Genomic DNA, 54,724 nt, shown 5'->3' with positions numbered 1-54,724 from the left:
CTGGGCAATCCGGGCCCCAAATACCAGGGCAACCGCCACAACATCGGCTTCATGGCCGCCGACGAGATCGCCTCGCGCTGGAAGTTCGGGCCCGAACGAGCCAAATTCCAGTCGGTGATCCGCGAGGGCGAGGTGGCGACGGCCAACGGCGCCGTCCGCGTCCTGCTGATGAAGCCCCAGACATACATGAACGAGAGCGGCCGCGCCGTCGGCGAGGCCGCGCGCTTCTACAAGGTCCAACCGTCCGGGGTCATCGTCTTCCACGACGAGATCGATCTGGCGCCCGGCCGCTTCCGCATGAAGACCGGCGGGGGCGCGGCGGGCCAGAACGGCGTCCGCTCGATGATCAGCCATCTGGGCGCGGATTTCCGCCGCGGGCGGATGGGCGTGGGCCACCCCGGCGAGAGCCATCTGGTCATGCCGCACGTACTCGGGGACTTTCACAAGGCCGACCGGGTCTGGCTGGACCCCATGCTGGCCGCCGTCGCGGAGGCCCTGCCCTTCGCCCTGGCCGGTGACGACGAGCGGTATCAGGCGGAGGTGATGCGTCTGGCCCCGGCGCCGAAATTCAGCCCGCGCCAGGCGGCGCGGGGCGACGACTAGACGCACCGTCTTGTCCGTCGGGGCCGGCGCGGATAGACCGCGCCGAGCCCTGAAGGAACTCCCATGAACCGCGCCCTGATCTCCGTCGCCTTGCTGACCCTGGCCGCCTGCGGTTCCGGCGAGCGCGCGCCCGAGCCCGGCGCGCCGACGGTTCAGGTCGCCGACGCCCTGTGCCGGCCCACGCCGAAGGGCCGCCAGATGACCGGCTGCTACATGACGCTGACCGCCAGCGGCCCGGACCGGCTGATCTCGGTCGAAAGCCCTGACGCCAACATCGTCCAGATCCATGAGAGCCGCATGGAGAGCAATATGATGATGATGCAGCAGCTGCGGGACGGCCTGCCCCTGGCCGCGGGTCAGGCCACGGCGCTGGAGCCCGGCGGCCATCACCTGATGCTGCTGGGCGTCAAGGAGCCCCTGGTCGCGGGCGACACCGTCGCCCTGAAGCTGATCTTCGGGAGCGCCGCCCCGGTCGAGGTCACGGCGACCGTCGGCCAGCCCTCCACGTCGGAATACGATCACGCGGCCGCGAAGAGCGGTTCCTGACGCCGAACCTGACAAACAGGACGCGACCGGCTAAAGGCTCGCGCTCACCACTTCGCTTTGCCGCCTCTCGCGGACGGGACCGCGCGTCCCCCCGCCGACGAGGCTTCAGGAACCGCCCAAGCCCATGGCTCTCAAAGTCGCGATCGTCGGCCTGCCCAACGTCGGCAAGTCCACCCTGTTCAACGCCCTGACCAAGACGGCGGCGGCCCAGGCCGCCAACTATCCGTTCTGNCCTCCCGCGCCACCTCGTCCAAGCCCATGGCTCTTAAAGTCGCGATCGTCGGCCTGCCCAACGTCGGCAAGTCCACCCTGTTCAACGCCCTGACCAAGACGGCGGCGGCCCAGGCCGCCAACTATCCGTTCTGCACCATCGAGCCGAACACCGGCGACGTGGCGGTGCCGGAGCCGCGTCTGGAAGTCCTGGCCGGGATCGCGGGCTCGAAGGAAATCATCCCGTCGCGGATCACCTTCGTCGACATCGCCGGCCTGGTGCGCGGCGCGTCCAAGGGCGAGGGCCTGGGCAACCAGTTCCTGGCCAATATCCGCGACTGCGACGCTGTGGCCTTCGTGGCCCGCTGCTTCGTCGACGACGACATCACCCATGTCGAAAACCGCATCGACCCGATCAGCGATCTGGAGATCATCGAGACCGAGTTGATGCTCGCCGACCTCGAAAGCCTCGAAAAGCGGGTCGTCAACGTCGAGAAGAAGGCCAAGGGCGGCGACAAGGAGGCCCAGACGACGCTGCGCCTGATCAACCTGGCCCTGACACCCCTGCGCGCCGGCAAGCCTGCCCGCGTGGTCAAGGTCGACAAGGAGGACGAGAAGGCGTGGCACATGCTGCAGCTGCTGACCTCCCTGCCCGCGCTCTATGTCTCCAACGTCGACGAGAACTCGGCCGACAAGGGCAATGAGCTGTCCGACCTGGTCGCGGCCCGCGCCGCCGAGGACGACGCCAAGGCGGTCGTCATCTCGGCCAAGATCGATTCCGAGCTGGCCGTGCTGGATGCCGAGGAACAGGCCGAATTCCTCGAGAGCCTGGGCCTGGCCGAGCCCGGCCTGAACCGCCTGATCCGCGAAGCCTATGCCCTGCTGGGCCTGCAATCCTATTTCACGGTGGGACCCAAGGAGGCGCGCGCCTGGACCATTCCGATCGGCGCCACCGCGCCCCAGGCCGCCGGCGTCATCCACACCGACTTCGAAAAGGGCTTCATCCGCGCCGAAACGATCGCCTTCGAGGACTTCGTGGCGCTCAAGGGCGAAGCGAGGGCGCGGGAGGCGGGCAAGCTGCGCGCGGAGGGCAAGTCCTACGTCGTCAAGGACGGCGACGTGATGAACTTCCTGTTCAACTAGGCGGCTTCACCGCCCCGGGCGTCGGGCATCGCACCAGACTGACGGCGGCGTCGTTCCGGTTCAGCCAGGTCAGGCGCATGGCGTCGCCCTGGACGGCCATGCGGACACGCTCGGCCGACGTCCGGCCCTCGGCCGCGCACGCCAGCGCGGCTTCATAGCCGTCCGACACCTGGCTGATCGACAGGATGCCGCAACTGTTTTCGTAGCCCTCGAACCGCGTCGTGCTGATCTCGATCGGCCGTTCCGCGCCGCGCGGATTGGCGCACCAGCGCCCGTTTGCGGCCCAGAGGCCGACGAAGGTCTGGGGCCCGGACCCCGGCATGATGGCGCCGACGCCCGGCGGCGGGGTCGGTGCCGGGGCCTCCGCCTCGGGGGTGTCGATGGGCGCGGCGGGATCCGTCGGCGGATTGGTTTCGGACGGGCCGCAGGCGGCCAGGACGAGGACGGCGAAGGGAGCGAGTCGGTGCAGGGGCATGGCTTCGGAACGCGGTTCGGCCTCGACGGCTCCCGATCTCGCCTCGATCACGAATTCGCGGCCACGCTTGCATCCACCGGAAGATTTTGCGACCGGTTCGCCAGTGTCGAGAACAAGGGGGCGTCCCGCATGACTCAGAACACCAATCCATGGGCCGCGCAGGTCGATCCGCTGGCGCAGGATATCGCCGCGGTGCTCAAACGAATGGGCGGCTCGGCCCACCAGCGCGACGTGGTCCAGTGCGTGGCGGCGATGAAGCGCCAGCGCGGCGAGACCGTGGCCCAGGACCTGGCCAACCGCATCGTCGAGGTGTTCGAGAAATACCGCGACCTGTTCTTCAAGCCGTTCGGCGAAGGCTCGATGCGCTGGGCGCTGCAGCCGGGCGTCGTGTAGGAGCGTCTCGCTTCAGGATTACAAAAGGCCCGCAACGGGATCGTTGCGGGCCTCCTTGTATGGGATCACCCCTGTCGCGGTTATCCCGTTTGTCGCGGATGTCTCCGCCGCGATGTCTTGCTTGTCGCGGCGGAAATGTATCGGCCCTTCCCGCGCTTAGAAGCGGCGGACGTAGCTCAGGCCGTAGGTGTCCAGTTCGCCGCCGTTGTCGTCGGTGAAGTCGCGGCGGGTCCAGTCGGCGCGGACGCCGTTGCGGCCGTCGAAGAAGTAGTTGGCGCCGGCGCCGTAGTTGACGCTCTCGCCGTCCGAGGTCGAGGTGAAGCCCGCGACGTCGGCCTTGATCGAGGTGGTGCCGTAGCCGACGCGGCCGAACAGTTCGAAATTCGGGCTGATCGGCAGGGTGCCGACGACATAGGCCGCGGCGTCGTACTCATGGGACAGGTCGCCCGTGACGCCGCCAACGGTGATCTCGTCGTCCTTGACGCCGAACGAGGCTTCACCCTCGACGCCGACGTAGCGGTTGAACTTCGCGTTCAGGCGGCCGGTGACGGCGCCCAGGTCGGCGTTGTCGCCGTCCAGCTGGGTGTAGCCGATCGAGCCGGTGACCTGCGGGTTGGAGATGGTCTGCGCCATGGCAGGCGCGGCGAGCAAAGTAAGAGCGGCAGTGGCGAGAAGAATGTTACGCATTGTTTCTTGTATCCTCTAGATGCGGCAACCGTCGGCTGCCAGCCCCATCCAGCGAGGACACAAATGGGCGACCGAAGGCGGCGTTCCAGTGGCGCTCGAATACATAACGACAACTGTGTGACGCGAGGCACAGACCGCGTTACCCCAAGCTGGACAGATTCATGGCGACGCGAACATTGCTCGCTCAGCGGTCCTTCTCGCGCTCCGTCCCGGCGCGGGCGTGCAGGGCGGCCTGGGCGGCGGCCAGTCGGGCGATCGGCACGCGGTAGGGCGAGCAGCTGACGTAGTCGAGGCCGACCTCCTCGCAGAAGGCGATCGAGGACGGATCGCCGCCGTGTTCGCCGCAGATGCCCATCTTGACGCCCGGACGCGCGGCCTTGCCGCGCTCGGCGGCGATGCGGATCAGGTCGCCGACGCCGTCCTGATCGAGGCGGACGAACGGGTCGGTCTCGAAGATGCCCTTGTCCATATAGGCCTGCAGGAATCGGCCGGAGTCGTCGCGGCTGATGCCGAAGGTGGTCTGGGTCAGGTCATTGGTGCCGAAGCTGAAGAACTCGGCGTATTCGGCCAGGTCCCCGGCGCGCAGGGCGGCGCGGGGCAGTTCGATCATGGTCCCGACGAGGTAGTCGACGCGATCCCCTGCCTCGGCGAAGACGGCCTCGGCGGTGCGGTCGGTCAGTTCGCGCAGGTATTTCATCTCCAGTCCGAGGGCGACCAGCGGGTGCATGATCTCGGGGATGGGGGCCTCGGCCGCGGTCTGCTTCACCTCCAGCGCCGCCTCGAGGATGGCGCGGACCTGCATCTCGTAGATCTCGGGATAGGCGACGCCGAGGCGGCAGCCGCGGTGGCCGAGCATGGGGTTGGTCTCGTGCAGCTCCCTGGCCCGACGCTTCAGCTTGGCGGCGTCCAACCCTTGCGTGACCGCGAGGGCGTCGATCTCGGCGTCGGTGTGGGGGATGAATTCGTGCAGGGGCGGGTCGAGCAGGCGCACCGTCACCGGCAGGCCGGCCATGATGGTGAAGAGCTCGACGAAGTCCGCCTTCTGGAACGGCGCGATCTTGGCCAGGGCCAGACGCCGGCCGGCCTCGTCGTCGGCGAGGATCATCTCGCGCACGGCGGCGATGCGGGCGTCGTCGAAGAACATGTGCTCGGTCCGGCACAGGCCGATGCCCTCGGCCCCGAAGCCGCGCGCGGTGCGGGCGTCCAGCGGGGTCTCGGCGTTGGCGCGGACTCTGAGGCGGCGGACCTTGTCGGCCCAGGCCATCAGGGTCTGGAAATCGCCGGTCAGCTCGGGCTCGATCATGGCCACGGCGCCGTCCAGCACCTCGCCCTTCGACCCGTCGATGGTGATGATCTCGCCGGCCTTGAAGACGCGGCCGCGGGCGGTGAAGGTCCCGGCCTTGTCGTCGATCGACAGCTCGTTGATGCCGCAGACGCAGGGGCGGCCCATGCCGCGCGCCACCACGGCGGCGTGGCTGGTCATGCCGCCGCGGGCAGTGACGATGCCACGCGCCGCGTGCATGCCGTGGATGTCCTCGGGCGAGGTCTCCTCGCGCACCAGGATGACGGCGTCGCCCAGCTGGTTCAGCCGCTCGGCCTCATCGGCGTCGAAGACGATCCTGCCGGTGGCCGCGCCCGGCGAGGCGGGCAGGCCGGCGGCGACCACATGACGGGCCGCGTTCGGGTCGAGCGTGGGGTGCAGAAGCTGATCCAGCGCCGACGGCTCGACGCGCGACACCGCCTCTTCCTCCGAGATCACGCCCTCGGCGGCCAGATCGACGGCGATCTTGAGCGCCGACTTGGCGGTGCGCTTGCCGTTGCGGGTCTGCAGCATCCACAGCCGGCCCTGTTCGACCGTGAACTCGATGTCCTGCATGTCGCGATAGTGAGTCTCCAGCCGGCCGACGACCTCGACGAACTGGCCGAAGACCTCGGGCATGGCCTCTTCCATCGAGGGGGCGGTCTCGCCCATCTCCTCGCGGCCCGCCCGGGTCAGGGATTGGGGCGTGCGGATGCCGGCGACGACGTCCTCGCCCTGGGCGTTGATCAGGAACTCGCCGTAGAGTTTGGCCTCGCCCGTCGAGGGATTGCGGGTGAAGGCGACGCCGGTGGCGGAGGTGTCGCCCATATTGCCGAACACCATCGACTGGACGTTGACCGCCGTGCCCCAGCTTTCGGGAATGTCGTGCATGCGGCGATAGAATTTGGCCCGGTCGTTCATCCAGCTGGCGAAGACGGCCGAGACGGCGCCCCACAGCTGGTCGTTGGGGTCCTGAGGGAAGGGTTGGCCCAGCCGGTCCTCGACCACGGCCTTGTAGTCGGCGACGACCTTCTCCCAGTCCTTCGCGGTCAGGTCGGTGTCGATGGTGACGCCCAGACGGTCCTTGTGGTCGTCCAGCACCTCCTCGAAGTCGTCGTGGCTGAGGCCTAGCACGACGCTGGAATACATGGTGATGAAGCGGCGGTAGCTGTCAAAGGCGAAGCGGCGGTCGCCGGACAGGGCGGCGAGGCCTTCCACCGTCCGGTCGTTGAGGCCGAGGTTGAGGACCGTGTCCATCATGCCCGGCATGGAGGCGCGGGCGCCCGAGCGGACCGAGACCAGCAGCGGGTTGTTCGCGTCGCCGAAGGTCTTGCCGACGACCTGCTCGACCTTCTTGAGGCCGGCGGCGACCTGGTCGGCGAGGGCGTCGGGGTAGGTCTGGCCGTTGGAATAGTAGTGGACGCAGGCCTCGGTGGTGATGGTGAAGCCGGGGGGCACGGGCAGGCCGAGCGAGGACATCTCGGCCAGGTTGGCGCCCTTGCCGCCGAGCAGGTTCTTCATCGACGCATCGCCGTCAGCGGAACCGCCGCCGAAGCCGTACACCCACTGAGTCATCGCATGGTCCCTGAGCCCTGGTCGTATCCCGCCTGACTAACGTGCTGCGCCCGCGAAGGCGAGGCCGGGGCTGTAACAAACCGTGAGCGGATGTGGCGGGTCTGGATCAGCGGGGCGGGAGTGGTGACCTGAACCCTCAGTGAGGTCTCCGGCCGAAACGCGCCGCCGCGTGCGGCCGGTCAGGCGCATTCGACGCTTCACATGGATGACGGCGGGGCGAGCGTGCCCAGGACGGCGACCACGGCGAGCAGCACGGCTCCGACCCCGGTCTCCGCGATGATGTTGAGCCGGAGCCGGCGGAGCGCCTGTCGCGGATTCTCGCCCCGCCCCAGAACCACACCCAGGGCCGGGGTCAGGCGGAAGCGGTTTGTCGCTGCAATGGCGAGCATCAGCGCGAACAGGGCGAGCTTGGCGATCAGGAGTTGGCCGTAGAGGCTGGTTCCCAGGCCCGTGACGCGCTCAGGTCCGATCATGAACCAGCTGTTCCCCAGCCCACTCAGCACCAGCAGGGCGACGGCCAGGGTCCCCCAGCCAGAGAACCCGCGCAGGGCGTGATGGATCTCCGGGTCGTCCGTGGCCGTTCGGCGCAGCAGGAGGATGGTCAAGGCCATCAAGGCGCCCAGCCACAGAGCAGCGGAGACGGCATGGATTACGGCGGCGGTCAGGTGCAGCAGCGCGCCCGGCCCCTCCGTCCCGGCGGCATGACCCGTCCAGGCGAAACTGGCGGATGCGACCACTCCAACCGTAGACAGCACTGTCCAGAGCGCCCGTCCCGGCTTGAGAACGATGATCGCGAGCAGTGCGAACGCGGCGACAACGGCCCGGGCGACCATGGCCATGCCCAAGGCCATGCCCGTGACCATAAAGGACAGCGAAGCGAGTTTGAGCCCTTCGCTCAACGACCCCGCCATGACCGCTGTCTGGGCCACGAGGGCGGCGAGCGATCCCAGGACCACGACGCTCGCCGCGACGATCAGCGTGGGGCGCGCCCAGACGAGGCTCGGCCCGTTGGAATCCCTGAAGCTGTAGAGCAGGAACAGCGGCGCGCCGAGAAGGACGACCGCGCCGCTGTATTGAAGCCAGCGAAGCGCGATGACCGCGACTTCCAGCACAGCGTCAGCGCACGGTGAAGGTATAGGAGCCCGTCATGCGGTGCCCGTCACGCGACGCGATGCGCCAATCGACGCGGTAGGCCCCGGCGGCCAGCGGGCGCGTCAGGACCCCCGTCAGAGTCTTGCCGTCCTCGGCGACTGCGGTCCGGACCGCGACCTTGTCACCCGCTGCATTGACGACATCAAAGCCGGAAAAGGCGGGAACCGTGCGCTCGCTGAACGTCAGGCTCAGCGTCCGGGTCGCGGACACAGTCGTGTTGGGCGCCGGTGTCCCGCTGACCAGCCGGGCGTGGGCCGCGGCCGGTCCGGCGGCGAACGCGACGATCGTCGCGACGGCGATAAGGGGCGCGGGATTGAAGTTGCGCATGCCTGGTCTCCTGACGTCCGGCCGCTTCCGGCCCTGTGTTTCTCTACGCGCCACGAGCGCGCTTTCCTCATGAAGGACGATCGCGGCCAATCCAAGGACCGACCGCGGCCCCCTTATGCAAACTCCCTCCCCCGAAGTGGGGAGGAAGAACGATGGGTCGCTTAAACCGCCCTTAACCGCGCTCATTCACCAATCGGTCCTCAAGCTGTACGGGGCCGCGTTTCCATGTCCGATCTGAAGACCGACGTCGTCATGAGGGGCGACTGCATCGAGGTGTTGCGGTCCCTGCCGGACGCCTGCGTGGACATGGTCTTCGCCGACCCGCCCTATAATCTGCAGCTGGGCGGCGACCTGCTGCGGCCGGACAACAGCCTCGTCGACGCCGTGGACGACGACTGGGACAAGTTCGACAGCTTCGCCGCCTATGACGCCTTCACGCGCGAATGGATGACGGAATGCCGCCGGGTGCTGAAGCCCGAGGGCTCGATCTGGGTGATCGGCAGCTATCACAATGTCTTCCGGCTGGGCGCGGCGATCCAAGACCTGGGCTTCTGGGTCCTGAACGACATTATCTGGCGCAAGTCCAACCCGATGCCGAATTTCAAGGGCACGCGCTTCACCAACGCCCACGAGACCCTGATCTGGGCGGCGCGGAGCCGCGACCAGAAGCGTTACACCTTCAACTACGACGCCCTGAAGGCCTTCAACGAGGACGTTCAGATGCGGTCCGACTGGACCCTGGCCCTGTGCACGGGCGAGGAGCGGATCAAGGACGCCGACGGCCGGAAGGCCCATCCGACCCAGAAGCCCGAAGGCCTGCTGCACCGGGTGCTGATGGCGGCGACGCGGCCGGGCGACGTGGTGCTGGACCCCTTCTTCGGCACCGGCACGACCGGGGCGGCCGCCAAGCGGCTGGGCCGGCGCTGGATCGGCATCGAGCGCGACGAGACCTATGCCAAGGTGGCCGAGAAGCGGATCAAGGCGGTCATCCCCGCCGCGCCCGAGGATCTGGTGGTCATGGGCTCGAAGCGGGCCGAGGTGAAGGTGCCGTTCGGGGCCCTGGTCGAGGCCGGGCTGCTGTCGCCAGGCGACAAGCTCTACTGCCCGCGCGGCGACCGGGAAGCCCGGGTGCGGGCCGACGGCTCGCTGGTGGCCGGCGAGATGAGCGGCTCGATCCACAAGCTCGGGGCCCTGTTCGAGAACGCGCCCGCCTGCAACGGCTGGACCTACTGGCGCTTCAAGACCGACCAGGGGCTGCGCTCCATCGATACCCTGCGGGCCGAGGTCCGCGCGGGGATGCAATAGGCTGCGACCGATCGTCTGGGTGCGGTAACCGACAGAGAAGACACGCGAAATTCGCTTCTTTCGGACGGAACCCGTCCACCTGACCGATGGTTGATACAGGAGCGCCCCCGGCCCCGGGGCGCCGACGGAACCATCGAGATGAAGATCGCCCAGGTCACCCCCCTGTATGAGGCCGTGCCTCCGAAGCTGTACGGCGGCACCGAGCGCGTCGTGGCGCACCTGACCGACGCCCTGGTCGACCTCGGCCATGACGTCACCCTGTTCGCCTCGGCCGACGCCGAGACGCGGGCGCGCCTGATCCCCGTTCGCGATCAGGCCATCCGTCTGGATCCGGCCCCGCTCAAGTCCGACCTGGCCGCCCACATGACCATGCTGGCCGAAGTGCTGAAGCGCGCCGACGACTTCGACGTGATCCATTTCCACACAGACATGATCCACTTCCCCTTCTTCTCGCGCTGCGCCGACAAGACGATCACGACCCTGCACGGGCGGCTGGACCTGAAGGACCTCGCCGGCGTGTACGAGCGCTGGAACGAATTCGGCCTGGTCTCGATCTCGGACGACCAGCGCCGCCCCCTGCCCCTGGCCAACTGGAAGGCCACGGTGCACCACGGCATGCCGGGCGAGACCTACAAATTCTCGCCGAAGGCCCAGGGCTATCTGGCCTTCCTGGGCCGCATCTCGCCCGAGAAGCGGCCCGACCGGGCCATCGAGATCGCCGTCAAGCTGAACAAGCCGCTCAGGATCGCGGCCAAGGTCGATGCGGCCGACAAGGTCTATTGGGAGACGGTCATCAAGCCGATGGTCGACGCCAATCCGCTGGTCGAATTCGTCGGCGAGATCGGCGATCACCAGAAGTCCGCCTTCCTCGGCGGGGCCGAGGCCCTGCTGTTCCCCATCGACTGGCCCGAACCCTTCGGCCTGGTGATGATCGAGGCCATGGCCTGCGGCACGCCGGTGGTCGCCTTCCGCTGCGGCTCGACCCCGGAGATCATCGAGGACGGCGAGACCGGCTTCCTCGTCGATACGCTGGAACAGGCCGTCGCGGCGGCCGGGCGGGCGCATCTGCTGGACCGCGAGGCGATCCGGGCCCGGTTCGACCTGCGCTTCTCGGCCACGGCCATGGCGCGGCGCTATCTCGACGTCTACGGCGACCTGCTGGCCCGAAGGCCCTATGCGGAAGAGCCTCTGGCCGAGGTGGTGACGCCGCTGCGGGCCCATGAGGGGCGCAGTTTTTTCTCCGCATAGTCTTCCGTTCATCCCGGCGACAGCCGGGACCCAGTGCTGCGGGTGATGCAGCGGGGCCGAGGATCTCGGCTCGCCGGTCCTCTGACACCGGCGTCAAGCTGGACAGAACTGGGTCCCGGCTTTCGCCGGGATGAGCGGAAGAGTGAACGGGCCGCGCCATCAAGCGTTCGCATTTGCGCGCCAGCCTGTCCGCCCCGGCCACCGCCCCTGGAGTCTTCATGGACGACGCCTACAACGTTCAGACCACCGCGCTCGACACGTCCGAAGCCGACGGGCTGGAACGGCTTATGGCGCTGAAGGACGGCGACACCTTCGCCGTGGCGGATGGCTGGGGCGATATGAAGGGCGGGGCCGACGGCCTGTTCGAGCAGGACACGCGGATCCTGTCGCGACTGGTCCTGACGGTCGGGCTGGCGCGGCCGTCGCGGCTGAGCTCGGGGGTCAGCCAGGACAACGTCTACTTCACCTGTCACTCCACCAACCGGCCCCTGCCGCCCATGGGCGGGCGTTCGGCGCCGGCGGGGGTGCTGCATATCGAGCGTCGGCGCTTCATCCGGGACCGGCGCATGTTCGAGCGGGTGCGGATCGTCAATCACGGCGTCGAGGACATGCTGCTGCCGCTGGCGATCGATTTCGCCGCCGACTTCGCCGACATCTTCCAGGTGCGCGGCACGCTGCGCGAGAAGCGGGGGACCACCGAGACGCCGACGCATGACGGGCGGCGGGTCACCTTCGCCTACGCCGGGCTGGACGGCGTCCGCCGCACCAGCTGCCTGGCCTTCTCCGAACCGCCGGCGCGGCTGACCGGCGCGCGAGCCGAATTCATGTTCAGCCTGCCCCGGGGCCGGCGCAGCGATCTCTACATCGAATGCGGCCCCGACCGATGCGAGCAGCCCGACGAGGCGCGCTACCGGTTCCATGCGGTGGCGGCCCGGCTGGCCATGCGCACGCGCCGGAGACGCGGGGCGTCGCTGAGAGGGCCCCGCAGCCCACGGTTCAACGACTGGCTGGACCAGAGCCGGGCCGACGTGGCCCTGCTGACGACCGACCTGCCGACCGGGCCCTATCCCTATGCCGGCGTGCCGTGGTTCTCGACGCCCTTCGGGCGCGACGGGATCATCACCGCCTGGCAGATGCTGTGGCTGGACCCCAGCCTGGCCAAGGGGGTGCTGACCTATCTGGCCATGCGCCAGGCGACGGAATTCTCGGCCTTCCAGGACTCGGCGCCGGGCAAGATCATGCACGAGACCCGCGGCGGCGAGATGTCGGCGCTCGGCGAGGTGCCGTTCGGCCTCTACTACGGCGGGGTCGACACGACCTGCCTGTTCGTGGCCCTGGCCGGAGCCTATGCGCGGCGGACGGGGGATTTCGCCCTGATCCGCCAGCTGTGGCCCAATCTCATCGCCGCCGTGGGCTGGATGAAGGATCACGGCGACATCCAGGGCGACGGCCTGATCAGCTACCAGCGCGGGGCCGAGACGGGCCTGTCGAACCAAGGCTGGAAGGATTCCGAGGACTCCATCTTCCACACCGACGGCCGCTTCCCCAAGGGACCGGTCGCCCTGCTGGAGGTGCAGGGTTACGCCTATGCCGCCTGGCAGGCGATGGCGGACCTTGGCGCGGCGCTCGGCGATCCCGGCGCCCTGGGCTGGGCGGCGCAGGCCGAACGGGTGCGGGCCCTCGTCGAGGACCGGTTCTGGATGGAGGAGGAAGGCTTCTACGCCATCGCCGTCGACGGCGACGGCGAGCAGTGCCGCTCGATCGGCTCCAACGCCGGCCATCTGCTATTCACCGGCCTGCCCTCGCCGGAGCGGGCGAAGCGGGTCACGAAGCGGCTGCTGGGGGCCGAGTTCCGCTCCGGCTGGGGCGTGCGGACGCTGGCCACGGGTCAGGCCCGGTTCAATCCGATGAGCTACCACAACGGCTCGGTCTGGCCTCACGACACCGCCATGGCGGCGGCCGGCATGGCCCGCTACGGCGAGCGGCGGGCGGTAGCCCTGCTGCTGGGCGAGATCTACGCCTCGGCGACCCATTTCCACCTGCGCCTGCCCGAGCTGTTCTGCGGCTTCGAGCGGCAGACCGGCGAGCCGCCGATCGCCTATCCGGTGGCCTGCCTGCCCCAGGCCTGGGCGGCGGGGTCGGTGTTCCTGATGCTGCAGTCGGCGCTGGGGATCAGCCTCGACGCCGTGGCCGGGACGGTCGAGATCGACGACCCGGTGCTGCCGGCGGGCATCGATCGGCTCAATGTCACCAATCTGCAGGTCGGCGACGGCGTCGTGGACCTGGCCTTCCAGCAGATGGGCCAGCACACGGTGGTCATCCCCCAGCGCCGCGAGGGACCCGTGTCGGTGCGCACCGTTCGCTAGGCAAGGCCCCGCTCCAGGGCCTTGCGGAAGACGGTGGGCAGGGATCGCAGGGCCTCGTCGGGGTCGGTCCAGAGGAAGTCGCCCGCTCCGGTCGCGGTGCGGACGTCCAGCGTCAGCGAGAAATGGGTGAAGACGTGCTCGACCGCACCCGCGCCGCGCCAATCGGCGGCGACAGGGGGCGAGGCCTCGGCCGCGTCCACCGCCCAGTCAGAGGTCGGCAGGCCCGTCATGCCGCCCAGCAGCCCCTTGTCCGGCCGGCGCACCAGGGCGACCCGGCCCCTGTCGTCGCGCAGGACCCAGGCGGTTCCGGTCCGGTGCGGGCGCACAGTCTTCCTTGTCTTCAGCGGCCAGCGCTCCGGCGCGCCCGACCGGAAGCCGGCGCACCAGGCCGTCAGCGGGCACAGATGACACAGGGGCCGGCCGGGACGGCAGACCGTGGCCCCGAGATCCATCAGCGCCTGGGCCCAGTCTCCGGGCCGGTGATCGGCGACAAGGGAGGCCGCCCGCCGGCGCAGTTCGGGTTTTGCCGCGGGCAGCGGCGTCTCGACCGCGAACAGCCGGGCCATGACGCGCTCGACATTGCCGTCCACCACATTGGCGGGGCGGCCGAAGGCGATGGCGGCCACGGCGGCGGCGGTGTAGGCGCCGACGCCCGGCAGGGCCAGCAGTCCCGCCTCCGTGTCGGGGAAGACGCCGCCATGGTCCCCCGCCACCGCGCGGGCGCAGGCCAGCAGGTTGCGGGCGCGGGCGTAGTAGCCGAGGCCGGCCCAGGCGGCCATGACGTCGCTGTCCGCCGCCGCCGCCAGATCGGACACGGTCGGCCAGCGGGCGGTGAAGGCCTCGAAATACGGTGTGGCGTGTGGTGTGGTGGTCTGCTGCAGCATGACCTCGGACAGCCACACCCGGTAAGGATCGGGGGCCGCCGCGCCGGGGGCGCCGCGCCAGGCCAGGGTGCGGCGGTGAGCGTCGTACCAGTCCAGCAGGGCGGCGCGCAGGGCTGGCAGGTCGGCGGACGGGTGAACCGGGACGGGAGGCATCGACCGCGCTATAACCCGGAAATGCCCCGCCCGCTGCCCACCGACGCCGAGGTCCGCGAAATCCTGTCGCGACGACGCACGCGTCCGGCCCCGCGTCCCGCGCCCAAGGCCGGGCGGGCGCTGCAGGGGCTGATCAAGGAACTGGACGCGAAATTCGGCCGCGGCGCCCAGGCGCTGGAGCCGCGCTGGCGCGAGATCGTCGGCGACCGGCTGGCCAGGGTGACCCGGCCGCAGAAGCTGACCAGGGGACGCGGCGGCACCGGCGGGACGCTGGAGCTGCGCGTGGCCGGTCCGGCGGCCCTGCTGGTGCAGCACCAGTCGGAAGACATCATCGCCCGGGTGAACCTGTTCCTCGGCGCGGGCAGCGTCGACCGCCTGCGCATCGCCCAAGGGCCGGTGAAGCCGCCGTCCGACATCGCCGCCCCCCTGAAGCGCCGCCCCGCCGCCGAGCCGCTGGCGGCCCGGGACGAAGCCGCGCTGAAGGCGGCCGTGGCGGACGCGTCCGACGCCCTGAAGGGCCCGCTGGAACGGCTGGGACGGGCGGTTCTGGGCGACCCCGGAAAAGGCCGCGACCGCGCGGGCCGTTGACAAAACTTCGCCGTTTCTGTTCTCGAAGGTGGTCAGGCGCGCGCGACCGCGGGGAATCGCGCGATACTCCGGAAATTCCCGCCGCCAGTTGAGGACGACGCCATGAGCGCCATCACGAAATACGCCGCCATGAACCGCCGTGCGGCCATGACCGCCGCCGCCATGGCCGCCATGGTCACCCTGGCCGGTTGCGGCGGGGGTGGAGCGGGCGCGACGGCCGAGGGCGACATGGCCTTGGGAGCCCCCGAGGGCGCCAAGGTCACCGTGGTGGAATACGCCTCGGTCACCTGCCCCCACTGCGCCGCGTGGCAGGAAACGACCTGGCCGGCGTTCAAGGCCGCCTATGTCGACACCAACAAGGTCCGCTACGTCTTCCGCGAACTGCCGACCCCGCCGAACAATGTCGCCGTCGCCGGCTTCATGATCGCCCGCTGCGCCGGCGAGGACAAATATTTCGACGTGGTCCACGGCATCATGGCCAGCCAGGCGGAATGGCGCACAGGCGTCAATCCGCGCGACACCCTGTTCCGCGTCGGCAACGGCGCCGGCCTGAACAACCAGCAGATCGAGGCCTGCATCAAGGACCCCGAGAACCTGAAGGCCTCCGAGGAGCGCTCGAACGCGGCCATCAAGGCCGGCGTCACCGGTACGCCCGCCTTCTTCGTCAACGGGGTGCAGATCATCTCGCCCGGCGAGGAGGGCGCGACCATGGCCGATCTGTCGAAGGCCATCGAGGCCGAGCTGGCGAAGGGCTGATCGCGCCGGTGCGGCCGCCGCGTCTCCTGCTGATCCTGGCGCTGGCGACGGCGCCCCTCGCCTCGGTCTCGGCCTCGGCGCCCGCGGTCGCGACCGAACAGGTCGCGCCGGTCACGGCGGCCGACCGCAGCATCGGTCGGGCCGACGCCCCGGTGACGGTGATCGAATACGCCTCGTTCGCCTGCCACCTCTGCGCCGACTGGCATCAGCTGGTCTATCCGACCTTCAAGACGCGGTTCATCGACACCGGCCGGGTGCGGTACGTGTTCCGCAACCTGCCCACGCCGCCCGAGGAGATGTCCCTGCCGGCGGCGGCCCTGGCGCGCTGCGCCGCGCCGGGCAAATTCTTCGACGTGGCCGCCAGCCTGATGCACGGCCAGGCGGCGGTGCTGCGCGGCGGGGATCGCGACGACTGGTACGCCCCCGCCATCGCCGTCAGCGGCCGGACACGGGCCCAGATCGACGCCTGCGCCGCGACCCCGGCGACCCGGGCCGCCATCAACCGCGACATCGACAGCGCCATCGCCGCCGACATCGACAGCACCCCGAGCTTCTTCGTCAACGGACGCCGGGTGACGGACCGTTCGCTGGGCGGACTGGAGGTCGCGATCCGGGCGGCCGCATCCGGCCGATGACCGCGTAGGGACCCATGCAGTTCCAGCGCCTCCGGCTCGTGGGCTTCAAGTCCTTCGTCGACCCCGCCGAGGTGCATATCGAGCCGGGCCTGACCGGCGTGGTGGGGCCCAATGGCTGCGGCAAGTCCAATGTGCTGGAAGGCCTGCGCTGGGTCATGGGGGCCAATTCGGCCAAGGCCATGCGCGGTCAGGGTATGGACGACGTCATCTTCGCCGGCGCCGCCAACCGGCCCCCGCGCAACCACGCCGAAGTCCAGCTCACCATCGACAACGCCCAGCGCCGCGCGCCCCAGCCGTTCACCGACAGCCCCATGCTGGAGGTGTCCCGCCGCATCGACAGGGGCCAAGGCTCGACCTATCGCATCAACGGCAAGGAGGTGCGCGCGCGCGACGTGCAGCTGCTGTTCGCCGACGCTTCGACCGGCGCCAACTCGCCCGCCCTCGTGCGTCAGGGCCAGATAAGCGAACTGATCGCCGCCAAGCCGCAGAACCGCCGCCGCATCCTCGAGGAGGCCGGCGGGGTGGCCGGCCTGCACACCCGCCGGCACGAGGCCGAGCTGCGGCTCAAGGCGGCCGAGACCAACCTCGAACGGCTGGACGACATCGGCCGCGAGCTGGAGACGGCGCTGACGCGGCTGCGGCGCGAGGCGCGGCAGGCCGAACGCTACAAGAAGATTTCCGCCGAGATCCGCGCCCTGCAGGCCGCCCTGCTGTTCGTGCGCTGGAATGATGCCCGGGTGGCCGCCGAGGCCGCCGCGGCCGAGCTGGCCGGGGCCGACCGGGCCGTGGCCGAGGCGAGCACGGCCTCGAGCCGGGCCCAGACCGCGGCCCTGGCGGCGCAGGAGGCGCTGAAGCCGGCGCGCGAGGAGGACGCCGTCGCCGGCGCCCTGCTGCACCGCGCCTCGCTGGAGCGCGACCGGCTGGACATGGCCGAACAGGCGGCGCGGGCCGAGGTCGAGCGGCTGACCGCCGAGACGACGCGCATCGCCGCCGACATCGAACGCGAGACCGCCATGGCCGGCGACGCCGGGGACGAACTGGCCCGGCTGGGCGCGGCCCTGGAGACCCTGACCGCCGAGATCGCCGGCGCCCCCGCGCGCGGCCCGGAACTGGAAGCCGCCCTCGCCGCCGCCGAGGACGCGCGCAAGGCCGCCGACGCCGAGGTCGAACGGGTCGCCGGAGCCGTGGCCTCGGTCGAGGCGCGCGTCAACGCCGAGAACGCCCGCAAGCGCGACGCCGAGGCCCGGGTCGACCGGGCAGAGGCGCAGCTGGAGTCGGCCCGGGCCGAGCGCGCGGCGCTGGGCCCGTTGCAGACGCCCGAGATCGAGGCGGCGACGGCGACGCTGGCGACGGCCCAGGCCGAACTGGCGGCGGCGCGGGCGGCCGTGGAGACGGCGGAAACCGAGCGCGGCGACCGGGCCCGGGCCGAGGCCGAGGCGCGCACGGCGGCGCGCGCGGCCGAGGACCGGCTGGGCCGGCTGCAGACCGAGGCGCGGGGACTGGCGCAGCTGCTGGTGCAGGGAAAGCGGGAATATCCGCCGGCGCTGGACGGCGTGCAGGCCGACAAGGGCTATGAGGCCGCGCTGGCGGCGGCGCTGGGGGACGATCTGGACGCGGCGCTGGACGCGCGGGCGGCGGCGTACTGGGCCGGGGCCGGCGTCCCCTCCCCGTCATGGCCAGAGGGCGTCAAGCCGCTGGCGGACCATGTTTCGGCGCCGGCTCAGCTGGCGGCGCGGCTGGCCCACTGCGGGGTGGCGTCGGCGGGGGACATCGAGCGGCTGGCGAAATCCCTGCCGGTCGGCGCGCGGCTGGTGACCCGCGAGGGCGACCTGTGGCGCTGGGACGGCTTCGTGCAGCGCGCCGCGGCGCCGCGTCCGGCCGCCGTGCGTCTGGCGCAACGGTCACGGCTGGCGGAGCTGGAGGCCGAGATCGACACGGGCCGACCGGCGCTGGACGCGGCCCAAGCCGCGCAGAAGGCGGCGACCGAGGCCTTCCGGGCGTCGGAGGAGGCGGTGAAGACGGCCCGCGCGGCGCCCTTCCCGCTGGACAAGGCCGTCACGGCGGCGCGCGACCGGGTCGAGGCCCTGGGCCGCGAACAGGCGCGCAAGGAGGCGCGGGCCCAGGCGCTGGACGAGACGATCGCGCGGCTGACGACCGAGGTCGAGGCGGCGCAGGCGGCCCTGGCGGAGGCGCAGGGAGACGACGCGCCGTCGGAGACCCTCGACGGCCTGCGCGCCGAACTGACGGCGGCCCGAACGGCGGCGGACGCAGCACGCGGCGCGGCGGCCACGGCGCGGGTCGAACGCGACGCCGAGGCGCGCGAGGTGGCGGGGCGTCAGGCGCGTCTGGACGGCCTGACCCGCGAACGCGACGGCTGGTCCGCGCGGGCGAAGGATTCCACGGCCCGCATCGCCGCGCTGAAAAAGGACGCGGAAAAGGCGGCGCAGCGGCTGAAGCAGGCGGCGGACGCGCCGGAACAACTGGCGGCGCAGCGCTCATCCCTGCTGGACGCCCTGACCGCCGCCGAGACCCGGCGCAAGGCGGCGGGCGACGCCCTCGCCACGGCCGAGGGCGCGGCCGGCGAGGCCGACCGGGCGGCGCGGGCGGCCGAAAGCGCGGCCTCGACGGCGCGAGAGGCGCGGGCCGGGCTGGCGGCGCGGGCGGAGGCGGCGGCCGAACGGCTGGCCGAGACCGAGACCAACCTGCGCGAGACGGCCCAGATGTCGCCGGAAGAACTGGGCCAGAAGCTGACCGACGACGCCATCGCCCGTCCGCCCGACGCCGCCGGGGCCGAGAGCCTGCTGTACGGTCTGGAGCGCGAGCGCGAAGCCCTGGGCGCGGTCAATCTGCTGGCCGAGGACGAGGCGCTCGAATACGGCGACCGGCTCAACACCATGAAGGTCGAGCGGTCGGACCTGACCTCCGCCATCGCCAGGCTGCGCGACGGCATCGATGAACTGAACGCCGAGGGCCGCGAGCGTCTGGTGGCCGCCTTCGACATCATCAACGACAATTTCAAGAGCCTGTTCGAAGCCCTGTTCGGCGGCGGCCAGGCCGAGCTGAAACTGGTCGAGAGCGACGATCCGCTGGAAGCCGGTCTGGAAATCTACGCCTGCCCGCCCGGCAAGCGTCTGGCCGTCATGAGCCTGATGTCGGGCGGCGAACAGGCCCTGACGGCGGCGGCCCTGATCTTCGCCGTCTTCCTCGCCAATCCGGCCCCGGTCTGCGTGCTGGACGAGGTCGACGCCCCGCTGGACGACGCCAACGTCGACCGCTTCTGCCGCATGCTCGACGAGATGCGCAAACGCACCGACACCCGTTTCATCGTCATCACCCATAACCCGGTGACCATGAGCCGGATGGACCGGCTGTACGGCGTGACCATGCCCGAGCGGGGGGTGAGCCAGCTGGTCAGCGTGGATCTCACGCAGGCGGAAGAGATCGTGACCGCCTGATCCAAATTCCGCTCATCCCGGCGAAAGCCGGGACCCAGTTCTGTACAGCCTGACGCCGGCGTTTCAGGACTGCCGATCGCAGACTTCCGGAACCGCCTCATCACGCAAAGGACTGGGTCCCGGCTTTCGCCGGGATGAGCGGATTATCGGGATGAGCCCAGCAGTTCGGTGCGGACGAACCAGCCGAAGATGGCCGGCCCCTCGATGACGTAGCGGCGGAACATGCGGCGGGGCTGGCTCAGCAGGCGGTGCAGCCATTCCAGCGACAGCCGCTGGAAGATGCGCGGCGCGCGTTGCTGGCGGCCGGTCAGGAAGTCGACCGAGGCGCCGACGCACAGGGTCACGCCGGTGCGGCGGCCCGCCGCGCGCAGCGCGTGGGCGAACAGCTCCTGTTTGGGGAAGGAGACGCAGGCCAGCAGGACGTCCCACTCCGCGTGGGCGGCATGGCCGACGGCGGCGCGCCAGCCGAGCGTGCCGGGAACCAGCATGGGCGCCTCGAGGAATTTCAGCGTCTGGCGCGGATAGCGGGCCGCCAGATCGTCGAAGGCGGCGCGGTCGGGGCCGAAGACGGCGATGGTCAGGCCCTCGGCGGCCGGAGAGGCCAGCAGGTCGGCGGTCAGGTCGGATCCCGGATAGACCGGCAGGCGCACGCCCCGCAGCCGGGCCAGATGGGCGAGGATGCGGCTGTCGCAGACCTTCAGCCCGGCGCCCTCATACACGTCGCGGGGAACACGGCCGTCCATCAGCTTGATGACGTGGTCCACATTGGGCGTGACGACATAGCCATAGGCGTCGCGCGCCATGCCGAGGACGCGGTCCAGCATCGCGGACCGGTCGCCGCCGGCGAAATCGAGCGTCATGAAGCGCGTCATGGTCGACAGCCTAGTCGCATCCCGGTCAACGCGCGGTTACGATGGGACATGAAAACGCGCCTGCACGCCGTCGTCCTGACCGCCGCCCTGCTGGCCGCGCCCGCCTGCGCCCAGCCGCCGGCGCCGCAGCCCGAGGGGCACCGCCTCGTCCTGACCGGCGTGGGCCGGTTTGCGGTGCTGGCGGACCTGTCGACCATCTCGCGGCAGGGCGGCCGTGTGCGGATGCGCAGCCTGCAGGTCACGGAAGAGGATTTCACGGCCGGCGGCCAGCCCTGGTGGGGCGGCTGGTCATGGTGGACTTTCGACTGCGCGGCCAGAACCGCCGACCGGCTGGACTTCGCCGCGGTGCGCGAGGGCGGGGCCGAGGGGCCCGCGACGCCGGATCCGGCCCAGGCCTATGCCGCCGCGCCCGGCGGAGACGCAGCGGAACTGCTGGCGGTCGCCTGCGATCCTGCCTCCGCAGGCGAGGCCGACGCCGACAATCTGGCAGATGCGGTGCGGGTGGGGCGCGCGGCTCTGGCCGCGAACTAGGCCGCCGCCTCGACCATATCGGCCAAGGCCCGCGTCGCGTCCGGCAGGGCGGCTGACCGTGCGCCCGTACTCATCGCCGCCAGACGGGCCGGATCGGACAGCAGGGGCGCCAAGGCCGCCGTCAGGGCCTGAACCGTCACCTCGTCCTCCAGCATCACCTCGGCCCCGCCGGCCTCGGCCAGGCTGAGGGCGTTGAAGCGCTGGTGGTCGTCCATGGCGATCTTCAGCGGGATCAGCAGTGACGGCACGGCGGCCACGGCCAGCTCGGAACAGGTCGAGGCCCCCGCCCGGCCGATGACCAGATGCGCCGCCGACAGACGCCGGGCCATGTCGCGGAAGAAGGGCGCGACCTCGGCGGCGACACCGGCCTCGAGATAGATCTGCTGCGCGGCTTCCAGCGTCTCGGCCCGCGATTGCTGCTGCACCTTCAGCCGGGCGCGGATCGCCTCGGGCAGGGCCGCCAGGGCGCGGGGGGCGGTCTCGGCGAGGATGCGGGCGCCCTGACTGCCGCCGGTGACCAGCACATGGATCGGGCCGTCCGGCGAGGGCGGGCTCCAGACGCGGTCGTACAGGGCGCGGATATCCGGCCGCACCGGATTGCCGACCAGCGACACGCGCGCGCCCAGCCCCTGCGGCACCTTCTGCAGATCGGGGAAGGACGACGCCACCGCCCCGACATAGGGCGCCAGCCAGCGGTTGGTGCGGCCCAGCACGGCATTCTGTTCGTGCAGCAGGGTCGGCCGCCGCTGGCTGAGCGCGGCGATAAGGGCCGGCGCCGACGGATAGCCGCCGAAGCCGACGACCACGGCCGCGTCGAGACGATTCAGCGCCTTGCGGGCCTTGAGCACGCCGCGCGCGATGGCGACCCCGGCCTTGGCCATGCCGATCGGTCCGCGCCCGGTGGCGGCGTCGAGGGCGATCCGCTCCTCGGCGGGGAAGGTGTGGGCATAGGCCTCGCCGCGATGGTCGGTGGCCAGGACGATGCGCCAGCCGCGCGCCTGAAGCTCTCGCGACAGGGCCTCGGCGGGGAACATATGGCCGCCGGTGCCTCCGGCGGCGACGACGCAGACTCTGGACATCGGAAACCTACGGCAAAATCCGCCGGCCCTGCGGCAGGCTGGCCCCCGGCTCGTAGGCGCCGGGGCGGCGGCGGGTCAAGGCCAGGGCCAGGCCCATGGTCAGCCCCATGGCCAGCATCGACGAGCCGCCATAGCTGATGAAGGGCAGGGTCATCCCCTTGGTCGGGATCAGGTTCAGGTTCACCGCGATGTTGATGCAGGCCTGCAGTCCGATCAGCATGAACAGGCCGGCCGCCGCCGTCTGATCGAACGGGTCGGTCAGTTTCATGGCCCGGCGCATGCCGCGGACGACGATGAAGGCGTACAGGCCGATCATGGCCAGCGACAGGACCAGGCCGAACTCCTCGGCGCCGACGGAATAGATGAAGTCGGTGTGCAGGTCGGGCACCGAACGTTTCATCACCCCCTCGCCGACGCCGCGCCCGACCAGGCCTCCGGCGCGGATGGCCTCGGAGGCGCGGTCGATCTGGTGGGTGTCGGTGGTCTCGGGCGAGAGGAAGCGGCTGAGACGGTCGCGCATGTGGCTGAAGGCGAAATACAGGCCCACCACCCCCGCCATGCCGGCGGCGGCGAGGGCGGCGACCCATTTCAGGGGCACGCCCGCCATGAAGAAGACCGCCATGAAGGTGGTGGTGATCAGCAGGGTCTGGCCGATGTCTGGCTGGATCAGCAGCAGGCCCACGGTCAGGGCCCAGGCCCCNGCCATGAAGGTGGTGGTGATCAGCAGGGTCTGGCCGATGTCTGGCTGGATCAGCAGCAGGCCCACGGTCAGGGCCCAGGCCCCGAAGGCGATGCTGACGCCGGGCACCCCCTGCCCCTTCTGCGCCTCCGAGAACATCCAGGCGGCGAAGACGATGAGGCTGGGCTTGGCGAACTCGGACGGCTGCAGGCTGAAAGGCCCCAGATTGACCCAGCGCGCCGCCCCCTTCACCTCATTGCCGATGAATGGCAGGGCGGCCATGACGACGATGGCCCCCAGCAGGGCCAGCAGGGCGATGCGCCGCACGCCGCGCGGCGACAGCAGGGACGCCAGCAGCATCATCACCGTCCCGCCCGCCGCCCAGACGATCATCCGCCAGGAATAGTGGAAGGGATCGCTGATCGACTGATCCGCCAGAATGGCCGCCGGGCTGGAGGCGAAGCTCAGCGACACGCCCAACGCCACCAGCGTCAGGGCCGCGGCCAGCAGGCCGCGATCGACGGTCCAGAACCATTTGGCGATCGGGCTCTGGTCGTTGCGCGAGAAGGCGGGGCTGTAGTCGGTCATGACGCGCTGGCCGGTGTGGCGCCGAGGGCGAGGACGGCGGCGCGGAAGGCCTCGCCCCGCGCCTCGAAGTCCGGATACTGGTCGAAGCTGGCGGCGGCGGGCGACAGCAGCACCACCTCTTCGCGGCCGGTCGCGGCGGCGGCTTCGGCGGCGGCTTTCACGGCGCTGGCCATGTCGCCGCTGATCCGGTGCGGCGTCTCTCCCAGCCGGGCGGCGAACGGCCCCGCCGCCTCGCCGATCAGGAAGGCCTCGACGACGCGCGGGAAGAGGTCCTCCAGATCGTCGATCCCGCCCGCCTTGGCCCGCCCGCCGGCGATCCAGAAACTGCGTTCATAGCTGGCCAGCGCCTGCCGCGCGGCGTCGGCGTTGGTGGCCTTGGAGTCGTTGATGAAGCGGACGCGGCCGAGGCGAGCGACTTCTTCCATGCGATGAGCGAGGCCGGGGAAGGTCATCAGGCCTTCGACGGCGGCGGCGTGGCTCACGCCCAGCGCGCGCGCGGCGGCCCAGGCGAAGGCGGCGTTCTGGGCGTTGTGGCGGCCGGGCAGAGAACGGGCGTTCGACAGGCTGACGTCCGCTTCACGCCTTACGCTCAAGACCCCGTCGGCCGCCAGAATCCCTTCTCCCCTCGGGGGAGAAGGTGGGCGGCGGAGCGGCTCGGATGAGGGGGCTTGCGCCGCCTGCCCGGCGCCAGCCTGTGCGTGTGGGGCAGACCCCTCATCCGCCTCGCTCCGCGAGACACCTTCTCCCCCCAGGGGAGAAGGGAGGGTGCTGACCGTCGTGACGCGACGCCCGTTCTCCGCGAGGTCCGCCGCGATCGCCCGCCCCCATTTCTCATCCACGCCGACCAGCGCCAGCCCGTCGGCCCCCTGCGCCTGGAAGATCCGCGCCTTGGCCGCGACATAGCCCGCCATGCCCCCATGCCGATCCAGATGATCGGGGCTGACGTTGGTCAGGATCGCCACGTCCGGCGCGAAACCGGTCGTCAGATCCAGCTGGTAGCTCGACACCTCGATCACATAGACCGCGCCCGATGTCGGCGCCGGCAGCGCCAGCACGCCGATGCCGATGTTGCCGCCGACGTGGACCGTCAGCCCCGCCTGTTTCAGCACCCAGCCGATCAGGGCCGTGGTCGTGGACTTGCCGTTGGTCCCGGTGATGGCCACGATCTTCGGACGGTCGCTCTCCGGCAGGGCCGCGATCGCGCGGGCGAACAGTTCGATGTCGCCGATCACTTCGACACCCGCGGCCTTCGCCTTGCCGACGGTCCAGTGCGGCTCGGGATGGTTCAGGGGCGCGCCCGGCGACAGCACCAGGGCGGCGAAGCCCGACCAGTCGGCGCCGGTCAGGTCCTCGACGGCGAAGCCTTCGGCCTCGGCCTGCATGCGGCTGGAGACGCTGTCGTCCCACAGCACCGGCAGGGCCCCGCCGGCCTTCAGGGCGCGGGCGGCCGTCAGTCCCGACCGTCCCAGGCCGAAGACCGCGATGCGCCGCCCTTCGAAACCGGGGACGGGGATCATGGCAAAAGCTCCGTCATCCTCGGGCTTGACCCGAGGATCAGATGTTCCGCAGGCGCCGCGCCAGGGCGGTGCGAACTCACCAGCGATCGCGCGCGCGTACGGTCCGGCCCTCGGGTCAAGCCCGAGGGTGACGGTCTGTTTGATGAGGCCGGCTTCACCGCAGCTTCAGGGTGGCGAGGCCGAGCAGCGCCAGCATGGCCGAGACGATCCAGAAGCGGATCACCACGGTCGATTCCGGCCAGCCCATCTTCTCGAAATGGTGGTGGATCGGGGCCATCAGGAAGATGCGCTTCTTCGTGGCCTTGAAATAGGCGACCTGGATCATGACCGAGGCGGCCTCGATCACGAACAGGCCGCCGACGATGCCCAGCACCAGTTCGTGCTTGGTCGCCACCGCGATGGCGCCGAGCGCGCCGCCGAGGGCCAGCGACCCGGTGTCGCCCATGAAGATCTTGGCCGGGGGGGCGTTGTACCAGAGGAAGCCCGTGCCCCCGCCGATGATGGCGGCGAGGAAGATGGCCAGCTCGCCGGCGCCCGGGACGTGGTGGATGCCGAGATAGCTCGAGAAGATGAAATTGCCGGCCAGATAGGCGATGATGCCGAAGGCGGCGGAGGCCATCATTACCGGCACGATGGCGAGGCCGTCGAGGCCGTCGGTCAGGTTCACCGCGTTCGAGAACCCGACGATCGTGAAGGCGGCGAAGGCGACATAGAACCAGCCGACGTTGAGCAGAACGGCCTTGAAGAAGGGGAAGGCGATCGACGTCTCGAGGTTCGGGGATGTCGGCGACGCCTTCATCCAAAGCACCGTCAGCACGCCGGCGACCAGCGAGACGGCGACCTGGGCCAGCAGCTTCTGCTTCGAGGTCAGCCCCGCCGAGGTCTGTTTCGAGACCTTGGCGTAGTCGTCGATGAAGCCCAGCACGCCGAAGGCCGCGGTGACGAGGCTCACGATCCAGATGTAGGGATTGGTCAGGTCGCCCCACAGCAGCACCGCCACCGCGATGCCCGCCAGGATCATCAAACCGCCCATGGTGGGGGTCCCGACCTTGGACAGGTGCGAGACCGGGCCGTCCGAGCGGATCGGCTGGCCCTTGCCCTGTTTGAGCCGCATCCAAGCGATGAACCGGCTGCCCATGGCGACCGAGACGATCATGGCCGTGGCCATGGCCAGGGCCACCCGCACGGTCTGGTACTGGACCAGGTTCAGCAGCGGATAATCCTGGGCGATGTCGGCATAGTGGAGATACAGCAGGTAAAACATCAGCCAGCCCCTCCCAGAGCAGCAAGGGCCCGGGCGACCAGTGACGCCTTCGACCCGTTCGATCCCTTGACCATGACCACGTCGCCGGGCGCAACCAGAGCCGCGGCCTCGGCGGCCAGTTCGGCGGCGGTCTCGCGCCACAGGCCCCGACGGGCGGGCGGCAGGACGTCGTGCAGCCGCTTCATCTCCGGCCCGGCGGTGTGGACCAGATCCAGCGCGGCGGCGTCGATGGCCGCGGCCAGACCTTCGTGGAGGACGCGCGACTGGTCGCCCAGCTCCAGCATATCGCTCAGGACGACCACCCGCCGCCCGCCCGCTGACACCGGCCTGGCGCCGAGGCTGCGGAAGCCCGCGGCCATGGACAGCGGATTGGCGTTGTAGCTCTCGTCGATCAGGGTGAAGGCCCCGCCGGGCGCGGCCACGACCGTTGTCTGGCCCCGGCCCGCCAGCGGCTGGAAATCCGCCAGCGCGCTCAGCGCCGTCTCCAGCGGCACGTCGAGGGCGTCGAGCATCAACAGGACGCACAGGCTGTTGAGGCCCCAGTGGAAGCCGGACTGGCCGAGCGCGAAGTCGACCGTCTTGCCGAACATTTCGGCCTTCACCCGCGCGCCTTGCGGCAGGGGCTCGAAATCGATCAGCCGGGCGTCGTGGCCGGCGCCGGTCCCGAAGGTGACGCGCCGGGCCCCGGCCTTGCGCGCGGCCGCGTCCAGCAGGACGGAAAACGCCGTGTCGCCGTTCAGCACCGCCACGCCGTCGGGGGCCAGGCCTTCGAAGATCGCCGCCTTCTCGGCCGCCACCCCGGCCTCGCCGTCGGCGAAGGCCTCGATGTGAACCGGGCCGATGGTGGTGACGCAGGCGGCGTGGGGCCGGACCATCCTCGACAGGGGCGCGATCTCGCCCGGCGCGTTCATGCCGATCTCGAACACCGCCCGCTCGGTCGAGCGCGGCATCCGGGCCAGGGTCAGGGGCACGCCGATGTGGTTGTTGTAGCTCTTGATCGAGGCGTGGGCCGGGCCGGCCAGGTCGAGCCCCGCCTTGACCGCCTGGGTCACGCTGGTCTTGCCGACCGAGCCGGTGACCGCCCCGCGCCGGACCCGCGCGCTGCGCTCGCGCGCGGCGACGCCCAGGGCTTCCAGGGCCCGCAGGGTGTCGGCGGTGACGACGGACGGTCCGCCCTCGACCGGGTGTTCGGTGATCGCGCCGGCCGCGCCGGCGGCGAAGGCGGCGGCGGCGAACTCATGCCCGTCGCGCGCGCCCTTCAGGGCCAGGAACAGGTCGCCGGGCACGATCTCGCGGCTGTTGTAGGTGATGCCGGTCGCCTCGAAGGCGACCCCGGACAGGCGGCCGCCCGTCGCGGCTTCAATTTCGGCGGAGGTCCAGAGCGGAGCGGTGTCAGGCATGGAGGCGAAGGGCTTCGGCGGCGACGGTTGCGTCATCGAACGGATGAGTCGTCCCGCCGANATTTCGGCGGAGGTCCAGAGCGGAGCGGTGTCAGGCATGGAGGCGAAGGGCTTCGGCGGCGACGGTTGCGTCATCGAAGGGATGAGTCGTCCCGCCGATGATCTGTCCCTGCTCATGCCCTTTTCCGGCGATGACCACCACATCTCCGTCGCCCATCATCGCGATGGCCTGTTGAATGGCGGCGCGGCGGTCGCCGGTCTCCCGCGCGGACGGGCAGCCCTCGCGCACGGCGCGGCGGATGGCGGCCGGGTCCTCGGAGCGGGGATTGTCGTCGGTGACGATGGCCACGTCGGCCAGACGGCCCGCGATCTCGCCCATCAGCGGCCGCTTGCCCTTGTCCCGGTCGCCGCCGGCGCCGAACACCACGATCAGCCGGCCCGTCGCATGCGGACGCAGCGCCTTCAGCACGGTCTCCAGCCCGTCGGGCGTATGGGCGTAGTCGACATAGACCTCGCCCTTTCCGGAACCGGGAATGCGCTGCAGCCGGCCCTGGGCGCCGGTGATCTTCTCCAGCCCCGCCAGCACCCGCTCGGGCGTCTCGCCAGCGGCGATGCAAAGGCCGGCGGCGACGAGGGCGTTCGAGGCCTGGAAGGCCCCGGCCAGCGGCAGCAGCACCTCGTGCATCGTCCCGCGCGCGTCAATGGTCAGGCGCTGGCCCTCCGGCGTGGCCCGACGGGCGACCAGCGACAGGTCCCGCCCGCGCTCGCCCACGCCCATGACGCCGAGGCCCGACATGATCGAGGCGGCGGCGAAGCTGGAATAGGCGTCGCTGTCCGCGTTCAGCACGGCGGTCCGGCCGCGCGGCAGCAGGGTCTCGAACAGGCGCAGCTTGGCGGCGCGATAGGCCTCCATGTCGCCGTGATAGTCGAGATGGTCCTGGCTCAGATTGGTGAAGGCCGCGGCCTTCAGCGACACCCCGTCCAGACGCCGCTGGTCGATGCCGTGCGACGACGCCTCCAGCGCCAGATGGGTCACGCCCCCGGCGGCCAGATCGGCCAGCATGCGGGCGGCGTCGGCGGCGTCGGGACTGGTCAGGCCGGGGCCCGTCAACGCCCGGTTAACGTTACCTGATTGGGCCAAAACCCCAAGCGTCCCCATGCTCGCGGCATGGAGGCCCATGGAGGCCCAGATCTGGCGGCAGAAGGCGGCGACCGAGGTCTTGCCGTTGGTCCCCGTCACGGCGACGCAGGTGGCCGGCTGGGCGCCGTAGAAGCTGCGCGCGGCGATGGCGTAGGCGCGGCGCACGTCGCCCGAGGTGACCAGCACCGGCGCCATGGCCGCGTCGGTGTCGGCCGGCGCCAGCACGGCGGCGGCGCCCTGCGACAGGGCCTGCGGGATGAAGGCCCGGCCGTCGGCGGCGCTGCCCGGCAGGGCCACGAACAGCGAGCCCGGCGCGACCTTGCGGCTGTCGGCCGTCACACCGGTGATCACCGGGTCCGAGGCCACGTCGCGGCGCAGCAGCTCCGACAGTTTGACGGGGGACGGGACGGCGCTCATCGGCCGTCGCCTTCCAGATCCTCGAAGGCGGGGATCTTGTCGCCGACAGCGGTGCGATACGGGTCGGCGCGGCGCTGCACGTTCAGGAAGGGCGCGATCCGGTCGGCGATGCGGCCCACGGCCGGGGCGGCCACGAAGCCCCCGGTGCGCGGATAGGTTTGCGGCTCGTCGATCAGGACGAGGATCTGGTAGCGGCGCGCGTTCACCGGACCATCCGCCGGGAAGACGCCGGCGAAGGTGCCGACCGCGTGGGCGGTGGAATAGCGGCCGTTGACGGACTTGTTGGCCGAGCCCGTCTTGCCGCCGACGCGCAGGCCGGGCGCCTCGGCCCGGCCGCCCGAACCGCGCACCACATTGCGGCGCATCAGGTCCAGCATGGTCAGGGAGGTCTCGGGCGAGATCACCTGCCGCGCCTGCACATCGGGCCGCCCGCCCTTGCGCAGGGTCAGCGGAATATAGCGCCCGCCGTTGGTCAGGGCCTGCATCGCCGCCGCCATCTGCAGCGGCGTGATCGAGATGCCGTAGCCGAACGACAGCGAGGCCAGGGTCGAGTCCGACCATTCGCGCGGAATGATCGGGGTCTCGGAGGCGATCTCGAACGGCGCCCGCGACATCAGGCCGAAGCGCTGGAAATAGTCGCGCATGACGCGCGGCCCCATCTCGGTCGACAGGCGCGAGGTGCCGATGTTGGACGAGTGCAGATAGACCTCCTCCAGCGTCAGCACCTTGTTGGTGGCGTGGAAGTCGGTGATCCGCCGGTTGCCGATCTGCAGCGCCTCCGAGGCGTCCAGCAGGGTGTTCATGTCGGCCCGGCCGGTGTCGATGGCGGCGGCGACGGTGAAGGTCTTGAACACCGAGCCCATCTCATAGGTCGCGGCCGAGGCGAGGTTGCGCGAGTTCGCCCCCGGCCAGCTGGCCATGCCCAGGACCTCTCCGGTCTGGACGTCGGTGATGATGCCCACCGCGCCCTTGGCCCGGGTCTCGGCGGCGGCGGCGGCCAGCTCGTTCTCGAGAATGCCCTGGATGCGCAGGTCGATGGAGACCTGGAAGGTCTCGCCGCGCGCGCCGGCGGCGCGGATCTCGTCGTTGAAGGCGCGTTCGGCGGCGGACAGGCCGACCCCGCCGGTGTCGACATTGCCCACGACATGGCGCGCCGATTCGCCCAGCGGATAGACCCGCACGTCCTCGGGCTCGAAGCCGATCCCGCCAAGGGCCAGGGCGTGGACCGCCACCTTCTCCTGCGGCGTCAGGCGGTTGATGACCAGCAGGCGCCGGTCGCCATTCAGCACGCGGTTCAGCTTGGCCATCGAGACCCGCGGCAGGGCGCGCTTGATCTGGATCGCCGCCGCCTTGCGGTCCCACACCTCGCGCGGATCGATATAGAGGCCGTAGTGGGTGATGTTGGTGGCCAGCAGGGCGCCGTTGCGGTCGACCATGTCGGCGCGGACCACCGCATTGGGATGGACCGCCGACCCCGCCCCGCCCTTCGGCGTCAGCAGGGCCGCATGTGCGGCGCCCACGGCCAGACAGACGAACACCGCCGAGAACAGCGACAGGATGACGAAGATGCGGACCCGCGTGTCTTCCTCCGGCCGGGCGTCGGCGCGGGCGCGGCCGAACGAATGCTCGACCCACCACATGGCCTCGGCCAGCCAGCGCCACGAGGGCCTGTAGCGCCGCCCGTCGTAGGCGGGGGACCGGTCGGCGGCGAAGGGATCGTGCGCGCTCATTGCGCGGGCTCCGCGACCGGCGCGGCGGGGGCCGCGGCTTCGACGGGCGGCGCGGCGGCCGGAGCGGGCGGCGGCGCGGGCACGGCCGTCAGCGTCGACAGACTGGCCTCGGTCGCCTGGCGATGAACATCGACGGGCCCCAGACCCGCGCCGCGCGACAGGGCCTCCAGCCGGCCCGGCTGTTCCAGGCGGGCGACCTCTGCACGCAGCAGGCGGACGCGCTGGCCGTTGTCGGTGATCTGGCGTTCCAGATCGGTGATCCGGGCGCTCTCGCGGGCCGCCGCGGCCTTGGCCAGATAGACCGAGAAGACCATGGCCGCGACCAGCATGACGCCGATGATCTCGACCCAGCGCACGCCGCGGATTTTCCACGCATACAGCCGGTTCAGGGTGGCGACGGCCGGGCTCATGCGGCGATCCTCCCCCAGGGCGCGGCGTCGGTGCGCACGGCGGCGCGCAATTTGGCCGACCGGGCGCGCGGGTTCGACCCCAGCTCCGCCTGGCCCGCCTCGCGGGCGCCCTTGAACGACAGGGTGAAGCTCGGCTTGCGGGTCTCGATGGCGACCGGGGCGTGGCGCGAACCGCCGGGGGCGTTGCCGGTGCGCTCGGTCAGGAAGGCCTTGACGATGCGGTCCTCCAGCGAATGGAAGGTGACCACGACCAGGCGCCCGCCCGGCGCCAGCGTCGCCTCGGCCGCCTCCAGCCCGGCGCGCAGTTCGCCCAGCTCGTCATTGACGGCGATGCGCAGCGCCTGGAACACGCGGGTGGCGGGATGGATGGCCGCGCCGCGCCGGCCGCCCAGCGCCTTCTCGACCACGGCGGCCAGATCCAGCGTCCGCTCGAACGGCTTCTCGACCCGGCGGCGCAGGATGGCGGTGGCGACCCGGCCCGACTGGCGCTCGTCGCCATACAGTTTGAAGATATGGGCCATCGGCCCGTGGTCCCAGGTGTTGACGATGTCGGCGGCGGTCTGGCCCTCGTCCGACATCCGCATGTCCAGCGGCCCGTCGCGCATGAAGGAAAAGCCGCGCTCCGCCTGGTCCAGCTGCATCGACGAAACGCCGATGTCGAACACCACCCCGTCCAGCCTCGCCTCGCCCGATTGCGCGAAGGCGTCGGCCAGGCCCGAGAAGGGGGTGCGGATCAGCCGGAATTTGCCCGGATAGTCATTGGCCACGGCGTCCGCATGCGGCTGCACGGTCGGGTCGCGGTCCAGACCGATCACCGTCGCCCCGGTCGCGAGGATGGCGCGGGTATAGCCGCCGGCGCCGAAGGTGGCGTCGATGATCACGTCGCCGGGACCCGGGGCCAGGGCCTCGATCACTTCATCGAGCAGAACCGGGGCGTGAGGGCTCATGCGCCCTCCCCTTTCACGTCGTCGCCCAGCATGACCTGACGGGCCAGGGCGCGGCGGGCGTCGCGGCGGGCGTTCCAGCGCGCCCGGTCCCAGATCTGGAAGCGCGGGCCCAGGCCGACGATGACCACGTCCTCGCCCAGGCCGGCGTCCTGACACAGGCTTTCCGGCAGGGTGATGCGGCCGCCGCCGTCGTACGAGAGCGGGCGCTGGCCGGCGTAGAAGGTTTCCTCGAGCGCGGTGCGCCGGTCGCTGCCGAACGGCAGGGCCTCGATGCGGGCGACGTATTCGGCCATCAGCTTGTCGCCGCCGGCCTCCAGGCAGTCGGACGCCATGGAGAAGAAGCAGAAGACGCCGTGCTCGGCGCCGTTGTCGGCGGTGCGGAACTCCTGCGGAATCAGCAGGCGTCGCTTTCCGTCCAACTGTTTCTCATAGGTCGAGAGAAACACGCCTGCCCCAAACTCGGATCTCGCGATCCGCCCCTCTGTTCCCCTGAACACCCTCAGAGAGAATGGGATAGCATGGGATCAACTGGGCCTCAATGGGATTAGTTGACGGAGGTTAACCTCGAAGGTGGTTGAAAACGCTGTAACGACCAGAACATACATAGAACATCCAAAGTATAGACAGGCTGTGGACTGATGTTGCGCCGCAATACGGGCCAAGGCGTTAACCGCCGAACGGCGGTCGACTTCTCTATCCCCCTCGCGGATGGCGACGAGGCGCGCCGCTGTTCGCGCCGTGACGGAGGGGCGGCCTCAAGCAGCGAGCGACCGCGTCGCGAGCGATAGGCCCCAACAAGGAGAAAATGTCAGACGGCCTGTAAGCCGGGTTCTGTTCCCGCCGAAGCGGGCGACGATCATTCCTCTGGACCGCCCATTGCTGAACGGTTCTCGCGACCTACCCGGACGCCTCGGGCGATGAACCCTGCGGCCGAAACCGCGCGACGTCCCTATTCGGTCTTGCTCCAGGCGGGGCTTGCCATGCCGTCCCTGTTGCCAGGCACGCGGTGGGCTCTTACCCCACCCTTTCACCCTNCGCGCGACGTCCCTATTCGGTCTTGCTCCAGGCGGGGCTTGCCATGCCGTCCCTGTTGCCAGGCACGCGGTGGGCTCTTACCCCACCCTTTCACCCTTACCGGCCTCGCAAGGCCGGAGGTTTGCTTTCTGTGGCGCTATCCCTCGGGTCGCCCCGGGCGGGAGTTACCCGCCGCCTTTTCACCGTGGAGCCCGGACTTTCCTCGACGCGGGCATAACCCCCGCCGCGACCGCCCGGCCGTCTGACGGGGCTCAATTGCGCCGCCAGCGGATCGGGGTCAATGATCACGTCGTGATCGAAGAAAAGCGCGCGCTGATCTCGAACTGCCTCTTCGTTACGGCCGGCGCAGCTTTGGTGCTCGGGCTCGCGACCGGACTTCCGTTCTGGCCGGTTTTTCTGGTGGGCATGGTTCTCCAGATCGGCGCGATCTGGGTCAGGGCTAGCAGCTGAACTAGCTCAGCACGCCCGTCACGCTCTCCGCCGTGGCCAGCTGCAGCACGCCCATCAGCGTCGCCCGCGTCTCGCCGTCGGCGATGCCGTCCACCTTCGCCGGCCGCCAGTGGCGCTGGAAGGCTTCGACCGTCAGCCGGGTCGCCTCGTCATAGTCGCCGCCCGGCGGCAGGGCGTAGCCGAGCCGGTGCAGGCCGGCGCGCAGAACCACCACGCCCAGACCCTCGTCGCCCACGCCCAGCGGCGGGCCCAGCGCGGCCGTGCGTTCCGGCGCGGGCTCGAACCACAGGCCGTGGCCCACCGAGGCGAGCCGCTTCCACGGGAAGCGCTCGCCGGGATCCTGCTTCCGCTCGGGCGCGAGGTCGGAATGGCCGATGATGCGGGCGTCGGGGATGGTCCAGCGCGTGCGGATGTCGCTGATCAGGCTGATGACCGCGTCGATCTGCGTCTCGGGGAAGTCGCGATAGCCGAACTCATGGCCCGGATTGACGATCTCGACGCCGATGGAGGCGGCGTTGCAGTCGGTCTCGCCCTGCCACGCGCCGGCGCCGGCATGCCAGGCGCGGCGTTCCTCGTGGACGAGGCGCAGGATCGAGCCGTTTTCCTTGACCACATAGTGGGCCGAGACCCTGGCCTCGGGATCCTGCAGCCGGGCGATGGCCTCACGGGCCGTCTTCATCCCGGTATAGTGGAGCACCAGCATGTCGGGCGGGGCCCGGCGGGCGTCGAAATTGGGGGACGGCGCGTCCTTGACCGCCAGCACCGTCAGCGGTCCCGGCCTAGCGTCCGGGCCTCTCCCAGCCATAGGCGACCCAGGCGCCGTCGACCTTGCGGGCCTCGATGACGTCGTCGGCGCGGCGGGCGCGGACGGTGACCTTGCGGCGGGCGCCCATGGCCAGGCCGGCGAAGAAGACCAGCACAGCGGCGAACAGGGCGATCACGGCCACAGCGGCCGCGGTGAAGACGGCCAGCACGGCGCCCACGCGATGCGATCGGCACCGTCTCNATACCGGTGTAGTGCACCACCAGCATGTCGGGCGGGGCCCGGCGGTTGTCGAAATTCGGGGACGGCGCGTCCTTGACGACCAGCACCGTTAGCGGCCCGGCCTCTCCCAGCCGTAGGCGACCCAGGCGCCGTCGACCTTGCGGGCCTCGATGACGTCGTCGGCGCGGCGGGCGCGGACGGTGACCTTGCGGCGGGCGCCCATGGCCAGGCCGGCGAAGAAGACCAGCACGGCGGCGAACAGGGCGATCACGGCCACGGCGGCCGCGGTGAAGACGGCCAGCACCGCGCCCACGGCCATGGCGACAAGGGTGGCCACCAGACCGCCGAGCCACAGGATCGAGGCCAGCAGACCGTTGGCCGGACGGCGGGCTGCAGCGCCGGAACCGGGGCCGAAGATCAGACGGTCGGACTGGGTCATGACTTCACCTTCACAGACGCTGTGTACAACGCCGAACACCCAATGTCGGTCCGCGAGGGTGAACGGTCAATGACCGGCCCCTTCACAGGAGAGTGTTCCGCGCGCCCTACCAGGGCTGATCCGCCAGCACGGACGCGCCCGAGGCCCGGGCGCGGTCGGTCTGGATGCGGCGAACCGTCGCCTCCGCCGCCGGGTCGTTCATGACCCCGCCGATGCCGACCAGGACCTGCGCTGCCTCGCCCGAGACGCCGAACATCTCGGCCAGGGCCTCGAACGGCGATTCCGGCGTCGGATAGCGTTTGAAGCGCACGGACTCGTCCGCCGGAATGCGCGCCAGTTCGCGCGCCTTGGCGATCGCTTCCTCGAGGCCGCCCAGCTGGTCGACCAGACCCAGGGTCCGGGCCTGGGCGCCGGTCCAGACGCGGCCGCGGGCGATCTCGCGCACCCGGGCGGGCGGCAGGCGGCGGCCGGTCGCGACGCGGGTGATGAACTCTTCGTAGGTCCGGTCGATCTGGGCCGAGAAGGCGGCCCGTTGCGCCGGCGTGAAGTCCTGCGACGGCGAGAAGGCGTCGGCGTATTCGCCGCCGACCGACAGGTTGCGCATGTCCACGCCGAAGCGGCCCAGGGCGTCGGCCAGCACGAATTTGCCGCCGAACACGCCGATCGATCCGGTCAGGGTCGAGGGCTGGGCCACGATCCAGTTGGCTTCGGAGCTGATCCAGTAGCCGCCGGACGCGGCATAGTCGCCCATCGACACCACCACCGGCTTGCCCGCCGCCCTGGCCGCGCGCACGGCGGCGAGGATCTGCTCCGACGCCTCGGGCGAACCGCCGGGCGAGGAGACGCGGAAGACGATGGCCTTGACCGCCTTGTCCTCGATGGCGTCGTAGAGAGCCTCGGCCAGATCGTCCGACTGGATCGAGGAGCCGCCGCCGAACGGCTCGCCGCCGCCCGTGCCGGTGTTGATCGCGCCCTCGCCGCCGACGATGGCGATGGCGTTCCGGCCCGAGCCCGCCCGTTCGCCCTTCGCCGAGGCGTAGTCGGAGAATTCGATGATCTCGGCCCCGCGTCCGGCGCGGCGTCGGGCCTCGGCCTCGGCCTCCTCGACCTGTCCGATCTTGTCGATCAGCCGGCGCTGGCGCGCCTCGGCCGACGACCAGGGGCCCGCCTCGATGGCCGCCCGCAGCGCCTGCGGGGTCAGCTTCCGGTCCTGCGCCGCATTGGCGATGGCGGAAACATAGATCGACGTCATCCACGCCGTCATCGCCTCGCGGTGGGCCGGGGTGTAGTCGCTCTCGGTGAATTCGTTGACGGCGTTCTTGTATTCGTAGCGCTGCTCGAACTGGGGCGTGACGCCGTATTTGTCGAAGGCCCGGCCCAGGAATACGCCGTCGGACGAGAAGCCCGCCAGCTGGAAGCTGGCCGTGTTCTGCATCCACAGTTCCGACGCCGAGGCGCCGACCATATAGCTCGAGATGGCCGTGCCGACCGGCTGGAAACCCTGGCTGTGGGCGATGACGACCTTGCCCGAGCGGCGGAAGCGGCGAACCGCCTGACGGATTTCATCGGCCGCCGCGGGCGTGATCCCGCCCTCCGGCAGGCGGATCAGCAGCGCCTTGACCCGGTTGTCGGTCTCGGCCTGGGCCAGCACGTCCACGATCTGCAGCGTCGACAGGCCGCCGCCGAAGACGGCGAAGGGGTTGGTCGGCGTCTGGTCCGTGATCCCCTCACGCAGGTCCAGTTCCAGCACCGAGTTGGCGGGCGTCGGCTCCTTCGACGAGGCCGAACTGATCGCCACGGTGATCAGGATGAAGGGCACGACGATCAGGAACAGGAAAAGCCCGGCGAAGACGCCCAGCACGGTCAGGAAGAACTGCTTCATGGAAGGGGACGTGGTCCGGGGCGCGGGCCGGGTCCTGGCCGCGATCTGACCATAGGGCGGCGAACCTCGCCGTCAAATGAACGTCGCGTAACGGGCGAGCCGCGCCGCAGCATCGATGGTGCAGCGCAACGAGAACGATTGATGGCGGGGGTCCGACCCCTTATATGAGCGATCTGCGAGCGGGGGCCTATCGCCCCGCGTCACTTCCGGACCGCACTCCCCATGCTGGTCACCCTGATGAAGGCCAAGCTGCACCGCGCGACGGTGACCCAGGCCGACCTCGACTATGAAGGCTCGATCGCCATCGACGCCGACCTGCTGGACGCCGCAGGCATATTTCCGCACGAGCAGGTCGATGTGCTGAACATCACCAACGGGGCGCGCTTCACCACCTACGCCATCGAGGCGCCGCGCGGTTCGAAGGTCATCGGCGTCAACGGGGCCGCCGCCCGGCTGGTGCAGAAGCACGACAAGGTCATCATCGTCACCTACGGCCAGCTGCCGCAGGAAGAAGCGCGCCAGTGGTCGCCGACCGTGGTGCTGCTCGACGACCGCAACGAGATCAAGCGCGCGGCTTGACGGCGGCGCGCGCCGGGCCTTCCCTTCCCTGTCTACAGGGAGGACGGTCGATGGCGCGCACGATCCAGACACTGCAGTGGGCCCTGCTCGGGCTCTATGTCGTCGCCGGCGCCGGGGCCCTGATGCTGGCCACGCCCGCGGGCCTGCGCGCGCTGGGCCTCACGGACGGCATGGTGTCCTTCCTGCCGGCCACAATCCTCGGTCTGCCGTGGAGCCTGCCGCTGTTCGTCATGGACGACGGCCCGGTCACCGCGCTGGCGGTGCTGGGCATCTGCTACGGCCTGAACGTCGGCGTCGGCCTGATGCTGGTGCGTTCGCGGTAGCCTTGTCATCCCGGACGCCGCGAACCGGCGATCCGGGACGACAAGCGTCTTATCGCACCAGGTCGTAGACGCCGGTGATGTCGATCCGCACCGTCAACTGGCCGGCGGCGACGGGCGTCGAGCCCGAGTCCTGGGCCATTTCGGCGCGGGCGTATTGCAGCATCGGCTGCGGCTGGGGCGAATAGCCGCCGCCTTCCGACAGCGAACGGATGCCGCCCAACTGCACGCCCAGCGCCTGGGCGTACAGCGCCGCCTTGGCCTGCAGATTGCGCACCGCGATCTGACGGGCCTGGTTCTCGGCCGAGGTCGGATCCTTGAGACCGAACGAGATGCCGTCGATCTGGTTGACGCCCGCGGCGACCACGGCGTCGGCGGTCGTGCCGACGGCGTCGAGGTCGTTGATGATCACCGTCACCCGGTTGTTGGCCTGATAGCCGCGCAGCCGGGGCGGCTCATTCTGGACGTAGTCATATTGCGCCGACAGGTTCAGGCCCGAGGTCTGGACGTCGCGCGCCTCGATCCCGGCGCGGCGCAGGGCGGTCATGACCTCGTTCATCCGCGTCGCGTTCAGCCGCATGGCCTCGGCGGCGGTCGTGGCCTCGGTGACGACGCCGAAGCTGATCGTCGCCATGTCCGGGGCGGTCTTGACCTCGCCATAGGCCGACAGGTTCAGCGCCGGGCGGTCGGCGACGGCGTGGATGACCATCGGCGCGCCGCCCTCGGGCTGCGACTGGGCGCGGGCGGCGGGCGCGGCGAACAGGGCGGCGGCGGCCATGACCGCGCCGCTCATCAGCAGCAGGCGGTTGGACACGGCGGGCGTGGCGACGGCGGCGCGGGCGGCGGGACGGTTCATGGGGTCGGAGCTCCTGAAAGCGGAAAGGCCGTTCATCCGAAGGTGGGCGACGACCATGGCCGCACCTTGACCATTGGCCGCTGAATGAACGCCCGCGTACGGTGGCGGTTTCCGTTCATCGGCGTGAAATCGGCGACAGGTCGAGGGCGCGAGGGAGGCCGCTTGGCAAGCCGCCGCCCCGCCTGCTAGGCCAAGCCCACGGCGGGCGCGTAGCTCAATGGTTAGAGCCGACCGCTCATAACGGTCTGGTTGGGGGTTCGAGTCCCTCCGCGCCTACCGCCCCCAGATGCCCCCGCCCCGGCCCCAGCGGTCGTCGCCGCGATACCGGCTGTCGGGGATGTAGCGCCCGTCGCGGTCGTACCAGCCCTGGCCGTCGCGATAGTCGTCATAGCCGTCGGGCCGGTAGCCGTCGTCCTGGTAGGGCAGGCCCAGCAGGCCGTCCTCGTCGTCCCACCAGTCGCGCGGATACGAACTGTCCTCGCAGGTCCAGCCCTCGCCGGGCCGCCAGTAGGGCTCGTAGCGGCCGCGGTAGCGGTCGCGGAACTGGGGTCGGCAGGCGTATTGCGACCAGACCCGGTTGCCGCTGGCCTCCACCGTGGCGCGGGCCTCCCTGTAGATGACCTCGCGCACTCCGGCGAAGACGTTGTTGACGATCACCGCATGACCCGAGGCCGCGGCCACGCCGACGGTGGTGGCGCGAATGCGGCTGTCGGCGAGGCGCAACTCGCCATTGTAGAGCACCACCCCCTTGTCCGACCGGCCGATGCGGCTGTTGTGAATCTGGACCGAGGCCCCCTCGACGGCGACGCCCTCGACATAGCCGACGACGGCGGTGTTCTCGATCTCGACCCGGCCGTAGTCCCGGGCCGACCGCACCACCACCCCGATCGAGCGCGGACCGAAGGCGTTGGGCGCGCCCGTGCCCTTCAGCGTCGTCGAACCGATGCGCGAGGTCTGGCCCGCGCCGGGGATCAGCTCCAGCCCCGACTGGGCGCCCGTCACCACCATCTCCCAGGCGGTCAGCACCGCGCCGTCGGCGACGATCGCCGGGGCGATGGTCTGGGCGTCGATCACGGCGTTGCGGATGTCCAGCAGGCCGCCGTCCATGTAGATCGCCGCCTCGTCGCCGGCATGGCGGAAGCCGACGCGGTTCATGACGATCTCGGCGCCGTAGCCGACGATGCAGGCGGCGTCGCCGGCGTGGGGCGAGGCGAACATCATGTCGCGGATCTCGACCCGCACCCCCTGGGCCACCGTCATGCAAGGCAGGCCGTCGGGGGCGATCAGGGTCGGCGACGGATGGCGGTCCCAGTCGCGCGGATCGAAGCCGCTCTCGCCGATGATGGTCAACGGCTTGTCGATGTTCAGCCAGCCGACGCAGGCCCCGCCGCGGGCGCGGATCACCAGGGTCCCGCCGGGCCGCACGCGGCGCACAGCGTCCTCGACCGCCCCGCTGCCGGGATTGCCACCGCAGTCGACCAGCACGACCTCTTCCCCGCGCGGATATCCGCCCGGATAGCCGGGCCGCCAGTCGGGCCGGTGCCGGCCATAGTCATAGCGCCGGTGCGACGAGCCGCGGTTGCGGTAGGTGCGCGTCGGCGGATCCAGCAGGATGCCGAAATTGGGCCGGGTCTGGCTTTCGACCTTGGCGGCCACCTGGGCCCGCGCGGTCGGGGCGTCGGTGAGGACGAAGGCGCCGACGGCGGCGGCGATTGCGAACGCGCCCCCGATGACGCTGGCGATCCGGGCGAAGGGCGTGGGGCTGGTCATGGTGCTACGCCCTCCTTAGCGGCGCTGCTGCGAACGGGAGACCTGGGCCAGCACGGCCTGCAGGCGGCCGGCCGAGGGGCCGAAGCCCGAGAGGGCGGAATCGATGCGCAGGGCCACGGCCTGGGCCTTGTCCTGATCGGCCACTCCCGCGACGCCGAGCGCGAAATAGCTCGACATGGCGAACTTGGCCTCGGGGCTGCCCTGCCTGGCCGCCTCATCGAACCATCTGAAGGCGCGGGCGTAGTCGGGCGGCAGGCCGATGCCCTCGGCGTACATCACCGCCAGCACCAGCTGGGCCTCGGACGAGCCGTTGATGGCGGCCATCTGGATGGCCCGCACCCGCTCCAGATACGACAGCCGGCCCTCCATCGGGTGGCCCAGCATGGCCTCCAGCGTCTCGATCTGGCGTTTGGACAGGTCCTCGGGCCGCGCCGGGGCGGCGTCGGTGATGCCGAGGTAGCGCAGGGCCCGGCCGACGTGGACGAAGGGCAGTTCGCTCGCCATCCGGCCCAGCGCATATTCATAGGCGTCGCCGCGCGGACGGCTTTCGTCCGAGAAGGGCACGCCCGATCGCGGCGCGGTGTTGGGATAGAATTCGAAGGGCGGCGTCCACTGCCGCGCCTTGGTCTCGACCAGTCCCTGATACTGGCTGCGGCTGGGTGTCGAGCGCTCGAAATCCTTCAGCAGGACATAGGCCCCGACATCCCCGGTCTGCACCGCCAGATAGTTGTAGAGATAGGCGTCGACGTCGTTGCGCTGGAACAGGTTGGTGGCCGAGTAGTAGCCGCGCCGGTTGCGGTCCCCGGGGGCGCCGCTCCGGTTCCTGCCCCAGGCTTCGCGGGCCTCGCGGTTGTCCTCGGGCTCGCCGAAGGGGCCGTACAGGCCGTCGTGCAGCCGCGCCAGGGTGCGGTAGCCGTCGGCGTCCTGGGTCGACAGCACATAGATGACGCGGTCGCGGACGGCCTCCTGCTCCTCGCGCGTCATCTGGCCCAGCAGGCGGTCCAGCCGCTGATAGGCCGCATGGCGCTCCCACGCCCGGCAGTCGTCGTATTTCGACAGCGGCCGCCAGCCGCCGAAGCCGCCGCGGTCGACGCGGTTGATCGGGGCGTAGCCCTCGTCATTGGCCAGGGCGAGGGCGTACCAGGTCGCGCTCTCGATCGGGTCTTCGATATTCTTGTCCGTGGCCCTGACGGCGGCGTAGCGGGACCCCAGCTCCAGCTGGGCGAAGAAGTCGCCGCGGAAGGCCGCGCGGCGCAGGGCCCGCAGCCCCGTCTCCTGGGCGTTGAACTCGGAGCCGCTCAGGGACGCGGGACGCGGGCAGGCGTTGCCGGCTCCGCCGCCGGCCGGTTGCCAGAAGCGCACGCCGTCGCGGTCGCCGCACGAGACCATGCCGAGGGCGGTCAGGGCGAGCACGCCCGCCGCAGCCGCTATGGCGATCGGACCGCGTCGGTTGCCGGAGCGGGGCTGTTCGTCATGGTTCGATTGATCGTCGCGCATCCACCCCCCTTCGATCAAAGCCGACAGCCCCGGGGCCCCCACGCTCAAGCTTGCGCAAGCGGGACAGTCCCGTCCAGTTAACCATCTGTCAAGGTTAACGCCGGTTTGCGACAAAGCGTTGCCGCAGCACGGCCCTTTTGTGTCTGCGCCCGTACTTATCCCCACGAATCAGTCGCTTGCCGACTCGCCTGACAGGGGAAAAGCCGCCTCTCGCCAGCGCCGGCGGGCGTCCCTATATGCATCGGCCAGACCCGCCCGGAGCCTTTCCATGGCCTATGCCGCCCGCGACGACCGACCCGCCGACAAGGCCGCGCGCTATGCCGAGCTCGAGGACGAGATTCTGGCCGTCCTGGAGGGCGAGCCCAACCGCGTCGCGCGCATGGCCACCGTCGCCTCCATGCTGGCCGACGCCTTTCCCGTCTTCTTCTGGACCGGCTTCTACCTCGTTGATCCGGACAAGGCCGACGAACTGGTGGTCGGCCCCTATCAGGGCACGCTCGGCTGCCTGCGCATCGCCTTCGGCCGCGGCGTCTGCGGCACGGCGGCCCGCGACCGCGCGACGCAGATCGTCGACGACGTCCACGCCTTCCCCGGCCACATCGCCTGCGACAGCCGCTCGGCCAGCGAGATCGTCGTGCCGGTGTTCGACGCCACCGGGGCCCTGATCGCGGTCTTCGACGTCGACGCGACCGAGACGTCCGCTTTTGACGCAACGGACGCCTATGCTCTGGAACGGTTGATGGCGAAGGTCTTCGCCTGAGCCGATGAGACTCATGAAACTCATGAGACTGTTTTTTTCGTCCGGGGCAGGCGCCAGGAGCCGCTGGAATGACTTGGGAGATCGGCATGTCGGAACGGGTGATCGCGGTCACGGGCGGCCATGGCGTGCTGGGTCGCGCCGTCGTCGAGGCGGCGCTGGCTGACGGTCTGAAGGTGGCGATCATCGACCACGCCGGCGGCCGGAGTGCACCCGAAGGCGTGCTGGAGCTGGGCGGCGTCGACCTGACCGATCCCGCCTCGGCGACGAAGGCCATCGACGCCGTCGCCGCCCATTTCGGCCGGCTCGACGCCCTGCTGAACATCGCCGGCGGCTTCGTCTGGCAGACCACGGACGACGCCGATCCGGCCTGGGCGAAGATGTTCGCCCTCAACCTGACCACCGCCCTGAACGCCAGCCGCGCCGCCCTGCCCTACCTCAAGACCTCGCCCGAGGGCCGCATCGTCAACGTCGGGGCCAACGGCGCATTGAAGGCCGCGGCCGGCATGGGCGCCTACGCCGCCTCCAAGGCCGGGGTCCACCGCCTCACCGAGGCCCTGGCCGAAGAACTCAAGGACACGTCGGTGACGGTCAACGCCGTCCTGCCCTCGATCCTCGACACCGACCAGAACCGCAAGGACATGCCCGACGCCGACCCGGCCAGATGGGTCCAGCCGTCCGACCTCGCCCGAGTCATGCTCTTCCTCGCCTCGCCCGACAGCCGCGCCGTCACCGGCGCCCTGTTGCCGGTCACGGGGCGGGTCTGATGTTCCTCACCCGCTCGGTCCTCTACCTGCCCGCCAGCAATCCGCGCGCCATCGAAAAGGCCCGCGGCCTGAACGCCGACGCGGTGATTCTCGACCTCGAGGACGCCGTCGCCCCCGACGCCAAGGCCGAAGCGCGGCGGGCCGCCGTCGAGGCCCTGACCGCCGGCGGCTTCAGAGGTCGCATCGGGGTGCGGGTCAACGGCCTCGACACCCCCTGGGGCGCCGACGATCTGGCGGTCCTCGCCGGCCGCAAGCCCGACTTCGTGGTCGCGCCCAAGATCGAGAGCCCCGGGGCCGTCCATGAGGTCGCGGCCCGCCTGCCCGCCGACGTCGATCTGTGGATCATGGTCGAGACTCCGCTCTCGGTCCTGCGGCTCGACGCCATCGCCGGCGCCGGCGCTCCGCTGGCCGCCCTGATGCTGGGGATCAATGATTTCGGCGAGCGGATGAACCTCGTCCTCGGCCCCGAGCGCGAACCGCTGAAGCCGTGGCTGGCCGCCGTCGTCGCCGCCGCGCGCGGCCACGGCCTGCTGGCCATCGACGGCGTGGTCAATGCGACCGACGACGCCGACCGCCTCCGGACCGAATGCCTGCAGGGCCGCGCCTTCGGCTTCGACGGCAAGAGCCTGATCCACCCGGCCCAGATCGACGCCGCCAACGCCGCCTTCTCCCCCTCCCCCGAAGAGGTGGCCCGGGCCCGCGAGGTCGTCGCCGCCTTCGCCGCCGCCGACGCCCAGGGCCAGGGCGCCATCCGCGTCGGCTACCGCATGGTCGAGCGCCTGCACCTCGACGCCGCCCACCGCCTGCTGGCGCGTCACGAGGCGGCCTCGACGCGGTCCGGACTCACGCCTATCTAGTGCGTCCAGAAACAGAACTCAGCGAGGGCCCTCAAGCAGCGAGCGGCCGCGCCGCGAGCGATAGGGCCCCACGTCTCATGTCCCATGCCGTCATCGCCGCCACCGGCCTGTTCACCCCGGAACAGTCGATCTCGAACGCCGAGCTGGTCGCCGCCTACAATGCGTATGCGGAACAGTTCAACATCGACCACGCCGCCGAAATCCTCGAGGGCGACGTCGCCGAACTGACCCCGTCCTCGGTGGAATTCATCGAAAAGGCCTCGGGCATCAGGAGCCGCTTCGTCCTCGACAAGGCCGGCGTGCTCGACCCCGCCCGCATGGTCCCGAACATCCCCGAACGCCCCGACGACGAACTGTCGGTCATGGCTGAGATGGCCGTCGCCGCCGCCCGTGACGCCATCGTCGCCTGGGGCAAGCCGGTCTCGGAGATCGGCGCCGTCATCTGCGCCGCCTCCAACATGCCGCGCCCCTATCCGGCCCTGTCGATCGAGGTGCAGCAGGCGCTGGGCATCGACGGCTTCGCCTTCGACATGAACGTGGCCTGCAGCTCGGCCACCTTCGGCCTCAAGACCGCCGCCGACTTCATCGCCTCGGGCTCGGTCAAGGCCGTGCTGATGATCAACCCCGAGGTCTGTTCGGCCCACCTGAATTTCCGCGACCGCGACAGCCATTTCATCTTCGGCGACGTCGCCACCGCCGTCATCATCGAGTCCTCGGATCAGGCCGGGCCCGGCGGCTGGGACATCCTCGGCGCCCGGCTGAAGACGGTGTTCTCCAACAACATCCGCAACAATTTCGGCTTCCTCAACAACGCCGCCCCCGAAGGCATCGGCAAGCCCGACAAGCTGTTCATCCAGCAGGGCCGCAAGGTCTTCAAGGACGTGGTGCCGATGGTGTCGGAGATGATCGTCGACCACGCCGCCGAGCTGGGCGTCGACCCTGCGACCCTCAAGCGGATGTGGCTGCACCAGGCCAACATCAACATGAACCAGTTCATCGGCCGCAAGGTGCTGGGCCGCGAGCCGACGCCGGAGGAGAACGTCATCATCCTCGACGACTACGCCAACACCTCCTCGGCCGGTTCGATCATCGCCTTCCACCTGCGCCAGCAGGACATGGCCCCCGGCGACGTCGGCCTGATCTGCAGCTTCGGGGCCGGCTATTCGGCCGGGACCGTCTTCGTCCGGAAGCGGGCATGAGGGTCGACCGCAGCGATATCGGCGCCGTCGTCGACGCCATGTACGCCTGCATCTCCGGCCCCGCCGGGCCGCGCGACTGGGCGACCCAGCGCGAGATCTTCCACCCCGACAGCCGCCAGGCCCGCACCGGCCTCGACACCGCCGGCCGCCCGACCCTGATCGTCATGGGCCGCGAGGCATACCAGGCCAACGTCACGCCCTTCTTCGAGGCCAACGGCTTCTTCGAGGTCGAGATCAGCCGCCGCATCGACGTGTTCGGCAACATGGCCCACGTCTGGTCGATCTACGAAGCCCGCACCGCCCCCGACGACGTCGAGCCCGAGCGCCGCGGCATCAACTCCATCCAGCTGTGCCGCGGCCCCGACGGCCTGTGGTCGATCCTGCACATGATCTGGGACAACGAGCGCCCCGGCCTCACCGTGCCGGCGTAGGCGTCCCGCCCGACGGCGGATGCGCCGCCTTCCACTCCATGGCCTTGCGGATGCGGTTCTCCACCGAGGGGTGGTCGTAGAACAGGAATTCCTCGATCGCCGGGGGCGACGGCGCGCGATACTCCGCCGTCTTGATCAGCGCCCTGGACAGCCCGTCCGGCTCATTGGCGTGAACCATGGAGAAATGATCGGCGTCCGCCTCGATGGTCCGGATCAGGGTCGCCATCACCGGCGTCGCCAGCAGGCCGATCACCGCTCCGATCGCCGCCAGAACCGGCAGCCCGGCCGGATCGGAGATGTCGCCCACCCGGTTCGCGCCCAGCAACCGCTTCGCCATCGGGAACAGCCGGTCGATGAGCCAGAAGGCGACGGCGGTGAGGAGGATCAGCACGCCCGTGATCCACAGCGAATGCATGTGGACGTAATGCCCCATCTCGTGGCCCACCACGCCGCGCACCTCGGCGATGTCGGCGCCCTTGGCGAACATCACATCGCTCATCGCCACCCGCGCCGAGCCGAACAGGCCCGAGACATTGGCCGTGTAGCGATCCGACTGTTTCGAGCCGTCGTAGATGTAGATCTTGTCGTCGGGCGTGCCCGTGGCGTGGGCCAGCTCGACCACCGCGTCGCGGACCGGTCCGTCCGGCGCCGGCGTATAGGTGTTGAAGATCGGCTCGATCAGGATCGGCGAGACGATCAGCATGAAGACCACCGCCAGGGCCGTCAGCCCCGCGCCCCAGGCCCACCACAGCCGCCGCGCATGGCGGATGATGAAATACAGGCCGACGATCAGCAGCCCCGTGAACACCACCGAGATCGCCGTCCCGATCAGCGCCTCGGTCAGCCAGCCCGTCAGCGGCTGACTGGTCAGCCCGTACTGTGTCTCGCGCCACCAGCTTTCATAGATGGACCACGGCAGGGTCAGGATGAAGCTCATCAGCAGATACGTCACGCCGACCAGCAGCGAGACCAGCTTGGGCCGCTTGCGCCGCCGCTCCAGCCGGTTGCGGATGCCGCTCAGCACCCCGGTGCGGATGATGATCCAGGCCACGACGATCGAGACGATCGCGCCCCACAGCAGCAGCCAGTGACCGCCGCGCGTATAGGCCACCGCCCGTTCCAGATCGTCCGACGAAAGGGTCGCCAGCCAGCGCGCGGTCTCGGCCGCGGGATCGATGCTCATGACGGTGTCCTCCCTGACGACGGAAGATGACGCCGCATGGCGAAGCTTGTCAGCTTAAATCGCCGTCATGCGACCCGCATCAGCCAACCGCGATAGCGCACAAGCCGCCCGATCAGCGGCGCGGAAATCTCGACGTCGAAGACGAACCGCCCCTCCTCGTCGACTTCCTCGTGCGCCCGGGTCGCCGGGGCCAGGGCGCGCGGCAGGGGGATCGGCCCCAGCCGCCATCCCTCGACCCGGTAGACCAGCCGACCGCCTTCGGGGGTCAGCGTCAGGTCCATGCGCAGCGGCCCGAACCGCTCGCTCATCCGGCCGCCCGGCCGCGGATGCGACAGCACGCTGGCGAAGCCGTGGCCGCCGATCCGCCGCCGCCAGACGGAGCGTTCGCCGTCGGCCTCGATCGCCACCTCGGCCGCACAGGCCGCCTGCGCCTTCGGAAAGCCCACGATGCGGGCGGCCAGCGCGGCCAACGGTCCCGACGCCCCCTCGGTCGCCGCCTCTCCCCGCCACAGCGACCGCCCCGGCGCCTCATGCAGCGCGCGGATCGGCGCCGGCAGGGCGTCGAACGCCGGCCCGATGGCGCGCGCGTAGATCGCCCCTCGCTGGTCCACGGTCTCCGTCGCCAGCCCGTACGGCGCCATTTCGGCGACGATGTCCTCCAGCGACAGCACGCCGACGCAGGCCCGCGCGCCGGGCGCAACACGTCCCGCCGCGATCGCCTTGATCGCCGCCAGAGCGGGCAGGCCGGGCGTCGCCGGTCCCTCGCCCGGCTCGGCGACCAGCCGCCAGACCGTCCGCGCCGCCCGGCCCTGGCCGTCGACGCCATAGGCCTCGACCCGCATGGCTCCCCGGTCCGAGCCGAAGACCGACATCCATCCCGACATGGCGACCAGCGCCTTGGCCAGCGGAACCGGATCGAACCGGAAGCCGCGCACCAGCAGGCCGAGGGCCCACGCGCCAATGTGGGCGGGCCACGGCTCGAGCCCGGCGAGGAACCACGCCCGTTCGCCGGGCCGAAACCGCTCCGCCAGCAGATCGAGGTCCGGCGTCTCGCACAGCGACACCCGCCGCCGGCCCGCCGCGCCGAAGTCGCGCCGATGCAGGCCGCTCCAACCCGCCCGCGTCGTCCAGATTCCGCCCTCGAACACCCTCACCGGCCGCCCCAGCCAGGACAGGATCGCCCGCATCACCGACAGCCCGCGCGGCGCCCGCGCGCCCGGCGAGATCGCCGCCTCCACGGAGACGACCTCGCGCCACCCCTCCGTCAGCCGGTCCAGCACGGCGTTGGACAGCGCCGGCGTCGAACTGCAGCCGGTCAGGGCGACCACCCCCGCGGCCTCCGCCGCCGCGTCGAGCGCCGGAAACGCCGCCACGAAATCCCGCCCGTCGGCCAGGTCGACATAGGACATCCCCGCCGAAATCGCCGCCCGCGCGGTCCCCGGCTCGGCGCCCTGGAACGGTCCCGCCGCATCCGCGACGATCGCCGCGCCTGTAGCCGCCAGATCGCCCGCCGTCAGGGTGGCCGTGTCCATCACCGCCGCCTCGACCCACCCGTCGGGAAACGCCGCCCGCAGCCGCGCCGCCGCGCCCTCGGCCCGGGCGGGATCCCGGCCGGCGACCACCACCTCGAACCCGTTTCGCAGCAGGCCCTCGCACAGGCGCGAGCCGAACACCCCGCCCGCCCCGACCACCAGCACCCGCGTCATGCGACGAAGCGCGCCCGGTCTTCGGGCGACGGGACCATGCAGGTCTCGGTCCGGCCGAAGATGGCGTACCGGTTCCGCGCGATCAGATCATAGGCCGGGTCCCGCACCCACCGGGGTGCCGCCTTCAGACCCGCCAGCGCGCGCGTGCCCGACAGCTGGCCCAAGACAGTCAACGCCGCGTCCGACTTGAAGAAGATGCGCCCGCCCCAAACGACGGCGTTGGTCTGCGGCGCCTCCGGATCGATCCCGTACCGCGCCGCCAGCTTCCGCCCGGTTTCGGACTGGATGGCGACGAAACGGAAACGCCGCCCGGGGTCATGTGCGATCACGAACCGCACCCAGCGCGAGCAGAAGACGCACACGCCGTCGAACAGGATCAGGCCGTCGGCTTCATCCGGGGCGGGCTGCGGCGACCAGCGGTTCATGCGGGCACACTGCGGCGCTTGCCGGGGCCGCACAAGGCGGCGTTACGCCGCCGCCACCGCCTCGATCTCGACCAGCCAGGCCTCGTCGAAGATGCCCGTCACGATCACCGTCAGCGCCGTCTGCCGTCCGCCCAGCCGGCGGATGCGGACCTCGCGGTTCTCCAGCGCATGCGCCCGGTCCGACAGGAAGGTCGTGACCTTGACCAGGTTGTCCAGCGTCATGCCGGCGGCCTTCAGCTGGGTCTCGACATTGTCCCAGACCTGCTCGCACTGGCCCGTGAAGTCGGGCGCCAGCGAGCCGTCGGGCGCGACCGGAATCTGGCCGGACAGATACAGCCAGCGGGTCGCCCCGGAGACCTCCGCCGCCTGGGCGTAGGCGCCTTCCGCCGGCGGGGAGCCGTCTCCGGTCAGCGGGCGGATGATAGCGGCCACCGGCGTCTCCGTCCTATTGCCGCGCGGCGTCCGAGCGGGCGCGGACGACGGCGAATTCCGACGTCGGCTTCCAGCCCGGCCAGTCGCCGCTGTTCGCGAGGTCCAGGCCCAGATGATACAGCAGGGTCAGGTTCTCGACCGCCGAGGTCAGGTCCCAGTCCGCCGACCATTCGTCCGAGGCCTTGTGATAGTCGGCCGCGAATTTGGCGCGCCACGCGGCCTCGCCCGCCGCCCGGCCGCCGTCGACCCAGTCCCAGCCGTGCCACGGCATGATCGCCGGCACGCCCATGCGGGCGAACGGGAAGTGGTCGGAGCGGTAGTAGAACCCCTCCTCCGGCATGCCGTCGTCGGAGACATAGCGGCCCAGGGGTTCGGCCAGGGCCTGCAGCCGGTCTTCCAGCTCGTTCTGGCCCCGGCCGAAGATCGGCACGTCGCGGGTCGGACCCGAAAGCGGCAGCATGTCGATGTTGATGTCGGCGACCGTCGTCTCCAGCGGCCAGACCGGATTGGCCGCATAGCCATAGGCGCCCATCAGGCCCATCTCCTCGGCCGCCATGTGGGCGAAGACGATCGAACGCTTCGGCGCCGGCGCGGCCTTGATCTGACGCGCCATCTCCAGCACGCCGATGGTGCCCGAGGCGTTGTCCCAGGCTCCGTTCCAGATGTTGTCGCCGGTCACGGTCGGGTGTTGCTCCGCGCCGCCGACATGGTCCCAGTGGGCCGAGTAGATGATGGTTTCTTCGGGATGCTCGGTCCCCGGAATCCGGGCCAGCAGATTGTGGGTGACCAGGGTCTCGATGGTTTCGGCGACTTCGACCGACAGGGTGACGCCCGGCAGGGCCACGGCTTTGAACGAGCCGTCCGCGATGTTCGGCAGCTGGCTGATGTCCAGACCGGCGGCGGCGGCCCAGGCGGCGGCGGTGTCGTGCGGCATGGCGCCCGAGAACTCCAGATCGGCCGCGCCGGGCGTCAGGGTGCGGGTGCGAGCCGCGCCGCGCAGGGCGCCCTGCCACATCGGCGAAGCCGCGGGCTGGGCCACCAGGGTGATGATCCCGACCGCGCCGCGGCGGAAGGCCTCGTCGGCCTTGTAGGCGCCCGACTGGTAGTTGGTGGCGTATTCGCCGTTGAAGCGTTCTCCGTCCGGCTCGCCGCCGACCACGACGACGACCTTGCCGCGCACGTCGGCGTCGCCATAGTCGTCCCACTGGCGCTCGGGGGCATGGATGCCGTGGCCGACGAAGACCACGCCCGCGTCCCGGATCGAGGCGCGGCCGTCATTGGTCGCGGCGCGCACGACGATGTCGGTTCCCGGCGTCAGGGCATGAACCTGGCCGTCCGGCCCTGTCCAGCTGGCGGTCGCGCCGGCGACGGGGGTGTAGCGCTTCAGCTCGACGGGTTGCAGCCACTGGCCGTCGGGGCCGCCGGGCTGCATGCCCATGGCCTCGTACTGGGCCTGAAGCCAGGCCAGCACCATCCGCTCGCCCTCGGTGCCGGGATAGCGGCCCTGGTATTCGTCGGCGCTGATGGTGCGGATATTGTCGCTGATCCGGGCGGCCGAGAACTCCTGGGCCGAGGCCATGCCGGCGGCCAGAAGCACGGCGGCGACGGCGACGCCGCCCATCATCTTGCGAAACATTTGGCGGACTCCATCCCCGGACCTGATGGCGCGCACTCTAGGGAGCCGTCCGGACGGCGTCCCTTAAGTTTTCGTCATGTCGAGGGTCGCTTCTCCCTCCCCTTTCATGGGGAGGGATGTCGGCGCGAAGCGACGACAGGGTGGGGTATGGCTGGACTGTTCCTCACCCGGTCGCTGCGCGACCACCCTCCCCACTTCGGGGGAGGGAGAACCCGGCTTCCTACCGCCGCTGGTTCGCGCTCGGCGCGCGCGCCGGGCCGAATTCCGAGCCCGGCATCCATTCCGGCCAGTCGCGGCTGTTGGCCAGATCGCGGCCGATGTTGAAGATCAGCTCCAGATCCTCGACCTGGCCACGCAGGTCCCAGTCGGGCGACCATTCGTCGTCGGCCTGGTGATAGCGCTTGGCGCTGTATTCGGAGCGGGCGGCCTCGCGGGCGGCGATCGGTTCGTCACGGAAGGCGCCGCCGCCGTCGACATAGGCCATCGGCACCCCGCGCTTGGCCAGGGGGAAGTGGTCCGAACGGAAATAGCTGCCCGAGGCGGGGTTGCTGTCCGGCCTTGCGGTGCGGCCCTGACGCGTCGCCTCGGCGGTGACGCGGGCGTCCAGGTTTGACTGGCCCGAGCCGATGATGTCCACGTCGGCGACCCGACCGTAGACGTTCATGGCGTCGATGTTGAAGCCCGCCACCGTCGTGGCCAGCGGATACACCGGATTGGCGGCGTAGAATTCCGAGCCCAGCAGGCCGCTCTCTTCCGCGGTGAAGCTGATCATCACGATCGACCGCTCGGGACGCGGACCGGCGGCCCAGAGGCGCGCCAGCTCCAGCAGGCCCGAGGTGCCCGTCGCATTGTCCACGGCGCCGTTGAAGATGCGGTCGCCGTTGGCGTCCGGCTCGCCGACGCCGATGTGGTCCCAATGACCGGTGTACAGGATGGTCTCGTCCGGATGGGTCGTGCCCGGCAGACGGGCGATGACGTTGCGGGTGGTGACCCGGCTGGTCGCCACGTCGAACATGGCGCTGAAGGTCGCGCCGGCCAGCTCGACCGGGCGGAAATCACGGCCCCGGGCGGCGGTCTTGAGAGCCTCGAAATCCTGACCCGCGCGGCGGAACAGGTCGACGGCGACGTCGCGCTGCATCCAGGCTTCCATCGGCACGCGTTCGGCGGCGGCGTTGGCGCGGACGATGTCGAACTGCGGGCCCGACCAGCTGTTCTGCACCGTGGCCCAGCCGTAGGAGGCCGGGGCCGTCTCGTGCACGATGATGACGCCGGCGGCGCCCTGACGGGCCGCCTCCTCATACTTGTAGGTCCAGCGGCCGTAGTAGGTCATGGCCCGGCCGTTGAAGGTGTCCAGCGCCGGCTCCTCGAAGTCGGCGTCGTTGACCAGAACGACGATGACCTTGCCGCGCACGTCGACGCCCTTGAAGTCGTCCCAGTTCCGCTCGGGCGCCTTGATGCCGTAGCCGACGAAGACCAGCGGCTTGTCCATCAGCATGACGTGGTCGCCCGGCAGGCGGGTCGAGATGGTGATCTGCTGGCCCTGGGTCAGGGGAATGGTCTCGCCGCCGGCCTTCAGGTTGACGCCCTGGAAATTCGAGGCCGTGAAGCGGTTCAGCGCCACGTCCTGGGTCCACGATCCATTGGCGCCGCCGGGCTGGAAGCCGGCCGCCGCATACTGTTCGCTCAGATAACGGACGGTCATGTCCTCGGCCGGCGTGGCGATGCCGCGGCCCTGGTATTCGTCGCTGGCGAGGACGCGCACATGCTCGGACAGCCGGGCCGTGTCGAAGGTCGCGGCGGGCGGGGCGGCGGCGCCTCCCTCCATGGTCGCGCAGGCGGACAACAGGGCGCCGGCGGCGAGCACGGCGGCGGTCGGGAACAGACGCATGGACGGATACACCCTCGGTCGATGACAGGACGGGGCGGACCCTAGGGCGCCGTCCGAGGGCTGTCGATGCGGCCGCCCCCCGCCGGCGCCGGAGCGGGTCCTGGCGCATGAAAAACCCGCCGGAGCGCGAGGCTCCGGCGGGTCCTTCCGGTGTCGGTGTCGGCGGGCCCTAGTGGGCGACGCCCTTCCAGATCCGGCGGTAGCTCACATAGGTGATCCCGGCGAACAGGAAGAGGAAGATCATCACGCCCAGGCCGGTCTGCTTGCGCTGGACCTGTTTGGGATCCGAGGCCCAGGCGATGTAGGCGGACACGTCCCTGGCCATCTGGTCGACCGAGGCGGCGGTGCCGTCGTCATAGGTCACCTGACCGTCCATCAGCGGGTTCGGCATGGCGATGAAGCCGCCCGGCGGCACATGGGCGCCCTCGGGCATGAACGGCGTCAGGTCGCCGGCCATATAGGCGTTGTAGTACTGGCCCGGCCGGATCTGCAGCCCTGCCGGAACCGCCTCGTAGCCGGTCAGCAGCGAATAGATGTAGTTCGCCCCGCCGTGACGGGCCTTGGCCATCACCGACAGATCGGGCGGCGCCGCCCCGCCGTTCGCGGCGGCCGCGGCCGTGGCGTTCGGATAGGGGCTGGGGAAGCGGTCGGCGGCGGTGCCGTCGCGCATCACCGGCTCGCCGGTTTCCGTGTCGATGTCCGCGATCTGGACTTCCTTGGCCAGCGCCTTGACGAAGCGGTTCTCGGCCGGATTGGCCTGATGCGCGTCGAAGAAGGGCCCGCCCGGTTCGGCCAGGGTGCGGAAATGCATCAGGTTCATGCTGTGGCAGGAGGAGCAGACCTCGCGGTAGACCTTGTAGCCCCGCTGCAGCTGGCCCTGATGGAAGGCGCCGAACGGCCCGTCGAAGCTGAAGCCGCCGTCGCGCAGCTTATGGGCGGCGCCCGCGGCCTGCGCCGGTTGGGCGGCGAACGCCAGGCCGGCGGCGGCCGCGATCAGGACCAGGGTCTTCTTCATGGCGCGGATATTCGTCTGGAGGGTCATGGTCGCGTTCAGCCCTTCGTCTCGGGCGAGGCCGGGGCCGCCGCCGTCATGGCGTCGCCGCCCGACAGCACCGGTTCCGAGATCGTCGCCGGAATGGATTTCGGCGTCTCGCGCAGGCCGACCAGCGGCATGATGATCAGGAAGAAGGCGAAGTAGTAGAGCGTCGCCAGGCGGGTCAGCCACAGATAGCTGTTCAGGTCGCCGTCGATCAG

General features: G+C 70.4%; 50 protein-coding genes, 1 tRNA gene, 1 other RNA gene and 3 pseudogenes. 22 read left to right on the top strand and 33 right to left on the bottom strand.

The features are described from left to right. The 4 genes and pseudogenes from pth to ychF form a co-directional block, all read left to right on the top strand. Nucleotides 1-603, top strand: a 603-nt coding sequence (gene pth / locus ASD25_RS07205) for an aminoacyl-tRNA hydrolase (RefSeq protein WP_082572252.1), incomplete at its 5' end; no start/stop codon positions are given. Nucleotides 604-666: 63 nt separating this feature from the next. Then, nucleotides 667-1,149, top strand: coding sequence for a copper chaperone PCu(A)C (locus ASD25_RS07200; RefSeq protein WP_055831553.1), 483 nt, complete (start codon nucleotides 667-669; stop codon nucleotides 1,147-1,149). A gap of 124 nt (nucleotides 1,150-1,273) precedes the next feature. Continuing rightward, nucleotides 1,274-1,380, top strand: a pseudogene (locus tag ASD25_RS30225) (GTPase); the annotation flags it as partial. A gap of 27 nt (nucleotides 1,381-1,407) precedes the next feature. Next, complete coding sequence (ychF, locus tag ASD25_RS07195; protein WP_055831554.1) at nucleotides 1,408-2,502, top strand: redox-regulated ATPase YchF; 1,095 nt, start codon at nucleotides 1,408-1,410, stop codon at nucleotides 2,500-2,502. Here the strand turns inward: ychF and ASD25_RS07190 are convergent. Further along, nucleotides 2,495-2,977 carry a hypothetical protein gene (locus ASD25_RS07190; RefSeq protein WP_156377007.1) on the bottom strand — a complete coding sequence of 161 codons (483 nt, stop codon included), beginning with the start codon at nucleotides 2,975-2,977 and terminating at the stop codon, nucleotides 2,495-2,497. The genes ychF and ASD25_RS07190 overlap by 8 nt on opposite strands. A gap of 129 nt (nucleotides 2,978-3,106) precedes the next feature. Here ASD25_RS07190 and ASD25_RS07185 point away from each other — a divergent pair, with 129 nt between their 5' ends. Then, the gene (locus ASD25_RS07185; protein ID WP_055831556.1) at nucleotides 3,107-3,370 is read left to right on the top strand and encodes a hypothetical protein; all 264 of its coding nucleotides are present in this window, start codon (nucleotides 3,107-3,109) and stop codon (nucleotides 3,368-3,370) included. Between the two features lie 156 nt (nucleotides 3,371-3,526). Here the strand turns inward: ASD25_RS07185 and ASD25_RS07180 are convergent, their stop codons facing one another. From ASD25_RS07180 to copC, 4 genes are all read right to left on the bottom strand, one after another. Next, the gene (locus tag ASD25_RS07180; RefSeq protein WP_055831557.1) at nucleotides 3,527-4,057 is read right to left on the bottom strand and encodes a porin family protein; all 531 of its coding nucleotides are present in this window, start codon (nucleotides 4,055-4,057) and stop codon (nucleotides 3,527-3,529) included. Nucleotides 4,058-4,241: 184 nt separating this feature from the next. After that, on the bottom strand, nucleotides 4,242-6,932 hold the full coding sequence (gene ppdK / locus ASD25_RS07175; protein WP_055831558.1) for a pyruvate, phosphate dikinase: 2,691 nt from the start codon (nucleotides 6,930-6,932) through the stop codon (nucleotides 4,242-4,244). 197 nt (nucleotides 6,933-7,129) lie between these two features. Next, the gene (gene copD / locus ASD25_RS07170; protein WP_055831559.1) at nucleotides 7,130-8,044 is read right to left on the bottom strand and encodes a copper homeostasis membrane protein CopD; all 915 of its coding nucleotides are present in this window, start codon (nucleotides 8,042-8,044) and stop codon (nucleotides 7,130-7,132) included. Nucleotides 8,045-8,048: 4 nt separating this feature from the next. Further along, nucleotides 8,049-8,411 carry a copper homeostasis periplasmic binding protein CopC gene (copC, locus tag ASD25_RS07165; protein ID WP_055831560.1) on the bottom strand — a complete coding sequence of 121 codons (363 nt, stop codon included), beginning with the start codon at nucleotides 8,409-8,411 and terminating at the stop codon, nucleotides 8,049-8,051. A gap of 225 nt (nucleotides 8,412-8,636) precedes the next feature. Here copC and ASD25_RS07160 point away from each other — a divergent pair, with 225 nt between their 5' ends. The 3 genes from ASD25_RS07160 (at nucleotide 8,637) to ASD25_RS07150 (ending at nucleotide 13,330) form a co-directional block, all read left to right on the top strand. Continuing rightward, nucleotides 8,637-9,716 (top strand): site-specific DNA-methyltransferase, encoded by a 1,080-nt coding sequence (locus ASD25_RS07160; RefSeq protein ID WP_055831561.1) that lies wholly within the window; start codon nucleotides 8,637-8,639, stop codon nucleotides 9,714-9,716. 138 nt (nucleotides 9,717-9,854) lie between these two features. After that, nucleotides 9,855-10,964 (top strand): glycosyltransferase family 4 protein, encoded by a 1,110-nt coding sequence (locus tag ASD25_RS07155; RefSeq protein WP_055831562.1) that lies wholly within the window; start codon nucleotides 9,855-9,857, stop codon nucleotides 10,962-10,964. A 218-nt stretch (nucleotides 10,965-11,182) separates the two neighbouring features. Beyond that, nucleotides 11,183-13,330 carry an amylo-alpha-1,6-glucosidase gene (locus tag ASD25_RS07150; RefSeq protein WP_055831563.1) on the top strand — a complete coding sequence of 716 codons (2,148 nt, stop codon included), beginning with the start codon at nucleotides 11,183-11,185 and terminating at the stop codon, nucleotides 13,328-13,330. Here ASD25_RS07150 and mutY read toward each other — a convergent pair. Next, nucleotides 13,327-14,367 carry an A/G-specific adenine glycosylase gene (gene mutY / locus ASD25_RS07145; protein WP_055831564.1) on the bottom strand — a complete coding sequence of 347 codons (1,041 nt, stop codon included), beginning with the start codon at nucleotides 14,365-14,367 and terminating at the stop codon, nucleotides 13,327-13,329. The two genes, ASD25_RS07150 and mutY, sit on opposite strands and share 4 nt — an antisense overlap. Before the next feature lie 21 nt (nucleotides 14,368-14,388). Between mutY and ASD25_RS07140 the strand changes: the two genes are divergently transcribed. The 4 genes from ASD25_RS07140 to smc all read left to right on the top strand — a co-directional run bounded on the left by ASD25_RS07140 (nucleotide 14,389) and on the right by smc (nucleotide 19,801). Then, on the top strand, nucleotides 14,389-14,955 hold the full coding sequence (locus ASD25_RS07140; RefSeq protein WP_055831565.1) for a DciA family protein: 567 nt from the start codon (nucleotides 14,389-14,391) through the stop codon (nucleotides 14,953-14,955). A 102-nt stretch (nucleotides 14,956-15,057) separates the two neighbouring features. After that, the gene (locus ASD25_RS07135) at nucleotides 15,058-15,711 is read left to right on the top strand and encodes a DsbA family protein (protein ID WP_055831566.1); all 654 of its coding nucleotides are present in this window, start codon (nucleotides 15,058-15,060) and stop codon (nucleotides 15,709-15,711) included. An 8-nt stretch (nucleotides 15,712-15,719) separates the two neighbouring features. Beyond that, nucleotides 15,720-16,346: a thioredoxin domain-containing protein gene (locus ASD25_RS07130; protein ID WP_200943563.1), complete on the top strand. Its 627-nt coding sequence runs from the start codon at nucleotides 15,720-15,722 to the stop codon at nucleotides 16,344-16,346. Between the two features lie 14 nt (nucleotides 16,347-16,360). Continuing rightward, on the top strand, nucleotides 16,361-19,801 hold the full coding sequence (smc, locus tag ASD25_RS07125; protein WP_055831567.1) for a chromosome segregation protein SMC: 3,441 nt from the start codon (nucleotides 16,361-16,363) through the stop codon (nucleotides 19,799-19,801). A gap of 143 nt (nucleotides 19,802-19,944) precedes the next feature. Here smc and ASD25_RS07120 read toward each other — a convergent pair whose 3' ends face one another. Further along, on the bottom strand, nucleotides 19,945-20,673 hold the full coding sequence (locus ASD25_RS07120; protein WP_055831568.1) for a WecB/TagA/CpsF family glycosyltransferase: 729 nt from the start codon (nucleotides 20,671-20,673) through the stop codon (nucleotides 19,945-19,947). A gap of 48 nt (nucleotides 20,674-20,721) precedes the next feature. Here ASD25_RS07120 and ASD25_RS07115 point away from each other — a divergent pair, with 48 nt between their 5' ends. Next, nucleotides 20,722-21,204, top strand: coding sequence for a surface-adhesin E family protein (locus tag ASD25_RS07115; protein WP_235561802.1), 483 nt, complete (start codon nucleotides 20,722-20,724; stop codon nucleotides 21,202-21,204). On the opposite strand, the gene murG is transcribed toward ASD25_RS07115, so the two are convergent. From murG to rnpB, 12 genes and pseudogenes are all read right to left on the bottom strand, one after another. Beyond that, entirely contained in the window at nucleotides 21,201-22,283 is a 1,083-nt protein-coding gene (gene murG / locus ASD25_RS07110) for an undecaprenyldiphospho-muramoylpentapeptide beta-N-acetylglucosaminyltransferase (RefSeq protein WP_055831569.1), read from the bottom strand. The genes ASD25_RS07115 and murG overlap by 4 nt on opposite strands. Before the next feature lie 7 nt (nucleotides 22,284-22,290). Further along, a pseudogene (locus tag ASD25_RS31755) lies at nucleotides 22,291-22,983 on the bottom strand (FtsW/RodA/SpoVE family cell cycle protein); the annotation flags it as partial. 1 nt (nucleotide 22,984) lies between these two features. Next, nucleotides 22,985-23,550, bottom strand: a 566-nt coding sequence (locus ASD25_RS31750) for an FtsW/RodA/SpoVE family cell cycle protein (protein WP_235562642.1), incomplete at its 3' end; no start/stop codon positions are given. Further along, on the bottom strand, nucleotides 23,547-25,067 hold the full coding sequence (gene murD, locus ASD25_RS07100) for a UDP-N-acetylmuramoyl-L-alanine--D-glutamate ligase (protein ID WP_055831571.1): 1,521 nt from the start codon (nucleotides 25,065-25,067) through the stop codon (nucleotides 23,547-23,549). The genes murD and ASD25_RS31750, both read right to left, overlap by 4 nt. Nucleotides 25,068-25,221: 154 nt before the next feature. Next, a complete protein-coding gene (gene mraY, locus ASD25_RS07095; RefSeq protein WP_055831572.1) occupies nucleotides 25,222-26,331 on the bottom strand; it encodes a phospho-N-acetylmuramoyl-pentapeptide-transferase in 1,110 nt (369 codons plus the stop codon). Then, nucleotides 26,331-27,731, bottom strand: coding sequence for a UDP-N-acetylmuramoyl-tripeptide--D-alanyl-D-alanine ligase (murF, locus tag ASD25_RS07090; protein ID WP_055831614.1), 1,401 nt, complete (start codon nucleotides 27,729-27,731; stop codon nucleotides 26,331-26,333). Before murF ends, mraY begins: the two co-directional genes overlap by 1 nt. A gap of 91 nt (nucleotides 27,732-27,822) precedes the next feature. After that, nucleotides 27,823-29,289 carry a UDP-N-acetylmuramoyl-L-alanyl-D-glutamate--2,6-diaminopimelate ligase gene (locus ASD25_RS07085; RefSeq protein WP_055831573.1) on the bottom strand — a complete coding sequence of 489 codons (1,467 nt, stop codon included), beginning with the start codon at nucleotides 29,287-29,289 and terminating at the stop codon, nucleotides 27,823-27,825. Continuing rightward, the gene (locus ASD25_RS07080; protein ID WP_055831574.1) at nucleotides 29,286-31,019 is read right to left on the bottom strand and encodes a penicillin-binding protein 2; all 1,734 of its coding nucleotides are present in this window, start codon (nucleotides 31,017-31,019) and stop codon (nucleotides 29,286-29,288) included. The genes ASD25_RS07085 and ASD25_RS07080 overlap by 4 nt, the downstream gene beginning before the upstream one ends. Then, nucleotides 31,016-31,429, bottom strand: coding sequence for a hypothetical protein (locus ASD25_RS07075; RefSeq protein ID WP_055831575.1), 414 nt, complete (start codon nucleotides 31,427-31,429; stop codon nucleotides 31,016-31,018). Before ASD25_RS07075 ends, ASD25_RS07080 begins: the two co-directional genes overlap by 4 nt. Then, nucleotides 31,426-32,376, bottom strand: a complete 951-nt coding sequence (gene rsmH, locus ASD25_RS07070; protein ID WP_055831576.1) for a 16S rRNA (cytosine(1402)-N(4))-methyltransferase RsmH — start codon at nucleotides 32,374-32,376, stop codon at nucleotides 31,426-31,428. Before rsmH ends, ASD25_RS07075 begins: the two co-directional genes overlap by 4 nt. Continuing rightward, entirely contained in the window at nucleotides 32,373-32,822 is a 450-nt protein-coding gene (locus ASD25_RS07065) for a division/cell wall cluster transcriptional repressor MraZ (RefSeq protein WP_055831577.1), read from the bottom strand. Before ASD25_RS07065 ends, rsmH begins: the two co-directional genes overlap by 4 nt. A 358-nt stretch (nucleotides 32,823-33,180) precedes the next feature. Then, nucleotides 33,181-33,656, bottom strand: an RNA gene (rnpB, locus tag ASD25_RS07210) — RNase P RNA component class A. 10 nt (nucleotides 33,657-33,666) lie between these two features. Here rnpB and ASD25_RS07060 point away from each other — a divergent pair. After that, entirely contained in the window at nucleotides 33,667-33,861 is a 195-nt protein-coding gene (locus ASD25_RS07060; RefSeq protein ID WP_055831578.1) for a hypothetical protein, read from the top strand. Between the two features lies 1 nt (nucleotide 33,862). On the opposite strand, the gene ASD25_RS07055 is transcribed toward ASD25_RS07060, so the two are convergent. The 3 genes from ASD25_RS07055 to sppA all read right to left on the bottom strand — a co-directional run bounded on the left by ASD25_RS07055 (nucleotide 33,863) and on the right by sppA (nucleotide 37,167). Then, on the bottom strand, nucleotides 33,863-34,666 hold the full coding sequence (locus ASD25_RS07055) for an N-acetylmuramoyl-L-alanine amidase (RefSeq protein WP_055831579.1): 804 nt from the start codon (nucleotides 34,664-34,666) through the stop codon (nucleotides 33,863-33,865). Nucleotides 34,667-34,955: 289 nt separating this feature from the next. Then, nucleotides 34,956-35,285, bottom strand: coding sequence for a hypothetical protein (locus ASD25_RS07045; RefSeq protein WP_055831580.1), 330 nt, complete (start codon nucleotides 35,283-35,285; stop codon nucleotides 34,956-34,958). A 106-nt stretch (nucleotides 35,286-35,391) separates the two neighbouring features. Beyond that, nucleotides 35,392-37,167 carry a signal peptide peptidase SppA gene (sppA, locus tag ASD25_RS07040; protein ID WP_055831581.1) on the bottom strand — a complete coding sequence of 592 codons (1,776 nt, stop codon included), beginning with the start codon at nucleotides 37,165-37,167 and terminating at the stop codon, nucleotides 35,392-35,394. Between the two features lie 222 nt (nucleotides 37,168-37,389). Between sppA and panD the strand changes: the two genes are divergently transcribed. Beyond that, complete coding sequence (gene panD, locus ASD25_RS07035) at nucleotides 37,390-37,746, top strand: aspartate 1-decarboxylase (RefSeq protein WP_055831582.1); 357 nt, start codon at nucleotides 37,390-37,392, stop codon at nucleotides 37,744-37,746. Between the two features lie 50 nt (nucleotides 37,747-37,796). Beyond that, nucleotides 37,797-38,069, top strand: coding sequence for a hypothetical protein (locus ASD25_RS07030; protein ID WP_055831583.1), 273 nt, complete (start codon nucleotides 37,797-37,799; stop codon nucleotides 38,067-38,069). A gap of 49 nt (nucleotides 38,070-38,118) precedes the next feature. Here the strand turns inward: ASD25_RS07030 and ASD25_RS07025 are convergent, their stop codons facing one another. Further along, nucleotides 38,119-38,922 (bottom strand): SIMPL domain-containing protein, encoded by an 804-nt coding sequence (locus ASD25_RS07025; RefSeq protein WP_055831584.1) that lies wholly within the window; start codon nucleotides 38,920-38,922, stop codon nucleotides 38,119-38,121. 203 nt (nucleotides 38,923-39,125) lie between these two features. On the opposite strand from ASD25_RS07025, the gene ASD25_RS07020 reads away from it, so the two are divergent. Next, nucleotides 39,126-39,198, top strand: a tRNA-Ile gene (locus tag ASD25_RS07020). Here the strand turns inward: ASD25_RS07020 and ASD25_RS07015 are convergent. Next, complete coding sequence (locus tag ASD25_RS07015; RefSeq protein WP_055831615.1) at nucleotides 39,196-40,692, bottom strand: hypothetical protein; 1,497 nt, start codon at nucleotides 40,690-40,692, stop codon at nucleotides 39,196-39,198. The two genes, ASD25_RS07020 and ASD25_RS07015, sit on opposite strands and share 3 nt — an antisense overlap. Before the next feature lie 15 nt (nucleotides 40,693-40,707). Beyond that, nucleotides 40,708-42,189, bottom strand: a complete 1,482-nt coding sequence (locus ASD25_RS07010; RefSeq protein ID WP_055831585.1) for a tetratricopeptide repeat protein — start codon at nucleotides 42,187-42,189, stop codon at nucleotides 40,708-40,710. A 268-nt stretch (nucleotides 42,190-42,457) separates the two neighbouring features. Between ASD25_RS07010 and ASD25_RS07005 the strand changes: the two genes are divergently transcribed. The 5 genes from ASD25_RS07005 to ASD25_RS06985 all read left to right on the top strand — a co-directional run bounded on the left by ASD25_RS07005 (nucleotide 42,458) and on the right by ASD25_RS06985 (nucleotide 46,200). Continuing rightward, the gene (locus tag ASD25_RS07005; protein ID WP_055831586.1) at nucleotides 42,458-42,949 is read left to right on the top strand and encodes a GAF domain-containing protein; all 492 of its coding nucleotides are present in this window, start codon (nucleotides 42,458-42,460) and stop codon (nucleotides 42,947-42,949) included. Between the two features lie 86 nt (nucleotides 42,950-43,035). Continuing rightward, entirely contained in the window at nucleotides 43,036-43,713 is a 678-nt protein-coding gene (locus ASD25_RS07000) for an SDR family NAD(P)-dependent oxidoreductase (protein WP_055831616.1), read from the top strand. Beyond that, on the top strand, nucleotides 43,713-44,570 hold the full coding sequence (locus ASD25_RS06995; protein WP_055831587.1) for a CoA ester lyase: 858 nt from the start codon (nucleotides 43,713-43,715) through the stop codon (nucleotides 44,568-44,570). The genes ASD25_RS07000 and ASD25_RS06995 overlap by 1 nt, the downstream gene beginning before the upstream one ends. 77 nt (nucleotides 44,571-44,647) lie before the next feature. Continuing rightward, nucleotides 44,648-45,769 (top strand): beta-ketoacyl-ACP synthase III, encoded by a 1,122-nt coding sequence (locus ASD25_RS06990; RefSeq protein ID WP_055831588.1) that lies wholly within the window; start codon nucleotides 44,648-44,650, stop codon nucleotides 45,767-45,769. Continuing rightward, nucleotides 45,766-46,200: a hypothetical protein gene (locus ASD25_RS06985; protein ID WP_055831589.1), complete on the top strand. Its 435-nt coding sequence runs from the start codon at nucleotides 45,766-45,768 to the stop codon at nucleotides 46,198-46,200. The genes ASD25_RS06990 and ASD25_RS06985 overlap by 4 nt, the downstream gene beginning before the upstream one ends. On the opposite strand, the gene ASD25_RS06980 is transcribed toward ASD25_RS06985, so the two are convergent. The 8 genes and pseudogenes from ASD25_RS06980 to ASD25_RS06945 form a co-directional block, all read right to left on the bottom strand. Further along, a complete protein-coding gene (locus ASD25_RS06980) occupies nucleotides 46,184-47,383 on the bottom strand; it encodes a M48 family metallopeptidase (protein WP_055831590.1) in 1,200 nt (399 codons plus the stop codon). The two genes, ASD25_RS06985 and ASD25_RS06980, sit on opposite strands and share 17 nt — an antisense overlap. Before the next feature lie 65 nt (nucleotides 47,384-47,448). Then, nucleotides 47,449-49,089 carry an SDR family oxidoreductase gene (locus ASD25_RS06975; RefSeq protein ID WP_055831591.1) on the bottom strand — a complete coding sequence of 547 codons (1,641 nt, stop codon included), beginning with the start codon at nucleotides 49,087-49,089 and terminating at the stop codon, nucleotides 47,449-47,451. Next, the gene (locus tag ASD25_RS06970; protein WP_055831592.1) at nucleotides 49,086-49,514 is read right to left on the bottom strand and encodes a thiol-disulfide oxidoreductase DCC family protein; all 429 of its coding nucleotides are present in this window, start codon (nucleotides 49,512-49,514) and stop codon (nucleotides 49,086-49,088) included. Before ASD25_RS06970 ends, ASD25_RS06975 begins: the two co-directional genes overlap by 4 nt. Before the next feature lie 42 nt (nucleotides 49,515-49,556). After that, nucleotides 49,557-49,946 (bottom strand): RidA family protein, encoded by a 390-nt coding sequence (locus ASD25_RS06965; RefSeq protein WP_235561803.1) that lies wholly within the window; start codon nucleotides 49,944-49,946, stop codon nucleotides 49,557-49,559. Nucleotides 49,947-49,959: 13 nt separating this feature from the next. Further along, nucleotides 49,960-51,582: a M28 family peptidase gene (locus ASD25_RS06960; RefSeq protein WP_055831593.1), complete on the bottom strand. Its 1,623-nt coding sequence runs from the start codon at nucleotides 51,580-51,582 to the stop codon at nucleotides 49,960-49,962. 220 nt (nucleotides 51,583-51,802) lie between these two features. Beyond that, nucleotides 51,803-53,470 (bottom strand): M28 family metallopeptidase, encoded by a 1,668-nt coding sequence (locus ASD25_RS06955; RefSeq protein ID WP_055831594.1) that lies wholly within the window; start codon nucleotides 53,468-53,470, stop codon nucleotides 51,803-51,805. Nucleotides 53,471-53,639: 169 nt separating this feature from the next. Continuing rightward, nucleotides 53,640-54,512, bottom strand: coding sequence for a cytochrome c1 (locus ASD25_RS06950; RefSeq protein WP_235561804.1), 873 nt, complete (start codon nucleotides 54,510-54,512; stop codon nucleotides 53,640-53,642). 8 nt (nucleotides 54,513-54,520) lie between these two features. Further along, nucleotides 54,521-54,724: pseudogene (locus ASD25_RS06945) on the bottom strand (cytochrome b/b6); the annotation flags it as partial.

Source organism: Brevundimonas sp. Root1423 (assembly GCF_001426805.1).
This window is presented reverse-complemented; position numbering and strand designations above follow the sequence as displayed.

Coding starts and splice junctions, on each gene's coding strand:
- ASD25_RS07200 (WP_055831553.1), top strand. CDS start 667: ATGAACCGCGCCCTGATCTCCGTCGCCTTGCTGACCCTGGCCGCCTGC.
- ychF (WP_055831554.1), top strand. CDS start 1,408: ATGGCTCTTAAAGTCGCGATCGTCGGCCTGCCCAACGTCGGCAAGTCC.
- ASD25_RS07190 (WP_156377007.1), bottom strand. CDS start 2,977: ATGCCCCTGCACCGACTCGCTCCCTTCGCCGTCCTCGTCCTGGCCGCC.
- ASD25_RS07185 (WP_055831556.1), top strand. CDS start 3,107: ATGACTCAGAACACCAATCCATGGGCCGCGCAGGTCGATCCGCTGGCG.
- ASD25_RS07180 (WP_055831557.1), bottom strand. CDS start 4,057: ATGCGTAACATTCTTCTCGCCACTGCCGCTCTTACTTTGCTCGCCGCG.
- ppdK (WP_055831558.1), bottom strand. CDS start 6,932: ATGACTCAGTGGGTGTACGGCTTCGGCGGCGGTTCCGCTGACGGCGAT.
- copC (WP_055831560.1), bottom strand. CDS start 8,411: ATGCGCAACTTCAATCCCGCGCCCCTTATCGCCGTCGCGACGATCGTC.
- ASD25_RS07160 (WP_055831561.1), top strand. CDS start 8,637: ATGTCCGATCTGAAGACCGACGTCGTCATGAGGGGCGACTGCATCGAG.
- ASD25_RS07155 (WP_055831562.1), top strand. CDS start 9,855: ATGAAGATCGCCCAGGTCACCCCCCTGTATGAGGCCGTGCCTCCGAAG.
- ASD25_RS07150 (WP_055831563.1), top strand. CDS start 11,183: ATGGACGACGCCTACAACGTTCAGACCACCGCGCTCGACACGTCCGAA.
- mutY (WP_055831564.1), bottom strand. CDS start 14,367: ATGCCTCCCGTCCCGGTTCACCCGTCCGCCGACCTGCCAGCCCTGCGC.
- ASD25_RS07140 (WP_055831565.1), top strand. CDS start 14,389: ATGCCCCGCCCGCTGCCCACCGACGCCGAGGTCCGCGAAATCCTGTCG.
- ASD25_RS07135 (WP_055831566.1), top strand. CDS start 15,058: ATGAGCGCCATCACGAAATACGCCGCCATGAACCGCCGTGCGGCCATG.
- smc (WP_055831567.1), top strand. CDS start 16,361: ATGCAGTTCCAGCGCCTCCGGCTCGTGGGCTTCAAGTCCTTCGTCGAC.
- ASD25_RS07120 (WP_055831568.1), bottom strand. CDS start 20,673: ATGACGCGCTTCATGACGCTCGATTTCGCCGGCGGCGACCGGTCCGCG.
- ASD25_RS07115 (WP_235561802.1), top strand. CDS start 20,722: ATGAAAACGCGCCTGCACGCCGTCGTCCTGACCGCCGCCCTGCTGGCC.
- murG (WP_055831569.1), bottom strand. CDS start 22,283: ATGTCCAGAGTCTGCGTCGTCGCCGCCGGAGGCACCGGCGGCCATATG.
- murD (WP_055831571.1), bottom strand. CDS start 25,067: ATGATCCCCGTCCCCGGTTTCGAAGGGCGGCGCATCGCGGTCTTCGGC.
- mraY (WP_055831572.1), bottom strand. CDS start 26,331: ATGTTTTACCTGCTGTATCTCCACTATGCCGACATCGCCCAGGATTAT.
- murF (WP_055831614.1), bottom strand. CDS start 27,731: ATGCCTGACACCGCTCCGCTCTGGACCTCCGCCGAAATTGAAGCCGCG.
- ASD25_RS07085 (WP_055831573.1), bottom strand. CDS start 29,289: ATGAGCGCCGTCCCGTCCCCCGTCAAACTGTCGGAGCTGCTGCGCCGC.
- ASD25_RS07080 (WP_055831574.1), bottom strand. CDS start 31,019: ATGAGCGCGCACGATCCCTTCGCCGCCGACCGGTCCCCCGCCTACGAC.
- ASD25_RS07075 (WP_055831575.1), bottom strand. CDS start 31,429: ATGAGCCCGGCCGTCGCCACCCTGAACCGGCTGTATGCGTGGAAAATC.
- rsmH (WP_055831576.1), bottom strand. CDS start 32,376: ATGAGCCCTCACGCCCCGGTTCTGCTCGATGAAGTGATCGAGGCCCTG.
- ASD25_RS07055 (WP_055831579.1), bottom strand. CDS start 34,666: ATGGCTGGGAGAGGCCCGGACGCTAGGCCGGGACCGCTGACGGTGCTG.
- ASD25_RS07045 (WP_055831580.1), bottom strand. CDS start 35,285: ATGACCCAGTCCGACCGTCTGATCTTCGGCCCCGGTTCCGGCGCTGCA.
- sppA (WP_055831581.1), bottom strand. CDS start 37,167: ATGAAGCAGTTCTTCCTGACCGTGCTGGGCGTCTTCGCCGGGCTTTTC.
- panD (WP_055831582.1), top strand. CDS start 37,390: ATGCTGGTCACCCTGATGAAGGCCAAGCTGCACCGCGCGACGGTGACC.
- ASD25_RS07030 (WP_055831583.1), top strand. CDS start 37,797: ATGGCGCGCACGATCCAGACACTGCAGTGGGCCCTGCTCGGGCTCTAT.
- ASD25_RS07025 (WP_055831584.1), bottom strand. CDS start 38,922: ATGAACCGTCCCGCCGCCCGCGCCGCCGTCGCCACGCCCGCCGTGTCC.
- ASD25_RS07015 (WP_055831615.1), bottom strand. CDS start 40,692: ATGACCAGCCCCACGCCCTTCGCCCGGATCGCCAGCGTCATCGGGGGC.
- ASD25_RS07010 (WP_055831585.1), bottom strand. CDS start 42,189: ATGCGCGACGATCAATCGAACCATGACGAACAGCCCCGCTCCGGCAAC.
- ASD25_RS07005 (WP_055831586.1), top strand. CDS start 42,458: ATGGCCTATGCCGCCCGCGACGACCGACCCGCCGACAAGGCCGCGCGC.
- ASD25_RS07000 (WP_055831616.1), top strand. CDS start 43,036: ATGTCGGAACGGGTGATCGCGGTCACGGGCGGCCATGGCGTGCTGGGT.
- ASD25_RS06995 (WP_055831587.1), top strand. CDS start 43,713: ATGTTCCTCACCCGCTCGGTCCTCTACCTGCCCGCCAGCAATCCGCGC.
- ASD25_RS06990 (WP_055831588.1), top strand. CDS start 44,648: ATGTCCCATGCCGTCATCGCCGCCACCGGCCTGTTCACCCCGGAACAG.
- ASD25_RS06985 (WP_055831589.1), top strand. CDS start 45,766: ATGAGGGTCGACCGCAGCGATATCGGCGCCGTCGTCGACGCCATGTAC.
- ASD25_RS06980 (WP_055831590.1), bottom strand. CDS start 47,383: ATGAGCATCGATCCCGCGGCCGAGACCGCGCGCTGGCTGGCGACCCTT.
- ASD25_RS06975 (WP_055831591.1), bottom strand. CDS start 49,089: ATGACGCGGGTGCTGGTGGTCGGGGCGGGCGGGGTGTTCGGCTCGCGC.
- ASD25_RS06970 (WP_055831592.1), bottom strand. CDS start 49,514: ATGAACCGCTGGTCGCCGCAGCCCGCCCCGGATGAAGCCGACGGCCTG.
- ASD25_RS06960 (WP_055831593.1), bottom strand. CDS start 51,582: ATGTTTCGCAAGATGATGGGCGGCGTCGCCGTCGCCGCCGTGCTTCTG.
- ASD25_RS06955 (WP_055831594.1), bottom strand. CDS start 53,470: ATGCGTCTGTTCCCGACCGCCGCCGTGCTCGCCGCCGGCGCCCTGTTG.
- ASD25_RS06950 (WP_235561804.1), bottom strand. CDS start 54,512: ATGACCCTCCAGACGAATATCCGCGCCATGAAGAAGACCCTGGTCCTG.